Annotated in this window: 52 protein-coding genes (1 of these 52 running past the window's edge); 32 read left to right on the top strand and 20 right to left on the bottom strand. The window is 59.3% G+C overall.

Going from position 1 to position 57,671, the window contains the following annotated elements:
* On the top strand, positions 1–1,802 hold the 3' portion of the coding sequence (locus BS626_RS10995; RefSeq protein WP_075182450.1) for an FKBP-type peptidyl-prolyl cis-trans isomerase N-terminal domain-containing protein. It extends 964 nt beyond the left edge of the window; 1,802 of the gene's 2,766 nt are visible here — the last part of the coding sequence; its start codon lies off the left edge, out of view; its stop codon occupies positions 1,800–1,802.
* A 56-nt stretch (positions 1,803–1,858) separates the two neighbouring features.
* Here BS626_RS10995 and BS626_RS10990 read toward each other — a convergent pair whose 3' ends face one another.
* Complete coding sequence (locus BS626_RS10990; RefSeq protein WP_075182601.1) at positions 1,859–2,110, bottom strand: FaeA/PapI family transcriptional regulator; 252 nt, start codon at positions 2,108–2,110, stop codon at positions 1,859–1,861.
* Positions 2,111–2,435: 325 nt separating this feature from the next.
* On the opposite strand from BS626_RS10990, the gene BS626_RS10985 reads away from it, so the two are divergent.
* A complete protein-coding gene (locus BS626_RS10985; protein WP_075182449.1) occupies positions 2,436–3,212 on the top strand; it encodes a winged helix-turn-helix domain-containing protein in 777 nt (258 codons plus the stop codon).
* Positions 3,209–3,691, top strand: a complete 483-nt coding sequence (locus tag BS626_RS10980) for a FidL-like protein (protein ID WP_075182448.1) — start codon at positions 3,209–3,211, stop codon at positions 3,689–3,691. The genes BS626_RS10985 and BS626_RS10980 overlap by 4 nt, the downstream gene beginning before the upstream one ends.
* A 31-nt stretch (positions 3,692–3,722) precedes the next feature.
* Here the strand turns inward: BS626_RS10980 and BS626_RS10975 are convergent, their stop codons facing one another.
* From BS626_RS10975 to BS626_RS10955, 5 genes are all read right to left on the bottom strand, one after another.
* Positions 3,723–4,787 (bottom strand): sugar ABC transporter substrate-binding protein, encoded by a 1,065-nt coding sequence (locus BS626_RS10975; RefSeq protein ID WP_075182447.1) that lies wholly within the window; start codon positions 4,785–4,787, stop codon positions 3,723–3,725.
* A gap of 36 nt (positions 4,788–4,823) precedes the next feature.
* The gene (locus BS626_RS10970; RefSeq protein ID WP_075182446.1) at positions 4,824–5,822 is read right to left on the bottom strand and encodes an ABC transporter permease; all 999 of its coding nucleotides are present in this window, start codon (positions 5,820–5,822) and stop codon (positions 4,824–4,826) included.
* The gene (locus tag BS626_RS10965) at positions 5,819–7,321 is read right to left on the bottom strand and encodes a sugar ABC transporter ATP-binding protein (RefSeq protein WP_170870461.1); all 1,503 of its coding nucleotides are present in this window, start codon (positions 7,319–7,321) and stop codon (positions 5,819–5,821) included. Before BS626_RS10965 ends, BS626_RS10970 begins: the two co-directional genes overlap by 4 nt.
* A gap of 262 nt (positions 7,322–7,583) precedes the next feature.
* Positions 7,584–8,201 (bottom strand): superoxide dismutase [Mn], encoded by a 618-nt coding sequence (gene sodA, locus BS626_RS10960; protein ID WP_075182444.1) that lies wholly within the window; start codon positions 8,199–8,201, stop codon positions 7,584–7,586.
* A 187-nt stretch (positions 8,202–8,388) separates the two neighbouring features.
* On the bottom strand, positions 8,389–9,420 hold the full coding sequence (locus BS626_RS10955; protein WP_075182443.1) for a LacI family DNA-binding transcriptional regulator: 1,032 nt from the start codon (positions 9,418–9,420) through the stop codon (positions 8,389–8,391).
* A gap of 273 nt (positions 9,421–9,693) precedes the next feature.
* Between BS626_RS10955 and BS626_RS10950 the strand changes: the two genes are divergently transcribed.
* From BS626_RS10950 to BS626_RS10930, 5 genes are all read left to right on the top strand, one after another.
* Entirely contained in the window at positions 9,694–10,161 is a 468-nt protein-coding gene (locus BS626_RS10950) for a PTS sugar transporter subunit IIA (RefSeq protein WP_075182442.1), read from the top strand.
* Entirely contained in the window at positions 10,158–10,430 is a 273-nt protein-coding gene (locus BS626_RS10945) for a PTS sugar transporter subunit IIB (RefSeq protein ID WP_075182441.1), read from the top strand. Before BS626_RS10950 ends, BS626_RS10945 begins: the two co-directional genes overlap by 4 nt.
* An 18-nt stretch (positions 10,431–10,448) precedes the next feature.
* On the top strand, positions 10,449–11,708 hold the full coding sequence (locus tag BS626_RS10940; RefSeq protein WP_075182440.1) for a PTS ascorbate transporter subunit IIC: 1,260 nt from the start codon (positions 10,449–10,451) through the stop codon (positions 11,706–11,708).
* A gap of 45 nt (positions 11,709–11,753) precedes the next feature.
* Positions 11,754–12,434, top strand: coding sequence for a D-allulose 6-phosphate 3-epimerase (gene alsE / locus BS626_RS10935; RefSeq protein ID WP_075182439.1), 681 nt, complete (start codon positions 11,754–11,756; stop codon positions 12,432–12,434).
* A gap of 322 nt (positions 12,435–12,756) precedes the next feature.
* Positions 12,757–13,011 (top strand): DUF4282 domain-containing protein, encoded by a 255-nt coding sequence (locus tag BS626_RS10930; protein WP_075182438.1) that lies wholly within the window; start codon positions 12,757–12,759, stop codon positions 13,009–13,011.
* A gap of 646 nt (positions 13,012–13,657) precedes the next feature.
* Here BS626_RS10930 and fdhD read toward each other — a convergent pair.
* Positions 13,658–14,449 carry a formate dehydrogenase accessory sulfurtransferase FdhD gene (gene fdhD / locus BS626_RS10925; protein WP_371328495.1) on the bottom strand — a complete coding sequence of 264 codons (792 nt, stop codon included), beginning with the start codon at positions 14,447–14,449 and terminating at the stop codon, positions 13,658–13,660.
* A gap of 185 nt (positions 14,450–14,634) precedes the next feature.
* Here fdhD and fdnG point away from each other — a divergent pair, with 185 nt between their 5' ends.
* The 16 genes from fdnG to BS626_RS10845 all read left to right on the top strand — a co-directional run bounded on the left by fdnG (position 14,635) and on the right by BS626_RS10845 (position 32,419).
* Positions 14,635–17,682 carry a formate dehydrogenase-N subunit alpha gene (gene fdnG, locus BS626_RS10920; RefSeq protein WP_083615944.1) on the top strand — a complete coding sequence of 1,016 codons (3,048 nt, stop codon included), beginning with the start codon at positions 14,635–14,637 and terminating at the stop codon, positions 17,680–17,682.
* Between the two features lie 12 nt (positions 17,683–17,694).
* A complete protein-coding gene (gene fdxH / locus BS626_RS10915; RefSeq protein ID WP_075182436.1) occupies positions 17,695–18,594 on the top strand; it encodes a formate dehydrogenase subunit beta in 900 nt (299 codons plus the stop codon).
* Positions 18,594–19,244, top strand: coding sequence for a formate dehydrogenase cytochrome b556 subunit (fdoI, locus tag BS626_RS10910; protein WP_075182435.1), 651 nt, complete (start codon positions 18,594–18,596; stop codon positions 19,242–19,244). Before fdxH ends, fdoI begins: the two co-directional genes overlap by 1 nt.
* Positions 19,244–20,173 (top strand): formate dehydrogenase accessory protein FdhE, encoded by a 930-nt coding sequence (gene fdhE / locus BS626_RS10905; RefSeq protein ID WP_075182434.1) that lies wholly within the window; start codon positions 19,244–19,246, stop codon positions 20,171–20,173. The genes fdoI and fdhE overlap by 1 nt, the downstream gene beginning before the upstream one ends.
* A 59-nt stretch (positions 20,174–20,232) precedes the next feature.
* On the top strand, positions 20,233–20,841 hold the full coding sequence (locus BS626_RS10900) for a glutathione S-transferase (RefSeq protein ID WP_075182433.1): 609 nt from the start codon (positions 20,233–20,235) through the stop codon (positions 20,839–20,841).
* Between the two features lie 16 nt (positions 20,842–20,857).
* Positions 20,858–22,234, top strand: a complete 1,377-nt coding sequence (gene selA / locus BS626_RS10895; RefSeq protein WP_075182432.1) for an L-seryl-tRNA(Sec) selenium transferase — start codon at positions 20,858–20,860, stop codon at positions 22,232–22,234.
* Positions 22,231–24,075 (top strand): selenocysteine-specific translation elongation factor, encoded by a 1,845-nt coding sequence (gene selB / locus BS626_RS10890; RefSeq protein ID WP_075182431.1) that lies wholly within the window; start codon positions 22,231–22,233, stop codon positions 24,073–24,075. Before selA ends, selB begins: the two co-directional genes overlap by 4 nt.
* A 74-nt stretch (positions 24,076–24,149) precedes the next feature.
* Positions 24,150–24,713, top strand: a complete 564-nt coding sequence (locus BS626_RS10885; protein ID WP_075182430.1) for a DNA-3-methyladenine glycosylase I — start codon at positions 24,150–24,152, stop codon at positions 24,711–24,713.
* Between the two features lie 101 nt (positions 24,714–24,814).
* Positions 24,815–25,474 (top strand): OmpA family lipoprotein, encoded by a 660-nt coding sequence (locus tag BS626_RS10880; RefSeq protein ID WP_075182429.1) that lies wholly within the window; start codon positions 24,815–24,817, stop codon positions 25,472–25,474.
* Between the two features lie 91 nt (positions 25,475–25,565).
* Positions 25,566–26,609 (top strand): LacI family DNA-binding transcriptional regulator, encoded by a 1,044-nt coding sequence (locus BS626_RS10875; protein WP_075182428.1) that lies wholly within the window; start codon positions 25,566–25,568, stop codon positions 26,607–26,609.
* 112 nt (positions 26,610–26,721) lie between these two features.
* Positions 26,722–27,480 carry a sugar phosphate isomerase/epimerase gene (locus tag BS626_RS10870; protein ID WP_075182427.1) on the top strand — a complete coding sequence of 253 codons (759 nt, stop codon included), beginning with the start codon at positions 26,722–26,724 and terminating at the stop codon, positions 27,478–27,480.
* Entirely contained in the window at positions 27,477–28,415 is a 939-nt protein-coding gene (locus tag BS626_RS10865; protein ID WP_075182426.1) for a sugar kinase, read from the top strand. Before BS626_RS10870 ends, BS626_RS10865 begins: the two co-directional genes overlap by 4 nt.
* A gap of 61 nt (positions 28,416–28,476) precedes the next feature.
* Positions 28,477–29,760, top strand: coding sequence for an MFS transporter (locus BS626_RS10860; protein WP_075182425.1), 1,284 nt, complete (start codon positions 28,477–28,479; stop codon positions 29,758–29,760).
* A 59-nt stretch (positions 29,761–29,819) separates the two neighbouring features.
* A complete protein-coding gene (ghrB, locus tag BS626_RS10855; RefSeq protein ID WP_075182424.1) occupies positions 29,820–30,794 on the top strand; it encodes a glyoxylate/hydroxypyruvate reductase GhrB in 975 nt (324 codons plus the stop codon).
* A gap of 106 nt (positions 30,795–30,900) precedes the next feature.
* Entirely contained in the window at positions 30,901–32,172 is a 1,272-nt protein-coding gene (locus BS626_RS10850; RefSeq protein ID WP_075182423.1) for a valine--pyruvate transaminase, read from the top strand.
* Positions 32,162–32,419 (top strand): DUF2534 family protein, encoded by a 258-nt coding sequence (locus BS626_RS10845; RefSeq protein WP_075182422.1) that lies wholly within the window; start codon positions 32,162–32,164, stop codon positions 32,417–32,419. Before BS626_RS10850 ends, BS626_RS10845 begins: the two co-directional genes overlap by 11 nt.
* 62 nt (positions 32,420–32,481) lie before the next feature.
* Here BS626_RS10845 and ibpA read toward each other — a convergent pair whose 3' ends face one another.
* Complete coding sequence (gene ibpA / locus BS626_RS10840; RefSeq protein WP_075182421.1) at positions 32,482–32,898, bottom strand: small heat shock chaperone IbpA; 417 nt, start codon at positions 32,896–32,898, stop codon at positions 32,482–32,484.
* A gap of 292 nt (positions 32,899–33,190) precedes the next feature.
* Between ibpA and BS626_RS10835 the strand changes: the two genes are divergently transcribed.
* Complete coding sequence (locus BS626_RS10835) at positions 33,191–33,559, top strand: YceK/YidQ family lipoprotein (protein WP_075182420.1); 369 nt, start codon at positions 33,191–33,193, stop codon at positions 33,557–33,559.
* Here the strand turns inward: BS626_RS10835 and BS626_RS10830 are convergent.
* A complete protein-coding gene (locus BS626_RS10830) occupies positions 33,540–34,796 on the bottom strand; it encodes a DUF3748 domain-containing protein (protein ID WP_075182419.1) in 1,257 nt (418 codons plus the stop codon). The genes BS626_RS10835 and BS626_RS10830 overlap by 20 nt on opposite strands.
* 186 nt (positions 34,797–34,982) lie before the next feature.
* Here BS626_RS10830 and BS626_RS10825 point away from each other — a divergent pair, with 186 nt between their 5' ends.
* Entirely contained in the window at positions 34,983–36,368 is a 1,386-nt protein-coding gene (locus tag BS626_RS10825; RefSeq protein ID WP_075182418.1) for a uracil-xanthine permease family protein, read from the top strand.
* A 142-nt stretch (positions 36,369–36,510) separates the two neighbouring features.
* Complete coding sequence (locus tag BS626_RS10820) at positions 36,511–38,187, top strand: AsmA family protein (protein ID WP_075182417.1); 1,677 nt, start codon at positions 36,511–36,513, stop codon at positions 38,185–38,187.
* 35 nt (positions 38,188–38,222) lie between these two features.
* Here BS626_RS10820 and fabY read toward each other — a convergent pair whose 3' ends face one another.
* The 5 genes from fabY to typA form a co-directional block, all read right to left on the bottom strand.
* Positions 38,223–39,164, bottom strand: a complete 942-nt coding sequence (gene fabY, locus BS626_RS10815) for a fatty acid biosynthesis protein FabY (protein ID WP_075182416.1) — start codon at positions 39,162–39,164, stop codon at positions 38,223–38,225.
* 59 nt (positions 39,165–39,223) lie between these two features.
* Positions 39,224–39,661: a D-aminoacyl-tRNA deacylase gene (gene dtd / locus BS626_RS10810; RefSeq protein WP_075182415.1), complete on the bottom strand. Its 438-nt coding sequence runs from the start codon at positions 39,659–39,661 to the stop codon at positions 39,224–39,226.
* Complete coding sequence (locus tag BS626_RS10805) at positions 39,658–40,497, bottom strand: virulence factor BrkB family protein (protein ID WP_240494295.1); 840 nt, start codon at positions 40,495–40,497, stop codon at positions 39,658–39,660. The genes dtd and BS626_RS10805 overlap by 4 nt, the downstream gene beginning before the upstream one ends.
* Positions 40,494–41,090, bottom strand: coding sequence for a glucose-1-phosphatase (gene yihX, locus BS626_RS10800; RefSeq protein ID WP_075182413.1), 597 nt, complete (start codon positions 41,088–41,090; stop codon positions 40,494–40,496). Before yihX ends, BS626_RS10805 begins: the two co-directional genes overlap by 4 nt.
* Positions 41,091–41,282: 192 nt before the next feature.
* Positions 41,283–43,106, bottom strand: a complete 1,824-nt coding sequence (gene typA / locus BS626_RS10795) for a ribosome-dependent GTPase TypA (protein ID WP_075182412.1) — start codon at positions 43,104–43,106, stop codon at positions 41,283–41,285.
* A gap of 560 nt (positions 43,107–43,666) precedes the next feature.
* On the opposite strand from typA, the gene glnA reads away from it, so the two are divergent.
* From glnA to glnG, 3 genes are all read left to right on the top strand, one after another.
* Entirely contained in the window at positions 43,667–45,076 is a 1,410-nt protein-coding gene (gene glnA, locus BS626_RS10785) for a glutamate--ammonia ligase (protein WP_075182410.1), read from the top strand.
* Between the two features lie 209 nt (positions 45,077–45,285).
* A complete protein-coding gene (gene glnL, locus BS626_RS10780; protein WP_075182409.1) occupies positions 45,286–46,335 on the top strand; it encodes a nitrogen regulation protein NR(II) in 1,050 nt (349 codons plus the stop codon).
* An 8-nt stretch (positions 46,336–46,343) separates the two neighbouring features.
* On the top strand, positions 46,344–47,756 hold the full coding sequence (gene glnG, locus BS626_RS10775; RefSeq protein ID WP_075182408.1) for a nitrogen regulation protein NR(I): 1,413 nt from the start codon (positions 46,344–46,346) through the stop codon (positions 47,754–47,756).
* Positions 47,757–47,970: 214 nt separating this feature from the next.
* Here the strand turns inward: glnG and hemN are convergent, their stop codons facing one another.
* Together hemN and yihI are read right to left on the bottom strand one after the other, a co-directional pair.
* Positions 47,971–49,341, bottom strand: a complete 1,371-nt coding sequence (gene hemN / locus BS626_RS10770; RefSeq protein ID WP_075182407.1) for an oxygen-independent coproporphyrinogen III oxidase — start codon at positions 49,339–49,341, stop codon at positions 47,971–47,973.
* Between the two features lie 249 nt (positions 49,342–49,590).
* The gene (yihI, locus tag BS626_RS10765; protein WP_075182600.1) at positions 49,591–50,118 is read right to left on the bottom strand and encodes a Der GTPase-activating protein YihI; all 528 of its coding nucleotides are present in this window, start codon (positions 50,116–50,118) and stop codon (positions 49,591–49,593) included.
* 570 nt (positions 50,119–50,688) lie between these two features.
* Between yihI and yihA the strand changes: the two genes are divergently transcribed.
* Positions 50,689–51,324 carry a ribosome biogenesis GTP-binding protein YihA/YsxC gene (gene yihA / locus BS626_RS10760; protein WP_075182406.1) on the top strand — a complete coding sequence of 212 codons (636 nt, stop codon included), beginning with the start codon at positions 50,689–50,691 and terminating at the stop codon, positions 51,322–51,324.
* Positions 51,325–51,730: 406 nt separating this feature from the next.
* Here yihA and polA read toward each other — a convergent pair whose 3' ends face one another.
* The 4 genes from polA to BS626_RS10735 all read right to left on the bottom strand — a co-directional run bounded on the left by polA (position 51,731) and on the right by BS626_RS10735 (position 56,878).
* A complete protein-coding gene (gene polA, locus BS626_RS10750) occupies positions 51,731–54,511 on the bottom strand; it encodes a DNA polymerase I (RefSeq protein WP_075182405.1) in 2,781 nt (926 codons plus the stop codon).
* 378 nt (positions 54,512–54,889) lie between these two features.
* Entirely contained in the window at positions 54,890–55,528 is a 639-nt protein-coding gene (dsbA, locus tag BS626_RS10745; RefSeq protein WP_075182404.1) for a thiol:disulfide interchange protein DsbA, read from the bottom strand.
* A gap of 24 nt (positions 55,529–55,552) precedes the next feature.
* Positions 55,553–56,539 (bottom strand): serine/threonine protein kinase, encoded by a 987-nt coding sequence (locus BS626_RS10740; RefSeq protein WP_075182403.1) that lies wholly within the window; start codon positions 56,537–56,539, stop codon positions 55,553–55,555.
* Positions 56,540–56,575: 36 nt separating this feature from the next.
* Positions 56,576–56,878: a YihD family protein gene (locus BS626_RS10735; protein WP_075182402.1), complete on the bottom strand. Its 303-nt coding sequence runs from the start codon at positions 56,876–56,878 to the stop codon at positions 56,576–56,578.
* A gap of 50 nt (positions 56,879–56,928) precedes the next feature.
* On the opposite strand from BS626_RS10735, the gene mobA reads away from it, so the two are divergent.
* Complete coding sequence (gene mobA / locus BS626_RS10730; RefSeq protein WP_075182401.1) at positions 56,929–57,516, top strand: molybdenum cofactor guanylyltransferase MobA; 588 nt, start codon at positions 56,929–56,931, stop codon at positions 57,514–57,516.
* Positions 57,517–57,671: the final 155 nt, after the last annotated feature.

Raw genomic sequence — 57,671 nt, 5'->3', positions numbered from 1 at the left:
AACAGCTCGCGGAAGCCACTGCGGCCGCGGCCGGCGAAACGCCGCAGTCAGAGCAGATCGCCGGGCTGCTGGCAGACCGACAGAAACTGCAGCAGGATAAGCAGCAGCTTGAGCGCTCGCTGGAGACCCTGAAAGGCGAACAACAGCGCGCCGCAACCGACAATCAGCGCCTCAGTCAGCAGATTGCACAACTGAGCACCGAGCGACAGAAAAGCGACAGTCAGCAGCAGCACGTGATGACGCAGATTGCCCGGCTTACCGCCGAGCAGCAAAAAAATCTCGCCGAGAAACAACAGCTGGCCGCACAGCTTGCCGAACTGCAGGCGGCGGTGCAGCACGTTGGCGGCGACAGGCAGCAGTTGGTGGCGCAGATCGCTTTGCTGCAGCAGGCGCAGCAGCAAAGCGACAAAGAAAAGCAGCGGTTAGAGGAAAAAATTACGCAATTAACGGCTGTCCGGCAGCAGGACGTAGAAGCACAGCAACAGCGAGATCGACAAATTGTCACCCTGCAGACGGCACAGCAGCAAGCCACTAAAGAGAAGCAGCAGCTGACGGCGCAGATTAACGCGTTGACCGCCGATACCCGGCAGCAACAGGGTCAGCTGAGCGAACGCCAGGCGGCGCAGCAGAAAGCCGTTGAGGAAACACAGCAGTTAGCGGCGAAACTCGCACTGCTGACCGCCACACAGCAGCAGGCCGTTGAAGCACAGCGGCAGCGAGACCAGCAGATCGCCACGCTGCAGCGCGCTCAACAACAGGCCGCGAAGGAGAAACAGCAGCTGGAGACGCAGCTTGCCGCGCTGACCACCGCGCAGCAGCAGGCCGTTGAAGCACAGCAGCAGCGAGACCAGCAGATCGCTACGCTGCAGCGCGCTCAACAACAGGCTGCAAAGGAGAAACAGCAGCTGGAGACGCAGCTTGCCGCGCTGAACACCGCGCAGCGGCAAAAACAATTGAGCGAACCTCAGGCGATCCAGCAGCACGCCAAAGAGAAACAGCAGCTCGAGGCGCAAGTCGCCGCGCTAACTGCCGCACAGCAGCAGGCCAGTGAGCAAAAAGCGCAGCTGGAGGCCAGCGTGGCCCGTCTGAACGACGCGCTGAAAAAACAGCCGGCGGACGTCGCCGGCAGTGGTTCCTCGTCGCGACTGCCCGCGCTTCAGGAGGCCCGATTAAAGCAACCACTGGTGAAAAAGAGCTACGCGATTGGCTATTCACTGGGCCACGAAATTTTGCAGCTCCGCGATGCCAACGCGCAGATTGGTGAGAAAACCGATAATGCAGCCCTGATGAACGGCGTAATCGATGCGCTCGCTGACAAACCGCGTCTGACCGCCAGTGAGTTTAAGCAGGTCATGCAGCAGGCTGAAGCCGGGATCACTCAGGCGGTGACCAGGGCCATTTCAAAAGAAGAGCAGGCGGGCAAAAATTTCATCGCGCGCTTTAAAAAAGAGGCCGGTGTCAAACAGTCTCCCATTGGCTACTGGTACAAAATTCTTCGCCAGGGCAGCGGCAAAATCACCGCCAAAACGGTGGTGGACATCACCCTCAAAGAGTCACTGGTGAACGGTAAAGTGATTCGCGATATGCAGGCCAGCCGTCGCGTGCTATCGCAGCCGCTGGCAGAATATCCGCCGCTGTTTCAGGATGCGATTAAGCGACTACAAAATCACGGCACGCTGACCATGGTTGTGCCTCCGGAGCTGGCATATGGAGAGAAAGGTTATCCGCCTAATATTCCGCCGCAGTCCACTATGATTTATGAGCTGAACGTTTTAGCCGTCTCACCACAAAAAAATAAATAAAAAACGCCTGACAGTCATGTCAGGCGTTGCAGACTCACGGCTTGTGCCGATAAAAACTAAAGTGTTTCCCAGTATAGCATGCGTTTATTTTCTCCTTTGACCGGAGCAATCATTCCTTCATCCTGAAGTTTAATTAACATATGCCTGGCGTTATAAATACTCAAATCACACCGATCCGCAATATCTCGCGTGCTGGGTAAATCCGATGTGCTGCGCGAGCGCTGCTCCTGTGAAATCTCACGAATAGCCAGCATGACGCGCTTTAAAGATTCTTGTTTTTTTTCTTCCCGTAGATTTGAACGTTTCACGATCACTCCTCCTTAAATAATCTCTCGTCCATACGTCTCCATGTGCCCACATTTCTAAGGCTGCAACAGCTTATCGCAATCACCCGACATTCGAAATTTAATATCGTTTGTATAAAATAAACGGAGTTATTATCTTAATGGTACATTTTTATTATGATTTAGTTCTGAATTGAGAAGAAAAAAGTAGTCTTATTAACTTAATCTATCTCTCTTTTTTATGCGAATTCACGAATTGTTAACGTCTGTTTTCTGCTCTATACTGCAGGCTGACTGACCACACAGGATTTGTCACCGATTCACGCCATCGGTGTACTGACGCAGCCAGATGAACTACCTGATTAACAACACCGTTGTTTTTGATGTTGAAAGCGCACTTTTGTGGCTGGCCAACTCGCCACAGAATACCTGCGCTCTGCCGAAACCGGCCTGCCGCTTACTTTTCCAATTAATTATCGCGCACAATAGCGTAGTGAGTCGGGCGCATTTGCTTAAAACCGTGTGGGAAGATCATGGTCTGACGCCCTCAGGTAGTAACCTGAGTAATCATATTAGTATTCTCAGGAAAACCTTTGTTTCCTTGGGGATTACAGATGAGATCATCATCACCGTCCCCAAAGAGGGATTTCGGTTAAATGCAGAAGTTGTGACGCAGCCGGCCCAAAAGCCGTTATCACCGCGCGCTGAATCTCTTATTTCTTCCTCGTCAACGGTGCCGGAACGGCAAAAACCCACGATTGCATTGTGGTTATTTTTCCTGTTGTTTATCTTGCTGGCCGGTGTTTCCTGGTATCAATATCGCAATGCATTACCCGACACTGCCGGCGAAGAGATCGTACGCGTTGGCGCGTGTTATCTGGTTGATCTGGGACAGAGTGATACGCAGCAAGTCCCCGTCGATCAGCGCAAAGTAATGACGTTTATGTCCGCACAGGGCATCCACTGCCAGAAAGATAACAACGTCATTTTCTACCAAATTACTTCAATGCGGCATCACCTCACGCGTGTGGATGAGGTGCTGTTCGTCAGCCAGTGTCCCCGACTGCGTCCGGATAGCCGCAGCCATTGCCGTAACTACTTTTACTTCAGGTCACCCGCCTCATGAAAAAACGCCTCACTGTTGCCATCCTGATGCTGGTCGTGCTGGCGCTGGCGCTGATAGCGGCCAAACGATGGTGGCCACGCCACACCAGTTCACAGTGGAATGAGCACTGCACGGCAGAAATGCAGATGCAATTTGATACGCCGGCGGGCAAAGCCGGTATGAACGGTGATATCACCATCACCACCCTCGATAACACCACGATCTCGTTTTACTTTAACGGACTGATTACTCAAAATGAGCAAAGCTGGGCGGTGAACCGAACGCATATGTTTACTTATCGTTACTTTGCGGATAATCAGACGCTGGAGCTGCGGCATCGATCGATGTCGAAATCCCTTTCCGACACCATTCCCGACGAGCAGTTTTATAAAATGATGATCCGGTCTGATGTGCTTATCCTGCGCGTAAAACCGCTTTCCGATCACGCAATGTTGTATTCGGGGCTGTCAACGCCGCTGTATATTTGCATGCGACGCTGACGGCCGGGAGCAGAGTTACTGTCGCCAGACATTACCGCCCCTGCTGTTCGGCAAGGGTGGCAAACCACGGGGCGACAAAGTCATCTGACTCTCCCCAGCCGGGAATAATGCGTTTCAGATTGGCGACGTTCACCGCCCCCTGCTGCTGGTTGAGCTGCGCCTGAGAAATGGCCGCCGCTTTAAACTGATAGCTGTCCGGGGTAGCTTCTCCGGCAATCTTCAGCGCAACCAGCCGCATATTGATGGCGCCGATCAATCGCGGGTCCACCGCTACGGTTTGCTGCCACGGGCTACCTGGCTGGCGCATCAGCTGCAAATCCTGATTCGACACATCTATGCTGTAGAGTTTGATCTCGGTACGGCCGTTTTCCCGCAGCGCTTTATATGCTCCCTGACTGAACGCATCCCAAGCGCCCCAAATCGCGTCAATTTTGCCTTTCGGATACTTGGCGAGGATCGCTCCGACTTTATTGGCCGTGTCCCCCTGAACATCGGTCGATACCGCGCCGATGGATTCCAGCTGATGAATGCCGGGATTCTCCTGCAGCAGCTTGTCATACACCACCTGACGGCGCTCCATCGGCGGGAAGCCCGCTACCCAGAGCTTAATAATGTTGGCTTTTCCGCCGTGATCGCGAATCAGCTGGCGCAGTGACAGCGCCGCCAGCGAGGCATCGTCCTGCGCGGTACGGGTCACCCCGGCGATCGGTTTATCGAGCGGCGTATCAAATACCGAGACCTTGATACCGCTGTTGGCGATGCGCTCAACCAGTCCGGTGGCATAGGGTGACTTACCGTGCGACAGGATAATGGCATCATATTTCTGGCTGATCGCCTGGTTGACGAAATCCTGGAAACGGGCGTCATCGCCGTTGCTCAAAAACGTGCTGACTTTAAAACCCAGCTTTTTGCCCTGCTGAATCGCCCCGGCAACAAACTGAGTAGTATTATCATCGGAGCCGAGATTACGGATCACCGCTACGCGCACCGGGCCATCATGGCTGGCGAGGGGCGCCGGGATCGGGGCCGTCGCGGCCGCGGCGGCCAGGGTGGTCAGCAGGCCGGCGGCCAGCGTGGTGAGAACGAAACATTTCATGCGATGGGTTCCCCTGTCTGTACAGTACTGACGCCGCTAGCGGCGTGGAAAATAGGTCAGTGCCAGCGCGCTGGCCAGCACCAATCCTTTAATAATGTCCATGGCATAGTAGGGCACCGACAGCATCACCAGGCCGTTTTGCAGTACGCCCAGGATCACCGCGCCCAGCAGTGTGCCCAGCGCATTGGGTTTACCCGATCCGGCCAGTGACAGACCAATCCACGCTGCCGCCACCGCGTCCATCAGGTAGCCACTGCCGGCATTAACCTGTGACGAACCAATGCGCGATGCCAGCAAAATACCCCCCAGGCCGGCCAGCAGCGAGGCCAGCACATAGGCCACCACGCGGTAACGCACGGTGCGGATGCCGGACAGGCGCGCGGCCTCCGGATTTCCCCCCAGGGCGTACATCCGCCGGCCGTGTTTCGTCAGCGACAGTCCGAGCTGGGCCACCAGCGTGACGGCCAGCATAATGACCACAATGATCGGCACCTGGCCCAGCAGCGAAAAAGCCGGAGGAATGCTGCCCTCGGCCATCTCGCCGCTCGGCAGCAGCATATTTTCAGTAATCGAGCCGCCAAAGCTCCAGGTCATCGCCACGCCCTGAATCACAAACAGGCTGGCCAGGGTCGCCAGCATGTCGGGGATGTTCAGCACCACAATCAAAAATGCATTGAACAGCCCCACCAGCGAGCAGAGCAGCAGCGTCACGACAATCGCCGCGGTGGTGCCCAAGCCGTGCCAGACAAACAGCGAAATCACCAGTGCGTTGGCCAGCGAGGCGGTCGCGCCAACGGATAAATCAAACCCCCCTACCGTGAGCGAGAGGGAGACGCCAATGGCGATCACCGTCACAATGGCAATAGCACGCAGAATATTGATGATATTGCTGGGGTCCAAAAAACCGTCGGCCAGTACGCCAAACAGGGCGATCAATGCCACTACGGTGAGTAACATCCCCCATTTGTACAGAAAATCAAATAGCTGGTGACGCCGCGTAGAGGTGGCGTTCGGGGTCAGAGCTTTGCTGCTCACGCGGGAATTCCTCCGGTGGAGTAGAGTAAAAGGGTTTCTTCATCAGCACGATCGCCCGGCAGTTCGGCAACCATTTTTCCGTCCCACAGTACGCAGATGCGATCGCACAGGCCAATCAGTTCAGAAAATTCGCCGGAGGCGTAGATAATCCCCCGACCTTCGCGCGCCAGACCGTCTATCAAGGTAAAAAGCTCGGTTTTAGCTTTGATATCAATGCCCTTCGTCGGTTCGTCAAAAATCAGCACGCCGGCGTGATGGCGTAGCCACTTGCCGATCGCCACTTTTTGCTGGTTTCCGCCTGAAAGGCGGCGCAGCGTTTGATCCGGCCCGCGGGTACGCACGCCCAGTCGGGCGATCAGCTCTTCGGCCCAGCGCCACGCCTGACGGCGGCCAAACACGCCCCAGCGTGAAAACTGGTTATCGGCAACGACGCTCAGGTTCATCGCCACCGATTCATCGATAAAAATGCCCTCTTTCCGCCGCTCTTCCGGGACCAGTGCGATGCCCCGCGCGACTGAGTCCGCCGGAGAGCGCGGCGTCCAGGCCCGACCAAACAGGCTGCCGCGCGCCGCGCGACTTTGGCTGGCGCCAAACAGGGCCTTACACAGCTCGGTCTTACCCGCGCCGGCCAGTCCGGCGATGCCGAGAATCTCTCCTTTGCGCAGCGTCAGGGTGATGTCCTGTAAACGCCCGTTATCGCGCAGTCCGTCAATCTGCAGCAGCACCTCATCGCCGCAGGGCGGGCGGCGCGGCGGATAAAGCGTCTGCAGCCGGTGACCGAGCATTTTTTCCACGATCTGTTCGCCGCTCAGACCGGCCATCGGCCCGCTTTCTACCCGCCGGCCATCACGCAACACCGTCAGGCAATCGCACAGGGCGCTGACCTCTGGAATACGGTGGGAAATAAAGACCACGCCGATACCCTGCGCCCGGAGCGAGCGCACTACCGCAAACAGCCGGGCGCTCTCATGCTGGTCCAGCGGGGCGGTCGGTTCATCAAGGATCAGAAAGCGGCAGTGATGCGACAGCGCGCGGGCCAGCAAAATCTGCTGCTTTTCGGCGAGGGTGCACTGCGCTACGCGGCGGGTGACCGCGATAGTCGACCGCAGCTGCGCCAGTAGCGCCCGGGCATCGCGCCGCAGTGCCGACCAGTGGATCAGCTGGCCATCCTCAGCCAGCCGATCGAGCAGAATGTTTTCCGCCACGGAGAGCGAAGGAACCAGTGCGGTATCCACTTCCTGCTGCACCAGGTGAATGCCCAGACGTTTGGCATCGCGCGGCGAACGCAGGGTAACCGGCTGTCCATCCAGCAGAATGTCCCCCTGGTAATGCGCATGCGCACCGCAGAGCACCGCCATCAGGGTCGATTTTCCCGCGCCATTAGCGCCGGTCAGAGCATGAATCGACCCGCCCTCAACGGTAAAATCCACCGCCGCCAGCGCAGAAAACTCGCCAAACGACAGGGAAATTTTGCGCATTTCCAGGCGATTAAGCGCCACCATGTTCCACACTCTTGTTATCAGACTCGTGGTCGCATTTTTAGCGCAATCTTCCGCGCAGGCAACGAACCAAAGGACATAAGCTAGCACGAAAGCTTATTAGCCATCCAGATGTCCAGACATATCAGAACAGTGCGCGGTAGTCAGCGGCGGTGACTCAGATCATTCGCCATTCGTCAGGTAAAAAGCAGCAGGAATGGCCGGGGGCGGGCATAAAAAAACCGACGGCGGGGCCATCGGTTTCGTAGGGAAGCAGCAGGGCTTATTTCGCCGCGGCAAAACGCTCTGCAGCTTTATCCCAGTTCACTACGTTCCAGAACGCTTTGATGTAGTCCGGACGTTTGTTCTGATATTTCAGGTAGTAAGCGTGTTCCCACACGTCCAGACCCACGATTGGGGTACCGGAAGTCCCGGAGATCGCTTCGCCCATCAGCGGGCTGTCCTGGTTAGCGGTAGAGACCACGGCCAGTTTGTCACCCTGCTTCACCAGCCAGGCCCAGCCGGAACCAAAGCGGGTCGCGGCGGCTTTTTCAAAGGCTTCTTTGAAAGCGTCAACGCTGCCGAAATCTTTCTCGATCGCCGCTTTCAGCTCGCCCTGCAGGCTGGTGCCGGTTTTCAGACCTTCCCAGAAAAAGCTGTGGTTAGCGTGGCCGCCGGCGTTGTTACGCAGAACGGTCTTTTTGTCCGCCGGAACGCTGTCCAGTTTGGCGATCAGCTCTTCTACCGGCAGCTTAGCAAATTCGGTGCCTTCCAGCGCCGCATTGGCGTTGTTGACATAGGTCTGATGGTGTTTGGTGTGATGGATTTCCATCGTCTGCTTGTCGAAATGCGGTTCCAGTGCGTCGTAGGCGTAAGGCAGGGATGGCAGTGAATAACTCATGTTCATCATCTCCATTTAGTGTTGAGCGGCACCGTCATCGGGTGGGCGCCGCGTAAGCAGTCGGATCATTATAGTGAAATAACGCGACTTGCACATGGTAATCAATGCCTTTGTTTTTGTGAGGGTTTGCGTTTTTTCTTCTGCACACAGACGCTTATCCCCCGGATGCGCGGTACGCCGGCGAGGGTTATTCGCTTTTTCCGCTGCTGGCGCGCAGCACCAGCCTGGTGGCCAGTGGCCAGGCGCGGGCCACGCCCTCACCGTCCTGCAGCAGGGCCAGCAGTTGCTCCCCGGCCAGCTGACCCATCTCCTGCCAGGGCAGCGCAACGGTGGTCAGCGGCGGCGAGCAGACGGCGGTCAGATGCCCGCCGCCAAGGCTCGCCAGCGCCAGCTGGCTGGGGATAGCAATCCCCTCCGCGTGGCAGGCCATCAGCGCACCGCAGGCCACTTCATCACTGGTACAAATCAGCGCATCTACTTCAGGCCAGGTCAGGCGTATATCGTGGAGCAGCCGGTATCCGGTGGCAATAGTGGGGGGCTCCGCGCTGGTCACCACCCGGTGCGGCGCGTGGTTTTTCGCTAACATGCCGCTGTGCCAGCCGGCCATGATTTGCCGAAACTGCACCGGATGATTCTGCGTGCACAACAGCGCCAGATGACGCCAGCCGCGCGCGGTGAGGGCCGCCACCAGCTCGCGAGTGGCGGCAGAGAAATCGACGCCAATGCTGATGCCGACGCTCTCGTCGTTGACACAGCCCACGTCAACGACCGGCAGGCCCGCGTTCACCAGCAGCCGGCGCCCCTGTTCGCCGCAGGCATAGCCGTAAAGCACTATCGCTGCTGGGTTATAAGCCAGCAGCTTCTCTGGCAGGGTGGGATCGTCATGGCCACCGATATCAGCTTCAACCAGCATCGTCAGATACCCCTTCGCGGTGAGCACCCGCTGCAGCGCCTCGAACACCGAGGCACAGCCGGGCGCAGACAGCGACGAGACCAGCATGACGATCAGCCGCGAGCTGGCCGACGCCAGTCCACTGGCGGCGAGATTGGGCACATAGCCCAATTCGGCAATCGCCGCGTCGATTTTTTCCCGCAGCGCGGGAGAGACTTTATCCGGCATCCGCAGCGCGCGCGACGCCGTCATGCTGCTGACGCCGACTCGCCTGGCGACATCCGCCAGCGTACTTTTTCCGGTCGTTCGCCGCCGTCTCTCTTTCATCCCTCTCTCCGCCTGACAATGGTAATCAACCCACGCAGCTTAAAGCGATTAACGCCGCATCGCCATGCTAAAAGCGCCAAATTGCGCGTCGCCTCCCGGCGCCTTCGCGTCTGCATTCACCCGCTCGCGCTCCCGTCTGCTTCAAAATGTTAGCGATAACTCATTATTTAACAAATCCCAATGTTAGCGCTAACTTTTGAGATTCACTTCACAGATTAAAGCTCAACTTTTCACCTACAGTGCAGGCTCACGTAACGGATAACGAGGTTACCCATGCTCACCGACTGGCTAAATGACCAAACGATCAACGTCGTTGATCGCGTGGAGGACTGGCAGCAGGCGATCCGCCTGAGCGCGGCACCGCTGCTGGCGGCCGGCGCGATCGCTCCAGCCTACATCACGGCGATGATCGACAGCCATCTGGCTCTGGGCCCCTACTCCGTGCTGGCGCCCGGACTGGCACTGCCGCACGCCCGTCCTGAACAGGGGGCTCTCGCTAACGGCCTGTCACTACTGCACGTGCGCACAGGGGTGCCTTTCGGCAGCGCGGAGAACGATCCGGTGCGGGTGGTGATGACGCTGTGCGCGCCGTCAGGCAATCACCACATTGCGCTGATCGCTGAACTGGCCGACGTATTGAGCGATGAGACGCGCCTCGCTGCGCTGCTCAGCGCCACCACCCCGGCCGCTATCCGGGCGGTCATCGCCCCGACTTCCCCATTAGAAAGAGAACCGTCATGAAAAAAGTCCTTATCGTCTGCGGTAACGGCCTCGGTAGTAGTTTTATCGTCGACATCAATGTCAAAAAACTCCTTGCCGAGCTGGGCCTGCAGGCCGAGGTGGCGCATACCGATTTAACGTCGGCCAGCTCAGAGCGGGCCGATCTGATCCTGGCGGCGCAGGATATCGCCGATCGCCTGGTCGATCACCCCGCCCACGTCGTTGGCCTGTCAAACCTGCTGGACAACGCAAAAATCAAACAGGTTCTCGCCGAGAATCTGTCACGATAACCCTGGCTGGAGCCCACTATGCTTCAATTCATTATGCAGGATGTGCTCGGCACGCCGGCGATACTGGTTGGCCTTTTTTCACTACTGGGGCTACTGCTTCAGAAAAAATCGTCATCAGATTGTATTTCCGGCACCCTGAAAACCATTATGGGGTTTGTCATTCTGACCGCCGGAGCGAATATTATTGCCGCCACGCTGACGGTCTTCAGCCAGCTATTTGAGTACGCTTTTCATATTCAGGGAGTGGTACCCAACACCGACGCCATGGCAGCACTGGCGCAGAAAGACTTTGGCTCTGAAACCGCGATGATTATGGTCTTTGGCATGGTGGTGAATATCGTGCTGGCGCGGATCACTCCGCTAAAGTTCATCTTCCTTACTGGCCATCACACGCTGTATATGGCGGCGATGCTGGCGGTGATTCTGGCCACTGGCGGCATGGCCGGCGTACCGCTGGTCGCCACCGGCGCGCTGATTCTTGGCAGCATGATGGTGATCTCGCCGGCGATTCTGCAGCCATTTACCCGCAAAATTACCCATTCAGACGATCTGGCGCTGGGGCATTTCGGCTCCAGCGGCTATTTGCTCGCCGCATGGGTCGGAAAAGCGGTGGGTAAAAACAGTCCATCCATTGAGGAACTGAATGTCCCTAAGACGCTGAATTTTCTGCGCGACTCATCGGTGGCCATTTCATTAACCATGATGATCCTACTGGTGATTCTGGTACTGATTGTCGGCAAGCCGTTCACCGAAACCCTGAGCAGTGGCCAGCATTATCTGGTTTTTGCCGTCATTCAGTCGATCACCTTTGCCGCCGGGGTCTATATCATTCTCGCCGGCGTACGCATGGTGATTGCGGAAATTGTGCCGGCTTTTAAAGGCATTGCCGATAAGGTCGTGCCTAATGCTAAACCGGCGCTGGATTGCCCTACCGTGTTTCCCTTCGCGCCCAACGCGGTAATGATTGGCTTTTTATGCAGCTTCCTTGCCGGATTAATGAGTATGTTTCTCTGCCCGCTGTTTGGCCTTAGCGTTATCGTACCCGGGCTGGTCCCCCACTTTTTCTGCGGCGCCACCGCCGGGGTGTACGGCAATATCACCGGTGGTCGACGCGGTGCGATGGTTGGCGCCTTTGTTCAGGGCCTGCTGATCTCGTTTTTACCGGCGATGTTACTGCCGGTGCTGGGCGATCTTGGCCTGGCGTCAACGACCTTTGGCGACGCGGATTTCGGCATCGTCGGCATTCTGCTCGGCAAAGCCATGTCGCTGTTCCATTAATTTCCCGGCGGCGCCCGCACCGCCGCGTTCCTCCAGGAGATCGCCATGACACCCCGCTTTAATCCGTCGCTGATGTGCATGGACTTAACCCGCTTTCGCGAACAGATCGAGGCGATGAATGCCCATGCCGCGTTCTATCACGTGGATATCATGGACGGTAACTACGTAAAAAATATCACCTTATCGCCTTTTTTTATTGAAAATCTGCGCAAAATTACCACGGTGCCGATTGATGTTCATTTGATGGTTAGCCACCCTGAGGAGATCATACCGCTGTGCCTGTCCGCCGGCGCCGACGTGATCAGTTTTCATCCAGAGACCGCCAACAATAAGCTGTTTCGCCTGCTCATGCAGATTCGCCAGGCGGGATGCCGCTGCGGCGTGGTGCTCAATCCGGCCACGCCGGCCGACAGCCTCCGTGAATATGGGCATCTGCTGGATAAGGTCACGGTGATGGCCGTCGATCCCGGCTTTGCCGGTCAGCCATTTCTGCCGCACACGCTGGATAAAATTCGTCAGCTGATCGCAATGCGCGCAGCGCACGGCTGGCACTATTTAACCGAGATCGACGGCGGCTGTAATGCAAACAACTTTGGCACCATCGCCGCATCCGGCGTCGACGTAATGATCGTTGGCGCCTCCGGACTGTTCAGCCTGGCGGACGATATCGGCGAGGCCTGGCGCCGGATGGAGGCAAACTACCGGCGCGAAACGGCCGCGATTTGACCCACGCTTCTGCCCGGATAACACCATGCCGGCAGGCGTTAGGGGCGCCGTATGCCGCCCGTCGGCCCAGCACACGGCGCGCTTCACGAGCCCCTTAGCTGCAGTATTTCGCGCTTTGTGGTCGGATACTACAGCGTAAAAACTCGCGGCAGACTGGAGATTGTCATAACAATATGCGAATGTAGCCAGGAATGTCGATACATCAGAACAGCGAAAGTCACTCCCGCTGAAGGGACGTCGCGCCATTCAGGCAGCCGATCGCTGCCAATTAAGAGTGTGAGTCAACAATTACTTTTATATCTTTATTTCTAAGGAAGAGAAAATGAAATCCATGCTGGGATTCGACTACTTATTAACGCCGCGCGTACTGGTATTTTTCTATTGGTTAGCCATGCTGTTGATCTTTGCCGGCGGCGTGTATTCAATGTTCACCGAACACCTGATCACCGGCTTTATTGCCATGGTGTTCAGCCTGATTGGCTGTCGCGTGATGTTTGAACTGATCATGGTGGCGTTTAAGAATAACGAATATTTGCGCCGCATTGCGGAAAATACCGCCGCAGGCCCGATCGAATAATCCTTTTCTTCAATGGCGTTACACAGCGTCCGGTTCGCCTGATTCAGCCGATCCGGCGCACGTAGCGCCTCAGATTGAGGCCGCTCCGGCGTAAACAGCGTATCGGGATACGCCGACGGCCTTTAGCGGATGATCGCTCATTCGCCTTAAATACGGCCGGTTTAGCTCAGGCAATACGCGTTACGTCGCGCCCGGACGAACCGGGAGAGGCAATAAACGGACGTTATGCACGATGCGCGGAGAAGGTCACGGCGCGCTCGCCAGAGCCCCGCTCCCGGAGTCACGTCGCCTCCCCCGCCACTCACGGTACCCTGCAGAGGAGGCGCGGGTACGATATGAAGGCGAATGAGATACCTACCGTCGTGGAGGAGAGCTATTTTCTGCCTTCAGCACGTACAGCAATCGCCTGTAACTCAATGCTGCGCTGCCGCCAACGCCAGGCATCTAAGGCGCGCAAGAAGATGGGGAAGTGCTTGTCCTCGCGATAGCCAAGTGAGCCCGCGCAACAGGCGCTCGTTAAACCGCTCAGACAGACGCAACGCGGCGTTTACGCGACGACAGGCGTTAACCGCATCGGCCAGTTCACGCCGGCAAAAGCCGGCACCTGCGCAAGAGGCCGCCCCCGGATAAATCCGCAGCGGCGCGGTCAGGGACGCAGGCGCTGCGGGTGGCTGTAGACCGTCGCCCGGCCGGGTTTGCAGAATCCCACCAGCGTCAGATGACAGCGCTCCGCCAGCTGCACCGCCAGCTGGGTAGCCGCGGATGCGGCAAACAGCATCTCCACGCCGCAGGCGGCGGCTTTTTGCACCATCTCATAGCTGGCGCGACTGGAGACCACCACCGCGCCCTCTGGCCAGGCTTCACGACTGCGCCTGCCAAGCAGTTTATCCAGCGCCACGTGACGCCCAACGTCCTCTACGCCCGCGACCAGCGTTCCCTCTGCATCCATCCAGGCCGCTACGTGTGTACAGCCGGTCAGATCACCCGTTGGCTGAAAGCGCCGCAGCTGACTCAGCGCAGTATCGAGGTGGCCGAAGGAAAAGGTGCGGGTAAACGGTAGCGGCGCCAGCGGACGATCGATCTCCGCCAGCTGCTCAACGCCGCATACGCCACAACCGGTACGCCCGGCCATGCTGCGACGCCGCGCCTTCAGCGCCATAAAGCGACGGCTCGACAGCTCAATCTGCACCTCAATACCCTGACCGCTCTCTACCACGTCCAGGCCAACAATGTCTGTCGGCGTCGCGATAATGCCCTCACTGAGCGAGAAACCGTAGGCAAACGCCGGCAGATCTTTCGGCGAAGCCATCATCACCACATGGGAGATACCGTTGTAGACCAGCGCCACCGGTACTTCTTGCGCCAGCCAGTCATCCTGCGCGCAGGTCAGCGCCTGCCGCTGCCGGACCGGATACCGGACCGCCGCGACCTCAGTCACATTCGTTTCATTTTTGTACGGATGCTGTTGCACTTTACGTCGCCTTCTGATCACAAATCCACGCTAACGATGGTATTATTATTATGCACGCGATTGTAATCCCCGCGGTGCATACCGCAAAAATCATCTCAGGCTGACGGCCATGACCGGCAGCCGGGCAATGTCGTCGTAATGAAGGAATATCCATGAACGTCAGCAGAAGGAAGTTCTTTAAGATCTGCGCTGGCGGTATGGCAGGTACTACCGCAGCCGCACTCGGTTTTATGCCGGAAGTGGCGCTGGCGGAAACGCGGCAGTATAAACTGCTGCGCGCGCGCGAAACGCGCAACACCTGTACTTACTGCTCGGTGGGCTGTGGCCTGTTAATGTACAGCCTCGGCGATGGCGCACGTAACGCCAAAGAAACCATCTTCCACATCGAGGGGGATCCGGATCATCCGGTAAGCCGCGGGGCGCTGTGTCCGAAAGGCGCCGGCCTGGTGGACTTTATCCATAGCGAGAGCCGCCTGAAGTATCCGGAGTACCGTGCGCCCGGCGCCGACAAATGGCAGCGCATCAGCTGGGATGAGGCCTTCGGTCGCATTGCCAAACTGATGAAGGCCGATCGCGATGCGAACTTTATCGCACAGAATGATGCTGGCGTGACCGTTAACCGCTGGCTCTCTACCGGGATGCTGTGCGCCTCGGCCTCCAGTAACGAAACCGGCTACTTAACCCAGAAATTTACCCGATCGCTTGGCATGCTGGCGGTCGACAACCAGGCACGCGTCTGACACGGACCAACGGTAGCAAGTCTTGCTCCAACATTTGGTCGCGGTGCGATGACCAACCACTGGGTCGACATCCGTAACGCCAACCTCGTCGTGGTGATGGGAGGAAATGCCGCCGAAGCGCATCCGGTCGGATTCCGCTGGGCGATGGAAGCCAAAATTCACAACGGCGCCAAGCTGATTGTCATCGATCCGCGCTTTACCCGTACCGCCTCGGTGGCCGATTTTTACACACCGATTCGCTCCGGCACCGACATCGCTTTTCTGTCGGGCGTACTGCTGTACCTGATCACTCATCAGAAATTCAACCGCGAATACGTTGAAGCCTACACCAACGCCAGCCTGATCGTGCGCGAGGACTTCCGCTTCGACGACGGCCTGTTCTCCGGCTACGACGCGGATACCCGGAAGTATGACAAAACCAGCTGGAACTACGCGCTGGGCGACGATGGCTTCGCCAAACGCGACCCCACGCTGAGCCATCCGCGCTGCGTATGGAATCTGCTAAAGCAACATATCAGCCGCTATACCCCAGAGATGGTCAGCCGCATTTGCGGTACGCCAGAGGCCGACTTCCTGAAGGTCTGCGAACTGATTGCTGAAACCAGCGTGGCCGATAAGACCGCCACCTTCCTCTATGCGCTGGGCTGGACGCAGCATTCGGTAGGGGCGCAAAATATCCGCACCATGGCAATGATCCAACTGCTGCTGGGCAACATAGGGATGGCCGGCGGTGGCGTGAACGCTCTGCGCGGGCACTCCAACATTCAGGGGCTGACCGATCTCGGCCTGCTGTCGCAGAGCCTGCCAGGCTACCTGACCCTGCCGTCTGAAAAGCAGACCGATCTGCCTACCTACCTCAGCGCCAACACGCCGAAACCGCTGCTGCCGGGACAGGTCAACTACTGGGGCAACTACCCGAAATTCTTTATCAGCATGATGAAGGCATTCTGGGGCGATAACGCGCAAAAAGAGAACGACTGGGGCTTTGACTGGTTACCGAAGTGGGACAAAAGCTATGACGTGCTGCAGTATTTCGAGCTGATGTCGCAGGGCAAGGTCAACGGCTATCTGTGTCAGGGCTTTAACCCGGTAGCCTCTTTCCCTAACAAAAACAAAGTGGTGAAGTCACTCTCGCAGCTGAAGTTTCTGGTGACCATCGATCCGTTGAACACCGAGACCGCCAACTTCTGGCAGAACCACGGCGAGTTCAATGAGGTAAATCCGGCCGACATTCAGACCGAAGTGTTCCGCCTGCCCTCTACCTGCTTTGCGGAAGAGAACGGATCGATCGTGAACTCGGCCCGCTGGCTGCAGTGGCACTGGAAAGGTCAGGACGGTCCGGGTGAAGCGCGGAATGACGGTGAAATTCTCGCCGGCATCTTCCTGCGCCTGCGCGAACTGTACCGGCAAGAGGGCGGTGCCCTGCCTGAGCAGGTGCTGAACATGCGCTGGGACTACCTGACCCCGGAGAACCCCGCCTCGGAAGAGGTGGCACGTGAGAGCAACGGCAAAGCGCTGGCCGATATTTACGACGATAAAGGCACGCTGCTGGCGAAAAAAGGCCAGCAGCTCAGCACCTTTGCCCATCTGCGTGACGATGGCACGACCAGCAGCGGCTGCTGGATCTTTGCCGGCAGCTGGACCGCAGACGGTAACCAGATGGCGCGCCGCGATAACGCCGATCCGAAAGGGCTGGGCAACACCCCGGGCTGGAGCTGGGCGTGGCCGCTCAACCGCCGTATTCTCTACAACCGCGCTTCGGCCGATCCGGCCGGGAAGCCCTGGGATGCGAAGCGCGAGCTGCTGCACTGGGACGGCGCGAAGTGGACCGGGGACGATATCCCGGACTACAGCACAGCGCCGCCCAACAGCGACGTCGGGCCGTTTATTATGCAGGCCGAGGGCATGGGCCGGCTGTTTGCGCTGGATAAAATGGCGGAAGGGCCGTTCCCGGAGCATTACGAGCCGTTTGAAACGCCGCTGGGTACCAACCCGCTGCATCCGAACGTGATCTCCAATCCGGCTGCGCGGGTGTTCAAAGACGACCTGGCGGCGATGGGCAAAGCGGATAAGTTCCCGTATGTCGGCACGACCTATCGTCTGACCGAACACTTCCACTACTGGACCAAGCATGCGTTGCTGAACGCGATCATGCAGCCGGAGCAGTTTGTGGAGATCGGTGAGAAGCTGGCAAATAAACTGGGCATTGCGCAGGGCGATACGGTGAAAGTGACCTCTAACCGCGGCTATATCAAAGCCAAAGCGGTGGTCACCAAGCGTATTCGCACGCTGGACGTTGACGGCCGGCAGGTGGACACCATCGGTATCCCGATCCACTGGGGCTACGAAGGGGTGGCGAAGAAAGGCTTTATCGCCAATACCCTGACGCCGTTTGTCGGTGATGCCAACACCCAGACGCCGGAGTTTAAGGCATTCCTGGTTAACGTCGAGAAGGTGTAACGGAGAACAATCATGGCTTATCAATCGCAAGACATTATTCGTCGCTCCGCTACCAACGGCTTCACGCCCGCGCCCCAGGCCCGCGATCACCAGCTGGAGGTGGCGAAGCTGATCGACGTCACCACCTGTATCGGCTGCAAAGCCTGCCAGGTGGCGTGCTCGGAGTGGAACGACATTCGTGATGAGGTGGGGCATAACGTCGGGGTATACGATAACCCCGCCGATTTGACCGCCAAATCCTGGACGGTGATGCGCTTCTCCGAAGTGGAGGAGAACGGCAAGCTGGAGTGGCTGATCCGCAAGGATGGCTGCATGCACTGCGCCGATCCGGGCTGCCTGAAGGCCTGTCCGTCGGCGGGGGCGATCATCCAGTACGCCAACGGCATCGTCGATTTTCAGTCGGAACAGTGCATTGGCTGCGGCTACTGCATTGCCGGCTGTCCCTTCGACGTGCCGCGCCTTAATCCGAAAGATAACCGCGTCTATAAATGTACCCTGTGCGTGGATCGCGTCACCGTCGGCCAGGAGCCGGCCTGTGTGAAAACCTGTCCGACCGGCGCCATTCATTTTGGCAGCAAAGAGGACATGAAGCAGCTGGCCAGTAACCGCGTCGACGAGCTGAAGACCCGCGGTTACGACCATGCCGGCCTGTACGATCCGGAGGGGGTGGGCGGTACGCACGTCATGTACGTGCTGCACCACGCCAACAAACCGCAGCTTTATCACGGTCTGCCGGACAATCCGAGCATCAGCCCGGCGGTCACCTTCTGGAAAGGCGTATGGAAACCGCTGGCGGCGATTGGCTTTGCCGCCACCTTCGCCGCTGCGGTGTTCCATTACGTCGGTATCGGACCGAACCGCGTTGAAGAGGATGAAGACGACGATCTGCACCAGAAAGAGGAGCGTAAGTGATGAAACAACACGATCGCATCACCCGCTACAGCGCACCGGAGCGGATTAACCACTGGCTGGTGGCCATCTGCTTCGTGCTGGCCGCGCTCAGCGGGCTGGGATTCTTCTTCCCCTCGTTTAACTGGCTGATGGGCGTGCTCGGCACGCCGCAGCTGGCGCGCATCCTCCACCCCTTCGTTGGGGTGGTGATGTTCGCCGCGTTTATGATCATGTTTTTTCGCTACTGGCGGCATAACCTGATTAACCGCGACGACCTCGAGTGGGCCAAAAACATTCACAAAATTGCGCAAAACCAGGAGGTCGGGGATACCGGCCGCTATAATTTTGGCCAGAAGTGCGTGTTTTGGGCGGCAATCGTCAGCCTGCTGCTGCTGCTGGTCAGCGGCATTGTTATCTGGCGGCCGTGGTTTGCCGGCAGTTTCCCCATCCCGGTGATCCGCCTCGGGCTGCTGGTGCACTCGGTCTCGGCGGTAGTATTGATCGTCGTGATTATGGTACACATCTATGCAGCACTCTGGGTGAAAGGCACCATTACCGCGATGGTGGAAGGATGGGTCAGCGCCAGCTGGGCGAAAAAGCACCATCCGCGCTGGTATCGCGCCATCCGCGCGAAACAGACGCCACCGCCACAACAGGATAAAGGCCCCTGATGAGTATTCGCATTATCCCGCAAGAACAGCTGGAGAAAGGCGAGGCAAGAACGGCGGATCACATTCCGCCGTTACTTTTCCCCCGGCTAAAAAACATCTACAGTCGGCGAGCGGCCCGCCTGCGCCAGCTGGCGGAGAAAAATCCGCTCGGCGACTATTTACGCTTTGCCGCCGTGATCGCCAGTGCACAGGAGATAGTCCTGTACGATCACCCCCTGCAGATGGATTTACATCCGCGGCTGCGCGAATCCGCCGCCAGCGGTAAGCCGCCGCTGGACATCCATACGCTGCCGCGCAGCGCCCACTGGCAGCAGCTACTGCACTCGCTGATCGCCGAACTGAAACCGGAGATGAGCGGTCAGGCGCTGGCGGTGCTGGAGAATCTGGAAAAAACGTCCGCGCCCGAGCTGGAAGCGATGGCCAGCGCGCTGTTTAATGAGGATTTCGCCCAGGTCAGCAGCGATAAAGCCCCCTTCATCTGGGCGGCGCTGTCGGTGTACTGGGCGCAAATGGCGGCGCTGATTCCGGGTAAAGCCCGCGCAGAATATGGTGAGCAGCGGCAGTTTTGTCCGGTGTGCGCCAGCGTACCGGTTGCCAGCGTGGTGCACATGGGCACGCAGCACGGCGGGCTGCGCTATTTGCATTGCAACCTGTGCGAGAGTGAGTGGCATGTGGTGCGCGCCAAATGCACCAATTGCGAACAGACCGGCAACCTGCACTACTGGTCGCTGGAGAGTGAGAACGCGGCGGTCAAGGCGGAGAGCTGCGGCGACTGCGGGACCTACCTGAAGATGCTGTATCAGGAAAAAGATCCGGCGGTTGAACCGGTGGCTGACGATCTCGCTTCGCTGGTACTGGACGCCCGCATGGAGCAGGAGGGCTTTGCCCGCAGCAGCATCAATCCGTTCCTGTTTCCCGGCGAAGGCTAAAGGTCATCTCCCTGCTCTCCCCGGCGGGAGAGCGGCTTTTCCCACCTGAAGGAGCCAGTATGAAACTGATTGGCAATTACACCAGCCCGTTTGTGCGGAAAATTTCCATCATACTGCTGGAAAAGGGCATCACCTTTGAGTTTGTCAACGCGTCGCCCTGGGAGGCCGACAGCCCGGTAGGGCAATTTAATCCGCTGGGTAAGGTGCCGGCGCTGATCGACGGTGACGATAGCTGGTTCGACTCGGCAATCATTGCTGACTATCTTGAGCTGCACAACACCACGCCGCCGCTGCTGCCCGCCGATCGCCTGCAGGCGCTAAAAGTCCGCCAGCTGGCGCTGGTGGCCGATGGCGTGGCCGAAGCGGCGCTGCTGATTGTGCGTGAACAGATGCGTCCCGATGCCGCCCAGTCTGCCGAACAGCTGGCGCGCCAGCGTGAAAAAATTCTGCGCGGGCTGGATCGGCTGGAACAGGCCGCTGGCGCAGGACAGGGGCTGAACGGCGAGGCGATCACGCTGGCCGATATCGCTACCGTCTGCGCGCTGGGCTACCTGAATTTTCGCCGCGTCGCTCCCGGCTGGTGCGCATCGCGTCCGCAGCTGGTCAGACTGGCTGAAAAGATGCTGCTGCGCGACAGCGTGGCCCGCACCGCCCCCTCCGCTACCTGAGTAACGATCGCCCGGCATGAAAACACTTTTTTCCGAACTCCCCGGCATCGACGCCCTGCTGCGCGATGCCCGCTTTCGCCCGCTGCACACCAGTGCGGGAACGCGCCGGCTGACCGAGACGCTGCGCGCGATGCAGAGTGAAGCACGCCAGCACATCCTTGCCCACCAGCGCCTGCCCGACTGGCACGCCGACTGGGCGACGGAAGCCGCCACCCGCCTGCGCGCCGGGCGGCGTTCGGCCCTGCGACCGGTCATCAATCTTAGCGGAACGGTACTGCATACCAACCTTGGCCGGGCGCGCATGAGTGAGGCCGCGGTGGCCGCGGTGTGCCGGGTAATGCGCCAGCCGGTCACGCTGGAGTACGCGCTGGATGACGCCGCGCGCGGCCACCGCGATCGCGCCCTGGCAGACCTGCTGTGTGAGCTGACCGGCGCCGAAGACGCCTGTATCGTCAATAATAACGCGGCGGCAGTGCTGCTGATGCTGGCGGCCACCGCCGGTGGCCGCCAGGTGATCGTGTCGCGCGGCGAACTGGTGGAGATCGGCGGCGCGTTTCGTATTCCTGATGTGATGCGCCAGGCCGGCTGTCATCTGGTCGAGGTCGGCACCACCAATCGCACCCACTTTTCTGATTATCAGCGAGCCATCTCCGACGAGACCGGCGCGTTGATGAAAGTGCATACCAGTAATTATCAGATCGCCGGTTTTACCCAGGCAGTTGACGAAAAACCGCTGTCGGCGCTTGGCCAGCAGCACGGCGTACCGGTGCTGGTGGATCTCGGCAGCGGCTCGCTGATTGATCTGACGCACTATGGTCTGCCAGCAGAGCCGATGCCGCAGCGACTGATCGCCGACGGCGTCGATCTGGTCAGCTTTTCCGGCGATAAGCTGCTGGGCGGCCCGCAGGCCGGCATCATTGTGGGCAAAAAAGCGCTGATTGCCCGGCTGCAGCAGCATCCACTGAAGCGAGCGCTGCGGGCGGATAAGATGACTCTCGCTGCGCTGGAGGCCACGCTACAGCTCTATCGTCACCCCGAGCAGCTGGCGGATGCTCTGCCGACGCTACGTTTACTGACTCGCCCGCAGGCGGCCATTCAGGCACAGGCAGAACGGTTGTTACCCATCCTGCAGGCCGAATTCGGCGCGTCTTTTACCCTTGCGGTTGAGCCCTGCTGGTCGCAAATCGGTAGCGGATCGCTGCCGGTAGACCGCTTACCCAGCGCGGCGATTACCTTCACACCGCGCGGCCCGGCATCCAGTCTGGCGGCGCTGGGCCAGCAGCTGCGCCAGCGCGCCCGCCCGGTGATCGGGCGCCTGCAGGGCGGACGCTTGTGGCTGGATTTGCGCTGTCTTGACGCCGATGAGGATTTACAGCGCGGAGGCGAAGCATGATTATCGTCACCGCCGGCCACGTCGACCACGGCAAAACCGCCCTGCTGCGGGCCATCACCGGTCAGGACGCCGATCGCCTGCCGGAAGAGAAGCGGCGCGGCATGACCATCGATCTGGGCTATGCCTACTGGCCACAGCCCGACGGACGCACCATCGGTTTTATTGATGTTCCCGGCCATGAAAAATTCCTTGCCAATATGCTTAGCGGCACAGGCGGTGTCGACCACGCGCTGCTGGTGGTGGCCTGCGATGACGGTATCATGGCGCAAACGCGTGAACACCTGCAGCTGCTGCGCCTGAGCGGACAGCCGGCCCTGTCGGTGGCGCTGAGCAAAGCCGACCGCGTCTCTCCGGCTCGGGTCAACGAGGTCCGTCAGCAGCTCGCCGTCCTGCTATCGACGCTGGGATGGCAGACGCCGACGTTTTTTTCCACCGACGTGCAGGATGCGGCCAGCATAGCGGCGCTGAAACAGCACCTCGCTGCGCTGACGCCTGCGCCGCGGGAAGCCGGTCGACGTTTCCGTTTGGCCGTCGATCGGGTTTTCACCGTAAAGGGATCCGGGGTGGTGGTCACCGGTACCGCCCTGTCGGGCGAGGTCCGCACCGGCGACAGCCTGTGGTTAACCGGCTGCGGTAATGCAGTGCGGGTGCGCGGCCTGCACGCGCAGAATCATCCTGTCGACACCGCCCGCGGCGGCCAGCGGGTTGCGCTGAATCTGGCCGGTGACATCGATAAAACGGCGATTGCGCGCGGCGACTGGCTACTGGATTCGCCCCCGCCGGAGCCGGTGCATCGGGTACTGGTCAGCCTGACAGCACTACAGCCGCTGCAGAGCTGGCAATCCGTACAGATTCATCACGCCGCGCGGCGCCTGACTGGCCGCGTTTCGCCGCTGGCCGACGGGCTGGCCGAACTGGCACTGGATGAACCGCTGTGGCTGGCGGATAACGATGCGCTGATTCTTCGCGACCCCGGGGCAAAGCAGACGCTGGCCGGCTGCCGCGTGCTGCAGCTGTTCTCGCCAGCACGCGGCAAGCGCCAACCGACATTTTTGCACTGGCTGACGATGCTGGCGGCGCAGCGCGATGACGACGCGGCCATTGTCTCGCTGACGCTGGCGCGCGGGCCGCAGCGCCTGAGCACCCTCGGCTGGGCGCGTCAGCTAACCCCACCGCAGCTCGACGCACTGCTTATCCCGCTGGCGCCGCTGCGCGCCGGCGACTGGCTGCTGGGGGCTCCGCTGGCCGAGCGCTGGCAGCAGCAGATACTGGAGACGCTCGCGCAGTGGCACGAGCGCCACCCCGATGAGCGCGGCGTTGGTCGCGCGCGGCTCTGCCGGATGACGCTTCCCGCCCAGCCGGAAGCACTGGTGCTGGCGCTGATCGATAGCCTGCTGGCATCACAGGCGCTGATCAATAGCCGCGGCCTGCTGCATCTGCCCGGTTTCATGGTGCAATTTGATGCGCAGGAGCAGGCGCTGTGGCAGCGGGTCGACGGTTGGCTGGATGACCAGGCCTGGTGGGTACGCGATGTGGCGCAGGCGCTTGCGGTCGAGGAGAGTGTCATGCGCGCGCTGCTGCGCAAAGCGGCCAGGCTCGGTCATCTGACGGCGATCGTCAACGATCGTTACTACCGATCCGCACGCGTACAGATCTTTGCCGATCTGATCCGCGAACGCGATCGCGAGGGCGCGGCGACCATCGCTGCCGACTTCCGCGACCGCCTTGGCATTGGCCGCAAACTGGCAGTACAAATTCTGGAGTTTTTTGACCGCAGCGGCTTTACCCGCCGCCGCGGGAATGCGCATCTGCTGCGCGACAGCGGGTTATTTCAGGCCTGACCGCGTGCGCGCTGCGCCGCACCGGGCCGCTTACCCATCAGCAAACCGGTACTCCGTTACTCAAGGAAGCAACTATGCAGCGTTGTGGCTGGGTCACTCCCGATCCCCTGTATCAGCATTATCATGACGAAGAGTGGGGCCGCCCTCTGACCGACCGCCAGCGGCTGTTTGAAATGCTGTGCCTGGAGGGACAACAGGCAGGTCTGTCATGGATCACCGTGCTGAAAAAGCGCGCGGCCTACCGCGAAGCGTTCTTTCAGTTCGCTCCGGAGCAGGTTGCCACACTGGATGAGCGCGCGCTGGCGCAGCGGCTCACCGACGACCGCCTGATTCGCCATCGCGGTAAGCTCAGCGCCATTATCGGCAACGCCAGAGCGCTGTTGGCCATGGAGGCCGCCGGCGAGCCGTTTGTGTCGTTTATCTGGCAATTCGTCGACCACCAGCAGCAGGTGAATCACTTTGCCAGCCTGGCCGCAGTACCGGCAATCACACCGGCCTCGGAGGCGATGTCGAAGGCGCTGAAAAAGCGCGGCTTTCGCTTTGTCGGACCGACCATCTGCTACGCCTTTATGCAAGCCTGCGGGCTGGTGAATGACCACACGACCGACTGTTTTTGTCATCCCGGTGAGCAAAAATAAGGCAAACTGACCTTTTTCAGAGTGATCTACCTGGTTTCTCCACATTTACGCGGCATACTGCGATAAAAACGCCGCTAATGGGCATGAAAAGGAGACTCACCATGAAAAAATCGTTTGTTTGGCTCTCGCTGGCGCTGTGTGGCACGCTGGCCCTGTCCGGCTGTACCACCAACCCCTATACCGGTGAATCCGAAGCGGGCAAATCGGGCATTGGTGCCGGCCTCGGCGCCGCACTGGGTGCCGGCGTCGGCGTGCTCTCCTCCTCGAAGAAAGATCGCGGCAAGGGTGCCCTGATCGGCGCCGCGGCGGGCGCGGCTCTGGGCGGCGGTGCAGGCTACTACATGGATGTGCAGGAAGCGAAACTGCGCGACAAAATGAAAGGCACCGGCGTTAGCGTTACCCGCCAGGGCGATAATATCGTGCTGAACATGCCCAATAACGTCACATTTGATAGCAGCAGCAGCACGCTGAAGCCGGCCGGTGCTAACACTCTGACCGGTGTGGCAATGGTACTGAAAGAGTATCCGAAAACCGCCGTTAACGTGCTGGGCTACACCGACAGCACCGGCGGCCAGGCGCTGAACCAGCGTCTGTCGCAACAGCGCGCCGATGGCGTGGCCAGCGCACTGATCACCCAGGGCGTGGCGGCTAACCGCATCCGCACCGGCGGCATGGGTCCGGCGAATCCGATCGCTTCTAATGCCACCGAAGACGGTAAAGCGCAAAACCGCCGGGTAGAAATTACCCTCTCGCCGCTGTAAGCGCGCGCTGCAGGCGGGCCGGTCGGCCCGCCTCTCCCACCGATTGATCCGCTGTGATAGTCTCTGCTTACTTGTGCCTCAGGGAAACGTTATGAACCGTTCGTCCGCCAAACCCACCATCAGCGACGTCGCCAGGGCCGCCAACACCGGAAAAACCAGCGTCTCGCGCTACCTGAACGGCGAATTTAACGTGCTCTCCCCGGCGCTGCGCGCGCGTATTGAGCAGGCGATCGCCGAACTGGACTATCGCCCCAGCCAGATGGCGCGCGGTCTGAAGCGTGGACGCACAAGGCTGATCGGCCTGATTATCGCCGACATCACCAACCCCTACTCGGTGGAGATCCTCTGCGGGATTGAAGCCGCGTGCCGTACGCTGGGCTTCACGCTGCTGGTCTGTAACACCAACAATGAAGTGGATCAGGAGCGCCACTATCTGTCGCTGCTGAGCAGTTATCAGGTCGAAGGCATCGTGGTCAACGCGGTGGGGATGCGGGAAGAGGCTCTGCAGCGCCTGCAGCAGTCGCTGCTGCCGATGGTGCTGATTGATCGTAAAATTCCCGATTTTGCCTGCGACATGGTGGGGCTGGATAACCAGCAGGCCGCCAGCCTGGCGACCCGCCACCTGATCGATCAGGGTTACGATGCGCTGCTGTTCGTCAGCGAGCCGCTGGGGCTGGTCAATACCCGACTGGAGCGCGTGGAGGCTTTCCACGCCGCCGCCGCGCCGGTTAGCGGCCTGCATGCCGAACACTGCGAAGTCCCCCATGGTCACTCCGCGGCGCTGGACGAGGCGCTGATGACCTTTTGCCAGCGCCATGCCCATCGGCGGCGGGCGGTATTAGTGGTCAACGGCGCGATGACGCTGCAGGTCGCACGCGCCCTGCGCCGTCAGGGGCTCGACTGGGGCCGCGATCTCGGTCTGCTGGGCTTTGATGAGCTGGACTGGGCCGAACTGGCCGGCGTGGGGATCACCACCCTGAAGCAGCCGACCCGCCAGATTGGCTACGCCGCGCTGGAGCAGGTTATCCGGCGTATTAACGGTGACCACGGCCCGGTGCGCGAACAGGCGTTTGCCGGCGAGCTGATCGTTCGCGGCTCCACCCGTCCCGGCTTTTCGGACAATCTCGACGGCTAAATCTGCCCGCTCCGTGAGCGCGATCATAAATCCGGCACGTGCGGCTTCTCTTTGGAACCGGTTCCATTTAGCGTGAAAAAGAGACACCGCATCCCAACGCCCGGAGGCGCGAATGAAACGCGACATCATTGTAGTCACTGCCGCCTACGGCTACCAGCAGGTGAATACGCTCGGCGGCCAGGCCGCCGTGCTGCCCATCATCGCCGCTGCCGGCGCGGACGGCGTCGAGATTCGACGCGAACTGCTGCGCGCCGGGGAGGAGACTCAGCTGACCCTTCTCGGGCAGCGCATCGCAACAGAGGGGCTACGCTGCGTCTACTCCGTGCCGGAGCCGCTGTTCACCGAAGCCGGCCACCTTACCCCGCAGCTCACCCGCTATCTTGACGAGGCGGAGCAGCTGGGCGCCCGCCAAATCAAATTTGCCCTCGGTGGCTACCGCGCCGACAGCGACTGTCGGCCGCTACTTGCCCACTTCAGCCAGCGCGCCGTGACGCTATTGGTCGAGAATGATCAAACCGCCAATGGCCGCCTGCAGGCCATGGCGCTGTGGCGCCACCACCAGGGTGAACAGCCGCTAACCGCGGGGCTGACGTTTGATATGGCAAACTGGCTGTGGGTGGGCGACGATCCCCGCCGCGCGGCCGACAGTCTTGCCGCCCGGGTACGCTACATCCACGTTAAAGCCGCTGCTCGCCGCCGCGATGGCTGGTGCGCCGTAGCGCTGGATGACGCGGATGATCTGTGGCGCGATACGCTGCAACGCCTGCCGGCCGACGCGCCGCGCGGTATTGAATTTCCCCTGCAGGGTGACGATCTGGTGGCCGTCACCCAACATTATGTCCGCCTGCTGCGCGAGGAGTCTCCGTCATGAATGCACTGGATGTCGTCACTATCGGTGAGGCAATGGCGATGTTTGTCGCCCGTGAAACCGGCGATCTGGCCGCGGCCGACTCCTTCGTCAAACGCGCGGCCGGCGCCGAGCTGAACGTGGCCATTGGCCTCGCGCGGCTGGGCCTGAACGTCGGCTGGATCAGCCGCGTCGGTAACGACAGCTTCGGCCGTTTTGTTCGTCAGACCCTGGCGCAGGAGCACATTGACGCCCGCTGTGTGACGACCGATAGCCGCTATCCAACCGGATTTCAGCTGAAATCGGCGGTCAGCGACGGCAGCGATCCCAGCGTGGAGTATTTCCGGAAAGGCTCAGCGGCCAGCCACCTCTCCCCCGATGATTTTGTCGCTGAGTACGTGACCGGCGCCCGACACCTGCACCTGAGCGGGGTGGCGGCCGCGCTGTCAGATAGCGCGCTGGCCCTGCAGCATACCGCCGCCAGGGCGATGAAAGCCGCCGGCAAGACCCTCTCTTTCGATCCCAACCTGCGCCCGGTGCTGTGGCCCAGCGAAGCGGTGATGGTGCGGCAAATTAACCTGCTCGCCGCCTGCGCCGACTGGGTGCTGCCCGGGATCGGTGAGGGACATATTCTGACCGGCTTTACGCAGCCGGAGGCCATCGCCGACTTTTATCTCGATCGCGGCGTCAGCGCAGTGATCGTCAAAACCGGCAGCGACGGCGCCTGGTTTAAAACCCGCGACGGCGAGAAAGGCCAGGTGGCGGCGGTGCGGGTGGAGAACGTTGTGGATACCGTCGGTGCCGGTGACGGTTTCGCCGTCGGCGTGATCAGCGGTTTGTTAGAAGGCCTGCCGCTGCCGCAGGCCGTCGCGCGCGGAAACACCATCGGATCGCTGGCGATTCAGGTCATTGGCGACAGCGAAGGCTTGCCCACCCGCGCGCAGCTCGATGCACAGTAAACCATAACAAAAGAAACCGTACCCTCACCGCGGTATCGTATGCCGCTTGCTGGAGAACATCATGAAAACGACGCTTGCTGCAAAACGCTGGTGGTACATCATGCCAATCGTGTTTATCACGTACAGCCTGGCGTACCTCGATCGTGCCAATTTCAGCTTCGCCTCGGCGGCAGGAATCAATGAGGATCTGGGGATAACCAAAGGCGTCTCCTCGCTGTTGGGGGCACTTTTTTTCCTCGGCTACTTCTTTTTTCAAATTCCCGGGGCCCTGTACGCCGAACGCCGCAGCGTAAAAAAACTGATTTTCTGGTGTCTGATCCTGTGGGGCGGCTGCGCGACCCTGACCGGCATCGTCAGCAATATCCCGGCCCTGGCGGCAATCCGTTTTATGTTGGGGGTGGTGGAAGCCGCCGTCATGCCGGCGATGCTGATCTATATCAGTAACTGGTTTACTCAATCGGAACGGTCGCGCGCCAATACGTTTCTGATCCTTGGCAATCCGGTCACCGTGCTGTGGATGTCGGTGGTCTCCGGCTATCTGATCGAGAGCTACGGCTGGCGCGAAATGTTCATCATTGAGGGCTTTCCGGCGGTGATTTGGGCGGTGGCCTGGTGGTTTATGGTGTCGGATAAACCGGCGCAGGCGGGCTGGCTGAGCGAGGCGGAAAAAGCTGCGCTGCAGGCGCAGCTGGAAAAAGAGCAGCAGGGGATCAAAGCGGTACGTAACTATCGCGAGGCGTTTAAATCACGCAACGTTATCCTGCTGTGTGCGCAATATTTTGCCTGGAGCATCGGCGTGTACGGTTTTGTATTGTGGCTGCCGTCGATTCTGCGCGGCGGTATGGAGATGGGGATGGTGCAGGCCGGCTGGCTGTCGGCGGTACCTTACCTGGCGGCCACCGTAACGATGCTGATCGTCTCCTGGCTGTCCGACAAGACGCGCAACCGTAAGCTGTTCGTCTGGCCGCTGCTGCTGATCGGCGCGCTGGCCTTTATCGGATCATTCCTCGTCGGTACCAGCAACTTCTGGTTCTCCTATACCCTGCTGGTGATTGCCGGTGCGGCGATGTATGCCCCGTACGGCCCCTTCTTCGCCATTATTCCGGAGATGCTGCCGCGCAACGTCGCCGGTGGCGCCATGGCGCTGATCAACAGCATGGGGGCCCTCGGTTCCTTTGTCGGCTCCTGGCTGGTGGGCTACCTTAACGGTGCGACCGGCAGCCCCAGCGCGTCCTATATTTTTATGGCGGCCGCGCTGCTGGCCTCCGTCGGGCTAACGATTATTGTTAAGCCCACCCATAATACGCGCGTGGCGCCGGTCCAGCCGGATGCCCGCCACGCCTGATGCCTCGTTTTGCGGGGAGTCCGCTATCGACTCCCCGCGCTGTTCACAGGAAACTGCCCATGAAACCTGCCATTGTCCTCTATAAATCCCTGCCCGACGATCTGCGTCAGCGTCTTGCTGCCCACTGTCGGATCACCGAATTTGCCGGACTGACGCCGGAGAATATCCGCCGCCACGCCGATGCGCTGGCCGAGGCGGAAGGAATCATCGGCTCCGGCGGTAAGGTGGATGCGGACTTTCTGCGTCATACGCCGCGGCTGCGCGTCGCGTCAACCGTGTCAGTCGGCTACGATAACTTTGACGTCAGCGCGCTTAATCAGCGCGGGGTGGTACTGATGCACACGCCAACGGTGCTGACTGAAACGGTCGCCGATACGATGATGGCACTGGTGCTGACCACCGCGCGGCGCGTGACCGAAGTGGCCGAACGGGTGAAGGCCGGTGAGTGGACCCGCAGCATCGGCCCGGACTGGTTTGGCATCGACGTTCATCATAAAAAAATGGGCATCCTTGGAATGGGGCGCATTGGTCTGGCGCTGGCCCGCCGCGCCCATGCCGGCTTTGGTATGCCGATTCTGTATCACGCGCGTAAGCCGCATCCGGAGGCGGAATCGCGCTTTGACGCACGCTATTGCGACCTCGATACGCTGCTGCGCGAGTCCGATTTTCTCTGCATCAGCCTGCCGCTGACGGCCGACACGCACCACCTGATCGGTGCAGAGCAGCTGGCGAAAATGCCGCGCAGCGCGGTGCTGATTAACGCCGGACGCGGGCCGGTGGTGGACGAGGCGGCGCTGATTGCCGCACTGCAGGAGGGCCGCCTGCACGCCGCCGGACTGGACGTGTTTGAGCAGGAGCCGCTGGATCCGCAGTCGCCGCTGCTGTCGCTGCCTAACGTGGTAGCGCTGCCGCACATTGGCTCGGCAACCCATGAAACCCGCTACGCTATGGCGCGCGACGCGGTGGATAATCTGATTGCCGCCCTGCGCGGTGAAGTCGACAAAAACTGCGTCAACCCGCAGGCCCTGGGCTAATTCCCGCGCCCCGCCCGAACGCGGCGGGGCCTCCGCCCGTCCTTGCATCGGCACAGCCCCGGCGTTATCGTGACCCTCCACCTGCCACAAACACGATAATGACGCTATGAGCTTTTCTGTATTCGGTGACAAATTTACGCGCCATACAGGCATCGCCCGCCTGATGGAAGATATGAATCAGGGACTGCGCACACCGGGTGCCGTGATGCTGGGCGGCGGCAATCCGGCCCAGATTCCCGCCATGAATGACTATTTTGATCGGCTGCTTGGGCAGATGCATCGCGATGGCGTACTCGCCGAGGCGCTGAGCAATTATGACGGCCCGCAGGGAAAAACTACCCTGCGCGACGCGCTGGCGACGATGCTACGCGAGCAGTTCGGCTGGCCGCTGACCGCTCACAATATCGCGCTGACGAACGGCAGCCAGAGCGCCTTTTTCTATCTGTTTAACCTGTACGCCGGACGCCGCGCCGACGGCAGTAAAAAGCGCGTGCTGTTTCCACTGGCTCCCGAGTACCTCGGCTATGCCGACGCCGGGCTCGATGAGGATCTGTTTGTTTCAGCGCGCCCCAGTATTGAGATGCTGCCGGAAGGCCAGTTTAAGTATCACGTCGATTTCGACAACCTGCATATTGGCGACGACACCGGGATGATTTGCGTATCGCGCCCCACGAATCCCACAGGCAACGTCATTACCGATGAGGAGCTGCTGCAGCTGGACGCCCTGGCACAGCAGCACGACGTGCCGCTGGTGATCGACAACGCCTACGGCGTGCCGTTCCCGGGCATTATCTTTAGCGATGCGCGACCGCTGTGGAATCCGAACATCATTTTATGCATGAGCCTGTCGAAGCTTGGCCTGCCCGGCTCCCGCTGCGGGATCATCATCGCCGACGAAGCGGTGATTGCCGCCATTGGCAATATGAACGGCATTATCAGCCTGGCGCCGGGCAGCATTGGCCCGGCGATCGCCAAAGAGATGATTGATCGTGGGGATCTGCTGCGCCTGTCCGATGAAGTCATTCGCCCGTTCTATCAGCAGCGCGTGCAGGAAACCATCGCCATTATTCGCCGCTATTTACCCGCCGAGCGCTGCCTGATTCATAAACCTGAGGGGGCGATTTTTCTCTGGCTGTGGTTTAACGATCTGCAGGTAACGACCGAAGTGCTGTATCAGCGGTTAAAACAGCGCGGGGTGCTGATGGTGCCTGGCCACTTCTTTTTCCCCGGGCTGCCGCAGGAATGGCCACATACGCATCAGTGTATGCGGATGAATTATGTACCGGATGCGCGTAAAATAGAGCAGGGAGTCCGCATTCTGGCGGAAGAACTGGCGCTGATTGAGCAGCAGAACAGGGAACATCAACATGTTAGCTAAACTGAAAACCCGCAGCGGCAAGAAATTCATGCTGGCGGTACTGGCCGTATTTATTGTGATGGCCGTGATTATGACCCGGGCAATGATCGGTGGTGTGATCGAGCAGTACAACATCCCACTCTCGCAGTGGGATACCGAAATGTACATGATGCAGGCCTTTATGATCAGCATCTACAGCCTGGTATTTACCGTGCTGCTCTCGGTACCGCTCGGCTACTGGTTCCTGGGCGGCAGCGACGCCAAATAGTCAAACGGGAGAGGCCCTGCGGCACTCTCCCGTTTTTTTCAGGCGCCGCCGCGCCCACGCAATCACTTCATGATTTCAATACGGCGGGGTTTGGCTTCTTCCGGCACCAGTCGCACCATATCAATAAACAGCAGGCCGTTTTCCAGACGGGCGTCACGCACCTGAATGTGCTCGGCAAGCTGGAATTTCCGCTCGAAGTTACGCTCAGCAATGCCCTGATAAAGGTAATTCCGCGCCTTCGGCTCCTCTCTGTGCGCGCCGCGTACGCTCAGCAAATTGTCATGCGCGGTGATGTCCAGCTCGTCCTGCGAGAAGCCCGCAACCGCGATCGTTATCCGGTACTGGTTATCGCCGGTCAGCTCCACGTTGTAGGGAGGATAACCGCCGTTGCTTTGATTCTGGTTCGATTCCAGCAGGTTGATCAGGCGATCAAAACCAATGGAAGAGCGATACAGTGGTGCAAGGTCAAAATTTCTCATGTTACTAACTCCTGATGATCAGCAAGTGGTCTGGCATGGCCCTCCATGCGGACGGGCCGGTAAGATCGCGTTAATGCACCCTGATGGCATACATTTTCTGTGATCCTGACAATAAAATAGGGGCTGAGCGATGGCTTTCAAGAGCGGGCAGGGAATTTTTGCTGCGAAAAAGGCTCAAAAGGCTACACTCAGCAAGGACTGAGTCTAATCAGGCGCGAGCCACCCGCAGAGTGGCCGCCGCCGCAATGACGTGCGGGCCACAATGAGCAGGCACTGCCGGAAGGGATACAGGATGAGAGTAATGATAAAGTTGGGTCTGACCGGATTACTGACCACCTTCGCACTGACCACGCTGAACGGCTGTTCCAGCATGATGTCGCACTCCGGCCCCTATCAGGGCTACTATCCCGGCACCCGTGCCAGCGCGGAGATCCTCGCGGATAACCAGACCAGCTGGGCGCTGAAGCCACTGGCCCTGATCGATTTGCCGTTCTCCGCCGTACTGGATACCCTGCTGCTGCCGTGGGACTACGCCCGCTCGGATGACGATCGCGGCATTGACTCTCCGCGTGAGCGGGTAAAACGCAGCGAACAGGCCAATCACACAGATGCCCTGCTTGGTGGCCCTTCAACGGTTGCCGTTAACGCGCCGCAACCGTAAACAGCTGGCGAAAACCGGCCACTTCGCGCATATAGGCAATCCACCGGCCGTCGGGGGAAAAGACCACCGCATCGGCGCAGGGCGGCAGCGCGGTTCTTTCCGTCAGGCGAATGCACGCGCCGCTGCGGCTGTCGCACTGCATCACGCTGTTATCGCAGATAAACGCCAGTGCGGAGCCGTCCGGATGCCAACTGAAGGCCGACTGAATATCGCTGTCTGATTGGGTGAGCTGCTGCGGTTCACCGCCGCGCGGCGACACCGTCCACAGCTGTACCCTCCCCTGCGCATCGTGCATCAGAAACGCGATCTGTTCGCCATCGGGTGAGCTACGCAGCCAGTGCCTTGGCTGCCGCGCCACGCCCTGCGCGGTTCGGGTGAGCCGGCGCTGTACCACCCCGGCCGGCGGCGCCGGCAGGCTGGTCGCCGTGCCCGTCAGCGGCCGCTCGCCCGCCCGCGCGTAGTCGGCCAGCGCCTCCGGCAGATCGACAATAAACACCTCGGGATGCACTGCACCGTGCGCGTCGCGGGTGTCGCCAATAAAAGCCAGCGCCCAGCGCTGCCGGCTGCCGTCCTCGCGCAGATAGCCTGACTCCCCGATCCATCCCTCTTCACAGGCGCGGGAGATGGCATCGCTGCCCGCCGGCGGCTGGTCACAAGTGTCGCTGACCAGCACGCAAAAATAGTCGCCGTCATATTCCCGCGGATGCCGCTTCGGCGGGGTGACCGGGTGCAGCGGTACCGCCACGCCAACGTTACGCCGGTCTTGCCGGGGATCCCACGCGTGCATCAGGTGATCGTTATAGGTATAGCTCAGACGGCTACCGTCCTGACTGAAGACGTGAACGTGCGTGCCGCCGCGAAGCGCCCCAGGCGTTCCCGGCGGGGTAATATCGCAGGCATCCATATTGCGCGCGCGCCCTTCGCTAACGATCACGCCGCGCCGGTGATGAAAATCATACTGCCAGCCGGCGTCAGGATGCTCCGGCCCGTGGATAAAGACGTAGCGCGGCGGACAGTCGGGGCTTACGGTCACCACCCCGACGTGAGCGCCGTCACGGGCATGATACAGGACCTCAACCTCACCGCTGTTTACGTTTACTCGCTCTATAGTCAGGCCGGTGAAGGAGGCCCCGGATGGGCGCACGTCGAAGGCCAGCCAGCGGCTGTCCGCTGTCCAGACGTTGATGTTGGTAAGCTGATGGTGCCGGGGGGCAAAGGTATGCTGTTTTTCGGTCATCGCGTCTCTCCTGAGTGTAGCGACAGGGTACCGTATTTTTTCCCCGGCGGATCAGGCTACGGCAACGCTTCTCTGACGCTCACGCCGCGCCTGCCGCGGATTTTCGCTGACCCTTACCATGCAAACGTTTGCTTTTGTCTGAGCAGGCATTAAAATCGCCACTTTGCCGTCAGGGATACCATACGCATGTCCGTAACTACCCCCGCACCGGAAGCGGAGACATCCGCCGACCGCCGCCAGAGTGAACTGATTTATCGTCTTGAGGATCGTCCGCCGCTGCCGCAAACCCTGTTTGCCGCCGGTCAGCACCTGCTGGCGATGTTTGTTGCGGTGATTACGCCCGCACTGCTGATCTGTCAGGCGCTGGGCCTGCCGGCCGCCGATACCCAGCACATTATTAGCATGTCGCTGTTTGCATCCGGCGTGGCGTCGATCCTGCAGATTAAGACCTGGGGACCGGTGGGCTCTGGCCTGCTGTCGATTCAGGGCACCAGCTTCAACTTCGTCTCTCCGCTGATCATGGGCGGCCTGGCACTGAAAAACGGCGGGGCGGACGTGCCGACGATGATGGCGGCGCTGTTTGGGACCCTGATGGTCGCATCCTGTACCGAAATGCTGCTGTCACGGGTGCTGCACCTGGCGCGGCGCATTATTACCCCGCTGGTGTCCGGCATCGTAGTGATGATCATCGGTCTGTCACTGATTCAGGTTGGACTGACTTCAATTGGCGGCGGCTATGCGGCCCTGAACGATCACACCTTTGGTGCGCCGAAGAATTTGCTGCTGGCCGGTGCGGTGCTGCTGGTGATTATTTTGCTGAACCGTCAGAAAAATCCGTGGCTGCGCATCGCCTCGCTGGTGATTGCCATGGCGATTGGCTATCTGCTGGCGTGGGCGCTGGATATGCTACCGACGCGTCCGCCAGCCGCTGACAGCGCGCTGATCAGCATTCCCACTCCGCTGTATTACGGGCTCGGCTTTGACTGGCATCTGCTGCTACCGCTGGTGCTGATTTTTATGATCACCTCGCTGGAGACCATTGGCGACATCACTGCGACCTCTGATGTGTCAGAGCAGCCGGTGAAGGGGCCGCTGTATATGAAGCGCCTGAAAGGCGGCGTGCTGGCCAACGGCCTTAACTCCTGCGTCTCGGCCTTCTTTAACACTTTCCCCAACTCCTGCTTTGGTCAGAATAATGGCGTGATTCAGCTGACCGGCGTGGCCAGCCGCTATGTGGGCTTTGCGGTGGCGCTGATGCTGATCCTGCTTGGGCTGTTTCCCGCGGTCAGCGGATTTGTGCAGCACATTCCGGAGCCGGTACTGGGCGGCGCCACTATCGTGATGTTTGGCACCATCGCCGCCTCCGGCGTGCGCATTGTGTCGCGCGAGCCGCTGAACCGGCGGGCGATCATGATCATTGCTCTGTCGCTGGCCGCCGGACTGGGCGTATCGCAACAGCCACTGATTCTGCAGTTTGCTCCGGACTGGCTGAAAATTTTGTTCTCCTCCGGCATTGCCGCCGGCGGGATCACGGCAATTGTGCTGAATATGCTCTTTCCACAGGAAAAATAACGCCAGCCTGTGCCATGCTTAAATCGGTCCGCCAGCCCAGCGGCGGACCACACCACCGGGGGCCTGCCCGGGCTCACCGGTGTAATAGGCTGCGTGTCCGCAGGCAATCTCTTCACCTTATCCAACAGACGGGAACGGATCGATGAAACGTGCCGGTACACTCTTACTGACCCTGCTGCTTTTGCTGGCGTGCGTGACGATCGCCGCCTGGATAGCGGCACAAACGCGGTGGGGCGCCGACTGGATCGGCCGTACGCTGAGTGAAGAGCGCGGCTGGCAAATTTCGCTTGGTAGACTGAAGCACGACCTGAGCTCCCCCTCACATCTGATACTGACGCAGGTGCGTATTACCCATGCCGGATCGCCGCCTCTGCTGGAGGCGGAAAAAGTCACCGTCGGCCTGAGCCTGCGGCAGTTTTTCCATCCGCGCCACCTAAGCAGCCTGCTGCTGGAGCGTGGCAGCCTGCGCCTGAATGCCACCGCCCCGGCGCTGCCGATCGCCGCCGATCGCCTGCAGCTGCGCGAGATGGCCATTGAGGATCCTGCCCGGGCGCTACCGGTATCGGCACGTCAGGTTAGCGGTGGGCTGATTCCCTGGCAGCCGCGGGCGGGAGATCCACTCGGCGAACAGGCGGCGTTTCAGTTTAGCGCCGGCGCGCTGACGCTGAACGGGATGGCGGGACGCGATGTGCTGATTGAGGGGCATTACGATCGTCAGGGTCTGACGATTGCCAACCTTGGTGCCGATCTCGCTCGCGGTTCGCTGAGCGGAAACGGGCGGCGCGACGCGGCGGGTAACTGGCACATCAGTAATCTGCGTCTGAACCATCTGCGCCTGCAGAGCGAACGCACGCTGACGGATTTTCTCTACCCGCTCCTGCAGCAGCCATCGCTGCGCATCGATCGTCTTTCTCTCACCGACAGTCGCCTGCAGGGACCGGACTGGGCCGTCACCGATCTGAATCTGGCCCTGGCGAATATGACCCTGCGCCAGGGTGACTGGCAGAGCGACGATGGTAGCCTGTCGCTCAGCGCCAGCAGCCTGATTTACGGCGGCCTGGCGCTGAACGATCCGCTGGCCGAGCTGAGCTTTAGCCCACAGGGCATTGATATCCGCGCCCTGAGCACCCGGTTTGCCAACGGCCTGCTGCGCACCGAGGGACGCTGGACGCGGGAAGATCATCAGCTGGCTCTGAATGAACTGGTGGTCGCCGGGCTGGAATATACGCTGCCCGCCGACTGGCGGCAGCGCTGGCAGGCGCCGCTGCCCGGCTGGCTACACAGCGTGATCGTCAATAAGCTGACCGCTAACCACAACCTGATTATCGACATCACGCCGGAGTGGCCGTGGCAGATTACCACGCTGGACGGCAGCGGCCGCGCGCTGCAGCTGGTGCGCCAGCAGCAGTGGGGAATTTGGCAGGGAACGCTATCGCTGAACGCTGCTGCCGCCACCTTTAATCGGGTCGATGTGCGCCATCCGTCGCTGACCCTGCAGGCTGACGATCAACAAATCGCCTTACGCGAACTCAGCGCCTTTACCGGCCGCGGCCTGTTAGAGGCCAGCGGGACGATTGAGCAGCTGCCGGCGCGCAGCACCGTGTTAACGCTCAGCGGCAAAGCGGTGCCAGTGAATGTCTTGCAGAACTGGGGATGGCCGCCGCTGCCGCTGCCGGGCGACGCTAATCTGGCGTTAACGCTGCGCGCAAACCTCGCCGCCGGCGCCCCGCTGGCCCCGTCGGTGAGGGGAGAGCTGACGGTCACCACGGAGAGCCGCACTCTGCAGCAGCGGATGGTCGGCGGTAAGGTCGTACCGTAACGGACGCGCAGCGCCGTCCTGCGGGCTACGCCGGGTCAGTAGCCGCCGCAGCCGCCCTCTTCCAGCGGCCCGTCGGGATCGGCGGGCAGCACGATGTAGATGCCTTCAAACGTTGCCCCGCATTCGTCGTTGCCAAACAGCTCTACCTCCAGCTGCACCCGCGCTTTGCGGCCGCGCGCCAGCCGGTCCAGATCGCCACTCAGCGAGCGCAAGTCCGCTACCGCACCCGGCTTGCCGCTGATCGGTTTGCTGTAGCGCACGTGCGCATCGGCCAGAATGATGGTGCCGCCGAGATGCCGTTCGCGCAACAGTAACCAAATCAGCCCCCAGCCGGTGAGCGTTGCCAGCGAAAACAGGCTGCCGGCAAACAGCGTATGGTGTGGGTTCTGATTGCCGGTCTCGGGCATGGTGGTGATAAATTTCTGTCCGGTGTACTGGGTGATGCGCACGCCCATCTTTTCACTGAGCGGAATATGTTCGTACCACGCCTGCTGCAGCTGCCCGCACCAGTCCGCCCGATGCAAGATATCATCCAGCGAGGCGACCGGTTTAATCATCAGGAAATGGCGGATCGGCGTGGTCTGGGGCGCGGCCACTTCGCCCTGATTGACATAGCCCAGCGTGGCAAAGAAATTAACGGCGTCTTCGCGGGCGCTGCAGGTGACGCGCTTAACTCCCTCCTGCCTCGCCACGGACTCCAGCGTCATCGCCACCAGCGTGCCAAGTCCCTTGCCGCGCACGGCAGGATCCACCGCCAGAAAGCGAATCGAGGCCTCATTGTCAGCATTAATATACAGACGACCAATGGCCATGGGCCGCCCCTCTTCATCCACCACCATCTGGTGATGCGCCATCGCATCCCAGGCATCGCGCTCAGAGCCCTGCGGCTGATGCAGCGGCTTGCGTAACATCTCCCAGCGGAACTGGTAATACATCGCCAGCTCTTCTTCCGTCTCAGGTACTCGCAGGTGATACATAGTTGGGTTCTCTCTTTGCTGGCCGGTCAGGCTGCTTGCGCAGCGCGTACTTCCGTGCCTCACACCTGTAACCAAAAGGTGACCGGACCATCGTTGACCAGCGCGACCTGCATATCGGCCGCAAAGCGGCCGGTCTCGGTGATGATGCCCGCAGCGCGGCAAGCGTCGCTGAAAGCGTGATACAGCCGCTCGGCCTCCGCCGGCGTCGCACCGCGTGAAAAGCCGGGCCGCAGCCCCTTCTGCGTATCCGCCGCGAGCGTAAACTGCGAGACAACCAGTACGCTGCCACCCGCCTGCTGCACATTCAGGTTCATCTTACCCTGCGCATCACTGAAGATACGGTACCCCAGCACGCGATCGCACAAACGCTGCGCTTTCTGCTGATCATCCCCCTGCTCCACCCCTAACAGGATCAGCAGCCCGGGGCCTATCTGGCCAACGGTCTGGCCGTCCACGTCAACGCTGGCACGCTGTACCCGCTGAATAAGCGCTATCATGGTTCATCATCATCCTGTAGCTGTAGTTTGCGGTATTCGCCCAGCGTTACGGTAATTTCTGCGCCCAGTAATACAATACACCAGGTCCAGTAGACCCAGAGGAACAGAATCGGCACCACTGCCAGCACGCCATAAATCAGCTGGTAGGAAGGAAACATGGTGACGTACAGCGTGAAGGCTTTTTTACCCAGCTCGAACAGCAGCCCGGCGACCAGTGCCCCCATCAGCGCGTCCCGACCCGGCACGCGCGCCACCGGTACAATGCTGTAGAGCAGCCAGAAAGAGAGCCAGGAGAGCAGCAGCGGAAAAATACGCAGCACCTGATCCACCAGGCTGTTAACGCCGGTTTCTGCCAGCCAGCGTAGCGACAGCAGATAGGAGCTGATGGCCAGACTGGCCCCGGCCAGCAGCGGCCCCAGCGTCAGGATCATCCAGTAAACGGCAAACGAATAGACCATCGGACGGTGTTGCTTACTGCGCCAGATAGCATTCAGCGAACTGTCGATTGAGTGCATCAGCAGCAGCGCGGTAACTATCAGTCCGATGGCCCCCACCGCCGTCATTCGGTTAACGTTGGCGACGAACTGTTCCAGATATTGCTGGATAATGTTACCGGTCGCCGGCATAAAGTTATTAAAGATAAAGCTCTTTAGCTGAATGCTGACGTCGGAGAACACCGGAAACGCCGCAAACAACGCAAAGACCACCGCAATCAGCGGCACCAGGGACAGCAGCGAGACAAAGGTCAGGTTGCCGGCCAGCACCGTCATATTATCCGCATCAATGCGGCGCCAGAGCAGTTTCAGCCAGGCGCGTAGTGTCGTCAGCGCGTTCATGAGCGTGTGGCAAACCATTCCGGCACGCTCTTCGCGCTGGTGACCAAAACCGTGTCAATCCCCAGCGCCCGGGCCGCGGCGACGTTGGCCTCGTTATCATCAAAAAACACCGCTTGATCGGCCGCGAAACCCTCTTGTTCGAGCACGCGCTGAAAGATTGCCGGCTCAGGCTTGCGCATGCCCATCTCTTGCGAAAGATAGATCGCATCGGCAGCCTGACCCACTTCCGGATACTGCTTCGGCCAGAAGCGGGTATGCAGGGCGTTGGTGTTAGAGAGCACCACCACGCGGTGGCCCTGTTCTCGTAGCAGATGCATCCGGGCTATCACCTCCGGACGCAGACTGACAAATACCGCCTGCCACCCTTTTTCGAACTGCTCCTCACCCAGCGCAAGCCCCAGACGGTCGCAAACCTTTTCCGCAAACTGCGCGTCACTGATCTCACCGCGCTCATGTTGTTCAAACGCCTCATCCATCGCAAAACGGCTTTGCAGCGTGGCCAGCGGCACGCGGCCGAGATCGCTCCAGACGCCCAGCACCCGGTTGAAATCAATATCTACAATGACGTTACCAAGATCAAAGATATACAGCATAGCCATCTCCGTATGTTCCGGTGAATAATCACTCTAGCGGGAAAATGGTTAGCTGAACAGCCAGGGAGGCCACGCAGTGGAGAAATCCATTAGTCAGGTAAACAGCGTATGCCTCAGGGCGCCAGAATTCACCGCCGGAGGATAAAAAAATAGCCCCGAAGCGGGGCTATTGAGGGTCAGTCAGGAGGGCGATTAGCCCTCTTTGCTGCCGCGCGAGGCGCGTTTACGATCGTTTTCGGTCAGGTGACGTTTACGAATACGCACTGAGGTCGGGGTCACTTCCACCAGCTCGTCGTCATCGATAAATTCGATCGCCTGCTCAAGGGTCATCTTGATCGGCGGCACCAGGGTGGTCGCTTCATCCGTACCGGAAGCACGCATGTTGGTCAGCTTCTTACCGGTCAGGCAGTTGACCGTCAGATCGTTGGAGCGGCTGTGAATACCGATGATCTGGCCTTCATAGACTTCCGCACCGTGACCGAGGAACAGCTTACCGCGATCCTGCAGGCTGAACAGCGCAAACGCCACGGCTTTGCCCTGGCCGTTGGAGATCAGCACGCCGTTCTGACGCTGGCCCACTTCGCCCGGACGGATGTCGTCGTAGTGGCTGAAGGTGGAGTACAGCAGGCCGGTACCGGAGGTCATGGTCATGAACTCGTTACGGAAACCGATCAGGCCGCGGCTGGGGATCACGTAGTCAAGACGTACGCGACCTTTGCCATCCGGATCCATGTTTTTCAGATCGCCTTTACGCTCACCCATCGCCTGCATCACAGACCCCTGGTGGGTCTCTTCGATGTCGAGGGTGACGTTTTCGAACGGCTCCTGCTTGCGGCCTTCGAATTCGCGGAAGATCACTTTCGGACGAGATACCGCCAGTTCGAAGCCTTCGCGACGCATGTTTTCGATCAGCACCGACAGGTGCAGTTCGCCACGACCAGACACGCGGAAGGCATCGGCGTCTTCGGTCTCTTCTACGCGCAGCGCCACGTTGTGCACCAGCTCTTTGTTCAGGCGCTCGAGGATCTGACGGGAAGTGACGTATTTACCTTCTTTACCGCAGAACGGCGAGGTGTTGACGTTGAAGAACATGGTGACCGTCGGCTCATCCACGCTCAGCGCCGGCAGCGCTTCCACTTTCTGCGTATCGCAGATAGTGTCGGAGATGTTCAGCTCGCCGAGGCCGGTTACGGCAATGATATCGCCCGCTTCCGCCACGTCGCTGTCAATACGCTCCAGACCCAGATGGGTCAGTACTTTACCGACCTTACCGTTGCGGGTCTTGCCTTCGCTATCAATGATAGTGACCTGCTGGTTCGGCTTGATCTTACCGCGCTTGATGCGGCCAATGCCGATTACGCCCAAGTAGTTGTTGTAGTCCAGCTGGGAGATCTGCATCTGCAGCGGCGCTTCCACTTCCACCTGCGGCGGGGAAACGTGCTTCACGATGGCTTCATACAGCGGAGTCATATCGTCCGCCATATCCGTGTGATCCATCCCCGCGATGCCGTTCAGGGCAGAGGCGTAGATGATCGGGAAGTCCAGCTGCTCGTCGGTCGCGTCGAGGTTAACGAACAGATCGAAGACCTGATCGACCACCCAGTCAGGGCGCGCGCCCGGACGGTCAACTTTGTTGATAACCACAATCGGCTTCAGGCCGTTGGCAAACGCTTTCTTGGTAACAAAGCGGGTCTGCGGCATCGGGCCATCCATCGCGTCAACGACCAGCAGCACCGAATCCACCATAGACATCACGCGCTCGACCTCACCACCGAAGTCGGCGTGTCCCGGGGTATCAACGATGTTGATCCGGTAGTCATTCCATTTGATAGCGGTGTTTTTCGCGAGGATGGTAATCCCACGCTCTTTCTCCAAATCGTTGGAGTCCATCACGCGTTCAGTAGCTTCGGTACGGGCGTCAAAGGTACCGGACTGCTGCAGCAGTTTATCAACCAGGGTGGTTTTACCATGGTCTACGTGCGCGATGATGGCGATATTACGCAGATTTTCGATCACAACTTTGCCTCAGGCATTAGAAATAGCGCGTTATTGTACACGGATTAATCGGAATACTGAACCCGATCACACTTTTCACTGACAATTTGCGTTGTCGGCGGGGGACACACCCTTTTTCAGTGCAAAACGCGGCCACAGCCCTGGTTTTGCACCATTATGGTGCCCATTATTCACTCAATTGCACTATCATGGTGCTATCTCGCCATCCTGGTGCAGCCAGCGGCTCAGGAGAGGGCGCGATTTCGGGGCTGCCTGCCCCGTAAATGACAACAATTCATGGCGCAGGATGATGGCCGTTAATGCTGACGTGGCCCGGTGCGACGTCGCTTTACGCGCGGCATCGCCATCGCCATCCTGCCGCTTGCTGCGGTGAAGCATGCGCAATGGTTAAAAGTTGGCATGGAATTCGCAACTAGTATACCAAGCGAAAAACGGCAGTTTCCACAACGGTTGATAGCTTGTCAGAGATCTTTATTATCGGTGTTGTTCGCAAAACAGGCGATAGCCAGCGATCGGATCTCTAACCACGACGACAATGACAATTTCCAGGAGAGTTAAGTATGTCCGCTGAACACGTTCTGTCGATGATGAACGAGCACGAAGTGAAGTTCGTCGATCTGCGTTTTACCGACACCAAGGGTAAAGAGCAGCATGTGACCATTCCGGCGCACCAGGTTAACGCTGACTTCTTCGAAGAAGGCAAAATGTTCGATGGTTCTTCCATCGGCGGCTGGAAAGGCATTAACGAATCCGACATGGTACTGATGCCGGACGCCACCACGGCGGTCATTGACCCGTTCTTCGACGATCCGACGCTGATCATCCGCTGTGACATCCTGGAGCCAGGCACCATGCAGGGCTACGACCGCGATCCGCGCTCCATTGCTAAACGTGCAGAAGATTTTCTGCGCTCTTCCGGCATTGCCGACACCGTGTTGTTTGGACCCGAGCCGGAATTCTTCCTGTTTGACGACATCCGCTTTGGCAGCAGCACCGCCGGTTCGCACGTGGCCATCGACGATGTGGAAGCCTACTGGAACTCCGGTAAAGCTTACGAAGGCGGTAACAAAGGTCACCGTCCGGGTCTGAAAGGCGGTTACTTCCCGGTTCCGCCGGTCGACTCTTCGCAGGACATCCGCTCCGCGATGTGTCTGACCATGGAACAGATGGGCCTGGTGGTCGAGGCGCATCACCACGAAGTGGCAACCGCCGGTCAGAACGAAGTGGCGACCCGCTTTAACACCATGGTGAAAAAAGCCGACGAAATTCAGATCTACAAATACGTGGTGCACAACGTCGCCCACGCCTACGGCAAAACGGCCACCTTTATGCCGAAGCCGATGTTTGGTGACAACGGCTCCGGTATGCACTGCCACATGTCCCTGTCTAAAGGCGGCACCAACCTGTTCGCCGGCGACAAATACGGCGGCCTGTCTGAAACCGCGCTGTACTACATTGGTGGCGTGATCAAGCACGCGAAAGCGATTAACGCCCTGTCAAACCCGACCACCAACTCCTACAAGCGTCTGGTCCCAGGTTATGAAGCACCGGTTATGCTGGCCTACTCTGCCCGTAACCGTTCTGCATCGATTCGTATCCCGGTGGTCGCAAGCCCGAAAGCGCGCCGTATTGAAGCCCGCTTCCCGGATCCGGCCGCTAACCCGTACCTGTGCTTCGCCGCACTGCTGATGGCCGGTCTGGATGGCATCATCAACAAGATCCACCCTGGCGATGCAATGGACAAAAACCTGTATGACCTGCCGCCGGAAGAAGAAGCGGAGATTCCAAAAGTGGCGGGTTCACTCGACGAAGCGCTGGCGGCACTGAGCGACGATCGCGAGTTCCTGACCCGCGGCGGCGTGTTCACCGATGACACCATCGATGCCTACATCGAGCTGCGTAAATCGGAGCTGGACCGCGTTCGCATGACTCCGCATCCGGTTGAGTTTGAGCTGTATTACAGCGTGTAATCTGATGGAAAGTTAAGATCTCACGCTACCGGCGGCGTTGCTTTGCGGCAACGTCCGCCGCGCGGGAGAGATTTTTTGTTGCCGTGGAAACTTTCAGCCCATCTTCGGATGGGCTTTTTTCAGCGCAAATTCATCGTTAAGGATAATGATGTTCGGCGAAAACCACTATAATGCACCAAAACAGTGCATACGTTTCGGGAGTACGCTGTATGGCAGCCGATACACTGCCCGATGCCGGGCAAATTCTTAACTCACTGATCAACAGCATTTTGCTGGTCGATGACGACCTGGCCATTCGCTATGCCAACCCCGCCGCACAGCAGCTGCTGGCCCAGAGTTCCCGCAAGCTGTTTGGTACCCCGCTGCCCGATCTGACCGGCTACTTTTCCCTGAATATTGCGGTCATGCGCGAAAGCCTGGCGGCAGGACAAGGCTTCACCGATAGCGAAGTGACGCTGGTGGTGGACGGCCGGGCGCACATTATGGCGCTGACCGCGCAGCGCCTGCCTGACGGCCTGACCCTGCTGGAAATGGCGCCGATGGATAATCAGCGGCGCCTGAGCCAGGAACAACTGCAGCACGCTCAGCAGGTGGCCGCGCGCGACCTGGTCCGCGGCCTCGCGCACGAAATCAAAAACCCGCTCGGCGGACTGCGCGGAGCGGCGCAGCTGCTGAACCGCGCCCTGCCCGATCCGGCGCTGACCGAATACACCAAAGTGATCATCGAGCAGGCCGACCGCCTGCGTAACCTGGTCGACCGACTGCTGGGCCCCCAGCAGCCCGGGATGCACGTAACGCAAAGCATTCACCAGGTGGCCGAACGGGTGTTTAACCTGGTGTCGATGGAGCTACCAGAAAACATTACCCTGGTGCGCGATTACGATCCTAGCCTGCCAGAGCTGCCGCACGATCCCGATCAGATTGAGCAGGTGCTGTTAAATATCGTGCGCAACGCCATGCAGGCGCTGGGCGAGGATGGCGGTACCCTGATTCTACGCACCCGCACGGCGTTTCAGCTGACCCTGCACGGCGTACGCTATCGCCTCGTGGCGCGGATAGACATTGAAGATAATGGACCGGGGATCCCGGCGCACCTGCAGGATACGCTGTTTTACCCGATGGTCAGCGGCCGCGAAGGCGGTACCGGGCTGGGCCTGTCGATTGCCCGCAGCCTGATCGACCAGCATTCTGGAAAAATTGAATTCAACAGTTGGCCGGGACACACCGAATTTTCGGTCTTCCTGCCGCTTCGCCAGTGAGGTTCATTATGCAACGAGGGATAGTTTGGATCGTCGATGACGACAGCTCCATCCGCTGGGTGCTGGAACGTGCGCTAACCGGCGCCGGATTGAGCTGCGCCACCTTCGAGAGCGCCAGTGAGGTACTGGATGCGCTGGCGACCAAAACGCCGGACGTACTGCTGTCCGATATTCGCATGCCCGGAATGGACGGCCTGACGCTGCTGAAACAGATTAAGCAACGCCATCCGATGCTGCCGGTGATTATCATGACCGCCCACTCGGACCTGGACGCTGCGGTAAGCGCCTACCAGCAGGGCGCGTTTGATTACCTGCCGAAGCCGTTTGATATTGACGAGGCGGTCGCGCTGGTTGAGCGCGCCATCAGCCACTATCAGGAACAGCAGCAGCCACGCAATCAGCCCATCAGTGGCCCCACCACCGATATCATCGGTGAGGCGCCGGCGATGCAGGATGTGTTTCGCATTATTGGCCGCCTCTCCCGCTCCTCAATCAGCGTGCTGATTAACGGCGAGTCCGGCACCGGTAAAGAGCTGGTCGCCCACGCGCTGCACCGCCACAGCCCGCGCGCCAAAGCGCCGTTTATTGCTCTGAATATGGCCGCTATTCCGAAAGATTTGATTGAGTCAGAGCTGTTTGGCCACGAAAAGGGAGCCTTTACCGGCGCCAGTCAAATCCGCCAGGGACGCTTTGAACAGGCCGACGGCGGCACGCTGTTTCTGGACGAGATCGGCGATATGCCGCTGGATGTGCAAACCCGCCTGCTGCGCGTGCTCGCCGACGGCCAGTTTTACCGCGTCGGCGGTTATGCCCCGGTAAAAGTGGATGTGCGCATCATCGCCGCTACCCACCAGAATCTTGAGCTGCGGGTGCAGGAAGGCAAGTTTCGCGAGGATCTGTTTCATCGCCTGAACGTGATCCGGGTTCATCTGCCGCCGCTGCGCGAGCGCCGCGAGGATATCCCACGGCTGGCGCGCTACTTCCTGCAAGAGGCCGCCCGCGAACTGGGGGTGGAGGCCAAAATTCTGCATCCGGAAACGGAGACGGCTCTGACCCGCCTGCACTGGTCGGGTAATGTGCGTCAGCTGGAAAATACCTGTCGCTGGCTGACGGTAATGGCCGCCGGTCAGGAGGTGCTGATTCAGGATCTGCCCGGCGAGCTGTTTGAAACCAGCACGCCTGCCGACAGCGGCGCTCCTGCCCTGCCGGATAGCTGGGCCACGCTGCTGGCGCAGTGGGCCGACCGCGCGCTGCGATCCGGTCATCAAAACCTGCTGTCCGAAGCGCAGCCGGAAATGGAACGCACGCTGCTCAGCACCGCCCTGCGCCACACGCAGGGACATAAGCAGGAAGCCGCCCGGCTGCTGGGCTGGGGACGTAACACGCTGACCAGGAAGCTGAAAGAGCTGGGCATGGAGTAGCCGGCACGCGGCGCGGCAACACCATCGGTCACGCAGCGGGGAGTGGAGCTTAACAGCCTCCCTCCCTGCAGTGGAATGCCTGAAGGTACGTGGGGAGATGAGGCGATGCTGGGAGCCTTACGGCACGGAATCGGCGCCGGGGGCGGCTCCGCCTCAGGCCGTCGTAGCCACCGCGCAGTACCCTGCTGATGATGCAGGGGGGACATTCCCGGCGTCAGATCACCCGCGAGAATATCTGGTGCTGCCGCTGACGCAGATGCCTGTCGAAACACATACTGATGTTGCGCACCAGCAGGCGACCCGTGGCGCTGACCTGAATCTGCTCCGGCGTGAGCATCACCAGTCCATCTTCGGCCAGCGGTGCCAGCAGCGCCAGTTCTTCAGCAAAGTAATCATCAAAATTCAGCGTATAGCGGCGGGCAATGGCCGCTTTATCCACATAAAAGTGGCACATCAGCTGCTGAATCACCTCGCGCCGCAGGCGATCGTCAACGCTTAGCGCGACGCCACGCCATAGCGCGTGCCCGCGGGTCATTATCGCTTCCGCGTAATGATTCAGTACTTTTTCATTCTGCGCGTAGCCATCGCCGATCTGGCTGATGGCCGACACGCCCAACCCGAGCAAATCGCACTCGCCCTGGGTGCTGTAACCCTGAAAGTTGCGCTGAAGCTCGCCCTGGCGCTGCGCCACCGCCAGCGCGTCGTCCTGACGGGCAAAATGGTCCATACCGATAAACTGATATCCTGCGCCGGTCAGCGTCGCTATCGTCTGTTGCAATATGGCCAGCTTTGCCTGCGCCGCGGGCAACTCTTCCGACCGAATTTTACGCTGCGCCGGAAACAGATCCGGCATATGCGCATAATTAAAGACGCTGAGCCGGTCCGGCTGCCAGGTTAACACCTGCTGCAGGGTGGCGGCAAAACCTTCAGGGGTCTGCATTGGCAGGCCGTAGATTAAATCCAGACTGACGGAGGCAAAGCCGGTGGCGCGCGCCCGGGCGATCAGTGCCGCGATCAGCGTCTCGTCCTGTACCCGATTGACCCGCTGCTGCACGGTTTTATCCACGTCCTGAATGCCCATGCTTAGCCGGTTAAATCCCTCCTGACGCAGGTGATCGATCATCGTCACGTCAATCTCACGCGGGTCGATTTCGATCCCCAGTTCGGCGTCCGGCGCGAAAGTAAAATGATCGCGCAGGCAGCGCATCAGGGCGCTAATTTGCGCGGCGGTCAGAAAGGTCGGCGTACCGCCCCCCCAGTGCAGCTGGGTCACCGTGCGGTGGGCAAACAGCGGAGCACGGCTGGCTATCTCGGTCGCCAGTACCTGCAGATAGCGCGCGGCCTTCTGCGGCTGGCGGGTTACCTGCTTATTGCAGCCGCAGAAATAGCAGAGCTTATGGCAGAACGGAATGTGCACGTAGAGCGAGAGCGGGCGTTCGGGATAGCGCGACGCGCTGGCGAGGAAATCTTCCGCACCGTATGCGGTGTGAAAATCCGCGGCGGTAGGGTAGGAGGTATAACGCGGGCCGGCACGATCGTATTTTTCGATCAGCCTCCGGTCCCACTCAATGGCGGTGGCGTGCATGGTCACTCCTTGCGATGGCGTGGGCGCCGCCCCGGCCGGATCGCCGCAGAGGGTCGTCGCTGCCGCTGCAGCAGTCGGGCTTTACGGCGCGATAGTCGATGCAGTCTGATGAATAACCACACTAGATAACACGCCAGCAGCAGCGCAAACATTGATCCAAGCCAGGAGAAAGGCATTCACGGTCGCTTTAGCCGAAGGTCGGCAGGAGGTTGACAGGGAGGACGGGGGCCTCCCTGCGCGCAGGATAAATCAGTGACCGCCCTTCAACAGGCGATACATATCTTCGTCCGCCGCGTCGTCCTGCTCATCATCATCCAGCGCAATACCGAGCATTTCCATCAGTACGTCGATGCGGTCAAGCGTTTGGTCCAGCCACGCCTGATCATCACCTGACAGCGTATCTCCCTGCTCCAGGCGATCGAGCAGCGTATCCAGGCGCTCGCTGTTCTCCAGTGCCGCCAGCTCTTCCTGTGGGCTAAGCGCGACAGGTTTTTTTTCTACCGGCTTCGGAGCGGGAACCGCGGCGCGGCTGACCGGAGTCGTTATCTCATTGCCCAGCGGCACCGGTTTTTTACTGCCGAGACGCGGATCGCGCGACGGGGCGCCACCGTGTTGCCTGGCCTCTGCGGCAATCGGATTCGCCCGCGATCCCGGCTTATGGCCGCTGCGCTTTTTATCGCGTTTCCGATCGCGCGCCTGCTGATTCAGCGACTCGCGCGCTTCGCGCCTGGATTTCCCCTTGCCGGATTGTTGGCCTGTGCGTGCAGGTTGTTTCATCATGGTGTTTTCGCTCTCGGACACTACAGACAGTATATACCTTGCATCCGACAGGATGAGGTACAGAATTGCGGCGAAATCTAACAGAAAAAAGGCGACAGGTCACCCTGTCGCCTTTTTTCCCTTCGAGTGAAGGGTATTACACCCCACTCTTCCCTGTTGCACTCAACGTCCCGGTTTATCCGTTTGCAGCGCCATCCTGGCGGGTTCCCGTCCTTTTCTGCGCCTCCGGCGCATCATCCTCTCCCGCTCTGCGGCGTCCAGCCACTCCCTGAGCCCTCATCCTGAGGAGAAACATTCTGCTTCCGGATACAAATGTAGTTGATGTGAGCGAACGCACAAGTTTTTCAGCAGTTTTAACGCGCAAACCGTCAACAATAGTCAATAACAGACTGTTTTATCTCTTTTTTATTTTTTCCACGACGGTATAAAAATCCCGTTATCGTTGGAAATCGGTGGGTGTCCGGCGCACTGCCCGGTAAGAAAAGGGATGCGTGCTCGTTTGTTCAGGCTTTTCTATGTCAGATGCGTATAATCAGCGCAAAACAGTGAATCAACGGAGACAGGATTGTGACGAGCTGGAATTACCATGTGACCCATTTTGTGACCAGCGCGCCGGATATTCGCCACCTGCCTGCCGATAGTGGTATCGAGGTAGCCTTTGCCGGTCGCTCCAATGCGGGCAAATCCAGCGCGCTTAACGCGCTGACCAATCAGAAAAGCCTGGCCCGCACCAGTAAAACGCCCGGCCGAACGCAGCTGATCAATCTGTTTCAGGTTGCCGAAGGTTATCGCCTGGTGGATTTACCGGGCTATGGCTATGCGGAAGTGCCGGAAGAGATGAAGCGAAAATGGCAGCGGGCGCTGGCGGAATACCTGCAGATGCGCAACTGCCTGAAAGGGCTGGTGGTGCTGATGGATATTCGGCATCCGCTTAAGGATCTCGATCAGCAGATGATCCAGTGGGCCGTAGCCAGTGAGATCCCGGTGCTGGTGCTGCTGACCAAGGCGGACAAACTCGCCTCGGGGGCGCGCAAAAGTCAGCTGAATATGGTGCGTGAAGCCGCGCTGGCCTTTATGGGTGATGTGCAAGTTGAGACGTTTTCTTCGCTGAAAAAAAGCGGCGTCGATAAACTGCGTCAGAAACTGGATAGCTGGTTCAGCCAGCTGCCGCCGGCGGTACTGGAAGAGGAAGCGCAGGCGTAACGGCGTGCGTCCGCGCCGTGCAGGATGCCGGACTTTATTTTCTACTATAAAAAACGCCCCAGTCACGAGTGACTGGGGCGGCTAAATATTCAGCCAAATCCGATTACGTGAAGTAAAAGGTCTGAAAGATAGAACATCTTACCTCTGTACCCTACGCGACAAACTCTACCTGATTTTTTATGAGCGAAAAAGGGTTTTATGTAGTTAATTTTCATAAAACAACACAATTTATCCGACACAAGTCACATAATTGTCGTATCTCTGTAGCGTAGTTACATAAAAAGTGCTTTGCGGATAGGCGGTTAGCGATGCATTGCCGCCGCCGTCACGACCGCTTGCAGCTAAATCGTTTTAGTAAACTCACCAAAAAAAGTCAGCCCGCAGGCTGACCCTTGCTGCGTCTGGCTTAATGCGCCTCATCCCAGTTATCGCCAACGCCCACTTCCACCAGCAGCGGCACATCCAGCGTCATGCTGTTTTCCATCAGCTCGGCCAGTTTACGCCCGACGCGCTCCACCTCTTCGGCGCACACCTCAAACACCAGTTCATCGTGAACCTGCATGATCATTTTAACCGCCGGCTCCTGCTGCAGCCATTGATCGACCGCAATCATCGCCCGCTTGATGATGTCCGCCGCGGTGCCCTGCATCGGGGCATTGATCGCCGCGCGTTCGGCCGCTTTGCGGCGGATGGCATTGCTGGAGCCGATATCCGGGAGCCACAGTCGGCGGCCATCCAGCGTTTCAACATAACCCTGCCCGGCGGCCTGCTCGCGCGTCGACTCCATATAGCGCAATACGCCCGGATAGCGCTCGAAATAGCGCTCCATGTACTTTTTCGACTCGCCGGGTGGGATATTCAGCTGGCGTGAGAGGCCAAAGGCGCTCATGCCATAAATCAGCCCAAAGTTAATCGCCTTGGCGCTGCGCCGCTGCTCGCCGGTGACCTTGTCCAGCGAGGTGCCGAACACCTCAGCGGCGGTCGCGCGGTGGATATCCTGATTATCGGCAAATGCCGCTAGCAGGCCCGGGTCCTGCGACAGGTGCGCCATGATGCGCAGTTCGATTTGTGAATAGTCCGCCGCCAGAATTTTACAGCCGGGCGAGGCTATAAACGCCTGACGTATGCGCCGGCCCTCTTCATTACGCACCGGAATATTTTGCAGGTTGGGCTCGGTAGACGAGAGTCGACCGGTAGCGGTCACCGCCTGATGGTAGGAGGTATGTACGCGACCGGTTTTCGCATTGATCATCTGCGGCAGCTTATCGGTATAGGTCGACTTCAGTTTGGAGAGGCCGCGATGTTCCAGAATCACTTTCGGCAGTGGATAATCCAGCGCCAGTTCTGCCAGTACCTCTTCACTGGTAGAGGGCGCGCCACCGGGCGTTTTCTTCGTCGGCTTGATTCCCTGTTTTTCAAACAGAATGGTTTGCAGCTGCCTGGTCGAAGAGAGATTAAACGGCTCGCCGGCCAGTTCGTGCGCCTCTTTTTCCAGCTCTGCCAGCCGCGCGGTCAGCTCCTGCGAATGGCGTGACAGGATGGCCGGATCGATCAGCACGCCGTTACGCTCAATGCGTGAAATTACGCTAAGCAGCGGCATCTCTATGCGTTCAAAAATCTGCTTCGGACCGCTGAGCCTGGCCAGCTCCGGCCACATTTTCTGATGCAGCTGCAGCGTCACATCGGCATCCTCGGCTGCATAGTGCGCCGCCTGCTCCAGCGGGATTTGATTAAAGGTCAGCTGATTCTTACCTTTGCCGGCAATCTCTTCAAAGGTGACGGTCTTATGGTTCAGCCAGCGCGCCGACAGCGAGTCCATATCGTGCTTGTTGCCCACGCTGTTCAGGCAGTACGACTCCAGCATGGTGTCAAAGGCGATGCCCTGCAGCTCAATGTCGTAATTTTTCAGCACGCCGCGATCGTACTTCAGGTTTTGCCCAACTTTTTTCAACGCCGGATCTTCCAGCAGCGGTTTTAGCTTTGCCAACACCGCATCGCGGTCGAGCTGCGCCGGTGCGTCGAGATAGTCGTGTCCTACCGGCAGGTAGGCCGCTTCCCCGGGAGCGGTGGCGAGAGAAATACCGATAATCTGCGCATTCAGATTATCGAGCGAGTCCGTTTCCAGATCGAGCGCAAACAGGTCACTCTCTTTCAGACGTTTCAGCCACTGCTCGACGCTGTCCTCATCCAGCAGAGTGACGTAGCCGTCTGCGGCGAGCACGCGCTCTGGCGCCGCGGTTGCAGCCGGTTCCGCCTCGGCGGCCGTTTTCTGACTGACGCCGCCTTTCTTACCCTGTAGCCAGCTGCCTGACTCCAGATCGCTGATCCAACGTTTGAACTCATAATGGCGGAACTGATCGATTAGCGTTTCAACCTCGGGCGGCTGTACCGTCAACGCATCACAGGTCACCTCCAGTGCCACATCGGTTTTGATCGTGGCCAGCTGGTAGGAGAGGAAAGCCACCTCTTTGCTTTGCTCCAGCTTGCCCGCCATGGTCTTCGATCCGCGGAAGCCCAGGGCGGCCACGTTGTCGAGATGCGCGTAAATACTGGACATACCGCCCAGTCCCTGGAGCAGCGCCTGCGCCGTTTTTTCTCCAACGCCCGGCACACCGGGAATGTTATCTGATGCGTCGCCCATCAGCGCCAGGTAATCGATAATCAGTGACGGCGGGATGCCGTATTTATCCTGCACCTCTTGCGGCCCGAGTACAGTATTGTTCATGGTATTGATCAGCGTGACATTGGGCGTCACCAGCTGCGCCATGTCTTTATCCCCGGTACTGATCAACACTGCGCGGCCCTGCTGCTCTGCCTGCACCGCCAGCGTACCAATCACATCGTCAGCTTCCACCCCGCTGACAACCAGCAGCGGCAGCCCCATGGCTTTGACCATTTTATGGAGCGGTGCTATCTGCGCGCGCAGATCGTCCGGCATGGGTGGACGGTGAGATTTGTAGGCTTCAAAAAGCTCATCACGAAAGGTTTTACCTTTGGCATCAAATACCACTGCCGCATGCGTCGGCTGGTACTGCATCAGTAAGCTTTTCAGCATATTCAGCACGCCGTACATCGCTCCGGTCGGTTCCCCCGCGCTGTTGGTAAGCGGAGGAAACGCGTGATAGGCGCGATAGAGATAGGAGGATCCATCGACCAGGATGAGCGGATTGTCTGCAATTTGAGCCATAGTCTTTCGCGAGTTTTCTCTAAGTGAATGTCGGCTGTAAGGATGCCACAGGCAGAGGATAAAGATGAAATAATGCCGGGTTTAAATGCACGTTTTGTGCAGATCCTCGGCGGATCAAACTGTGGATAACTTTGTGTGTAAAATTTGATGCGAATATGTTGTAAAGCACACTGCTACGAAAACAAATTATAAGTCATTGATTATTAATCATAAAAACAACATAAATTCGGGATATCGCTCGCCAATCGCCGGCAGAGCAATGTGGATAGCGATCCACCGGTGTGTGATTGCGGTTGGCGTCAGATCGGATGGAATGTTAAGCCGTGTGAAGTATAGCGAAGAATGGCGTCGGCGCGGGGCCGACGCCAGCAAAAAAGCTTATTTTTTATTCAGCAGGAATTTCACTACGTTGGCGTATTCAGCAGTAAAGTTTTCCTGGGAACGGGTATCCAGTCCGCCGTTGTTAATCATGTATTTTCCGTTAACAAACATCGCCGGCACGCCGCGCAGATCGACATCGGCCGCCGCTTTCTGCTGCTGGGCAACCAGCGCTTTCACAGCAAAGCTGTTCCAGGCCGCATCATACTGCTCCGGGGTGATCCCTGCCGCCTGCACAAAGGTGGCTTTCAGCGTTGCCGGATCGCGGATTTCCTGGTTTTTTTGAATGCCTTCGAAAATGGGCGTAGTCACCCGATCTTCTACGCCCAGCGCCATGGCAACAGCCCAAGCGTGAGTGACTACCGGACCAAAATCGCCGCCGAGGAAATCAACGTGGTATTTCACCATGCGGGTGCCTTCCGGCAAATTTTTCTTCACCGCTTCGCTGACGTGATAAACGTTTTCAAACTGATAGCAGTGCGGGCAAAAGAAGGAGAAGAACTCCAGAACCTGAGGTTCACCCTGAACCGCTTTCGGCAGGGTCACGTACTGCTTTCCATCAGAGTAGGTCGCCGCCGTTGCCACCGACGCACTGGCAGCCAGGACCAGCCCCATTAACGCAAGCCACATCTTTTTCATGGTGAAATCTTCTCCTGTCACATCTTAATATTCTGGCATCAGCCGTAAAGGGGGTTCCTGTAACAACCGGTTTTGCTCCTCAAAGAGTGCGCGCTGCCGCCGCCAGAAATCTTCATCCGTCATCCATGGGAAACTGCCCGGGAAAGCAGGATCCTGCCACCGCCTGGCCACCCACGCGAGATAATAAACCATACGCATCGCACGTAAAGGCTCAATGAGTGACAATTCGTGAGCATCAAACTCAGCGAATTCGGCGTAGGCCTCCAGCAAAATGTCCCACTGCATGCGCTGTTCCTGGCGATCGCCACTGACCAACATCCACAAATCCTGTACCGCAGGCCCCGTGCGGGCATCATCCAAATCGACGAACAATGGGCCATCGCGCCAGAGGATATTTCCCGGGTGGCAGTCACCGTGCAAACGCAGAGGGCGCCACTGAGTATGCCAGCATTTTTGTAAAGTTGTACTCATCTGCTCAAGGCTGGTGAACAGTTCATGCCGTATGCCCTGCGGAATCAGCGCGCTTTGTGCGAGGATCTGCGTTGGCTCATACAGGTAATCCTGCAGGTCAATCGCCGGGCGCGCGCTGAAACGGGCTTTGCGTCCGGTCTGATGCAGCCGCCCCAGCTGGCGTCCCACCGCCTCCAGCTGATCAAGATTATCGGTCTCATACTGCCGGCCACCGACGCTGGGGAAGACCGCAAAGCGGAATCCCTGGTGCAGATGCAGCGTCTCTCCCTGCAGGCGCAAAGGTGCTACCACCGGTACGTCATCCGCCGCCAGCTCAAGCGCAAACTGATGCTCCTCGGCTATTTGCGCCGAGGACCAGCGCTGCGGTCGGTAAAATTTCACCACGTAGCGTTTCCGCTCGTCGTCGGAGCATTGCCAGACCCGGTTCTCGTAACTGTTGAGCGGGGTCAGTCCGGACTCAACGCGCAGGCCGGTCTCCCAGAGCGCATCCAGCAGCGTCTCCGGATCGAGAGTGTGAAAGGTAAAAGCCGGATCGGTCATAGCGCTTATTCTGTTGAGAAGAAAACCGCTAGAGTATCATTTATTGGCAGGCGATGAAGCCCCACTCTCTTCCTGAAGCACGCCGCGCGCGCGCAATAAGGCGGTTTTAAAATCGACTTCGTAATCCTTATGCAGGCCGGGAAGCGGCGCATTGGCATCCATTTCGCGCACCTTTAGCTGGTAAATCAGCATATCATCCGTCAGTGATGCAATATCTTGCTTCAGACCCGCCTCTCTGGCCAGCATTTGGATAAACTGTACCAGGCTGAGGTCGGATGTATGGCGCCAGGCGGGGTGTAGCAGTTCCATAATTTCATCCAGCCGCTGTAGTGTGTTCATACTGTCTCCTTACCCGATTATTCCCACTACGTTAGCAAGGTTATTGATTGATGAATAGCGACCCGATCAAGGAAATCACCGGTGTGATCCTCGCCGGAGGCCAGGGCAGCCGTATGGGCGGAAAAGATAAAGGGTTAATGCTGCTTGCCGGGCAGCCACTGTACCAGCATGTGCAGCGGCGCCTTACGCCTCAGGTGGGATCGCTGGCAATCAGCGCCAATCGCAACGTTGTGCAATACCGCCAAAGCGGACTGCAGGTTATCACCGACACCCTACCCGGCTTCCAGGGGCCGCTGGCCGGGATGTTAGCGGCCCTGCAGCATCCGCTCAGCCCCTGGTATCTGTTTGCCGCCTGCGATGCCCCCGCCATTCCACTGACCCTGGCCCGGGACCTCTGGCTGGCCAGGGGCGATCGACGCGCCGTGTGGGCCCGCGCCGGCGGCCGCGATCACCCGACCCACGCCCTGCTGCACGCCACGCTGGCCGCACCGCTGGCCGCCTTTCTGGCGCGCAACGAACGGCGCGTACTGGCTTTTTTCAGTCAGTGCGGAGGGCTGGCGGTTGAGTTTGATACGCCCGCCGCTTTTGCCAATATCAATACGCCCGCGGCGCTGCTGGATAGCGGGGAGGGGCGCTGATGCGCGGCGCGTCGGGGTGGCGGCCGCGCGGGGCGCCTGAACGCAAAAAAACCCGACCGTCGGGCCGGGGCGCCCGCCGCAAACCGCGCGCAAAACAAAAGGCCCGGTCTTTCGACCGGGCCTTTCGCCTGATTTGATGCCTGGCAGTTCCCTAC

The sequence above is a fragment of the Pantoea sp. 1.19 genome (assembly GCF_001922585.1).
GTDB lineage: Bacteria > Pseudomonadota > Gammaproteobacteria > Enterobacterales > Enterobacteriaceae > 1-19.
The sequence above is the reverse complement of the archived record's forward strand: the minus strand, read 5'-3'. Positions and strand labels throughout refer to the sequence as shown.

What these genes read in the sequence shown, in the direction of transcription:
- BS626_RS10845 (WP_075182422.1), top strand. Translation starts at nt 32,162, where the DNA reads ATGTTAGCTAAACTGAAAACCCGCAGCGGCAAGAAATTCATGCTGGCG.
- BS626_RS10735 (WP_075182402.1), bottom strand. Translation starts at nt 56,878, where the DNA reads ATGAACACACTACAGCGGCTGGATGAAATTATGGAACTGCTACACCCC.
- glnA (WP_075182410.1), top strand. Translation starts at nt 43,667, where the DNA reads ATGTCCGCTGAACACGTTCTGTCGATGATGAACGAGCACGAAGTGAAG.
- yihX (WP_075182413.1), bottom strand. Translation starts at nt 41,090, where the DNA reads ATGCTGTATATCTTTGATCTTGGTAACGTCATTGTAGATATTGATTTC.
- BS626_RS10835 (WP_075182420.1), top strand. Translation starts at nt 33,191, where the DNA reads ATGAGAGTAATGATAAAGTTGGGTCTGACCGGATTACTGACCACCTTC.
- sodA (WP_075182444.1), bottom strand. Translation starts at nt 8,201, where the DNA reads ATGAGTTATTCACTGCCATCCCTGCCTTACGCCTACGACGCACTGGAA.
- BS626_RS10870 (WP_075182427.1), top strand. Translation starts at nt 26,722, where the DNA reads ATGAAACGCGACATCATTGTAGTCACTGCCGCCTACGGCTACCAGCAG.
- BS626_RS10985 (WP_075182449.1), top strand. Translation starts at nt 2,436, where the DNA reads ATGAACTACCTGATTAACAACACCGTTGTTTTTGATGTTGAAAGCGCA.
- BS626_RS10900 (WP_075182433.1), top strand. Translation starts at nt 20,233, where the DNA reads ATGAAACTGATTGGCAATTACACCAGCCCGTTTGTGCGGAAAATTTCC.
- BS626_RS10875 (WP_075182428.1), top strand. Translation starts at nt 25,566, where the DNA reads ATGAACCGTTCGTCCGCCAAACCCACCATCAGCGACGTCGCCAGGGCC.
- BS626_RS10940 (WP_075182440.1), top strand. Translation starts at nt 10,449, where the DNA reads ATGCTTCAATTCATTATGCAGGATGTGCTCGGCACGCCGGCGATACTG.
- yihI (WP_075182600.1), bottom strand. Translation starts at nt 50,118, where the DNA reads ATGAAACAACCTGCACGCACAGGCCAACAATCCGGCAAGGGGAAATCC.
- alsE (WP_075182439.1), top strand. Translation starts at nt 11,754, where the DNA reads ATGACACCCCGCTTTAATCCGTCGCTGATGTGCATGGACTTAACCCGC.
- polA (WP_075182405.1), bottom strand. Translation starts at nt 54,511, where the DNA reads ATGGCTCAAATTGCAGACAATCCGCTCATCCTGGTCGATGGATCCTCC.
- selB (WP_075182431.1), top strand. Translation starts at nt 22,231, where the DNA reads ATGATTATCGTCACCGCCGGCCACGTCGACCACGGCAAAACCGCCCTG.
- BS626_RS10860 (WP_075182425.1), top strand. Translation starts at nt 28,477, where the DNA reads ATGAAAACGACGCTTGCTGCAAAACGCTGGTGGTACATCATGCCAATC.
- fdhE (WP_075182434.1), top strand. Translation starts at nt 19,244, where the DNA reads ATGAGTATTCGCATTATCCCGCAAGAACAGCTGGAGAAAGGCGAGGCA.
- mobA (WP_075182401.1), top strand. Translation starts at nt 56,929, where the DNA reads ATGAATAGCGACCCGATCAAGGAAATCACCGGTGTGATCCTCGCCGGA.
- BS626_RS10825 (WP_075182418.1), top strand. Translation starts at nt 34,983, where the DNA reads ATGTCCGTAACTACCCCCGCACCGGAAGCGGAGACATCCGCCGACCGC.
- BS626_RS10980 (WP_075182448.1), top strand. Translation starts at nt 3,209, where the DNA reads ATGAAAAAACGCCTCACTGTTGCCATCCTGATGCTGGTCGTGCTGGCG.
- BS626_RS10950 (WP_075182442.1), top strand. Translation starts at nt 9,694, where the DNA reads ATGCTCACCGACTGGCTAAATGACCAAACGATCAACGTCGTTGATCGC.
- BS626_RS10955 (WP_075182443.1), bottom strand. Translation starts at nt 9,420, where the DNA reads ATGAAAGAGAGACGGCGGCGAACGACCGGAAAAAGTACGCTGGCGGAT.
- ibpA (WP_075182421.1), bottom strand. Translation starts at nt 32,898, where the DNA reads ATGAGAAATTTTGACCTTGCACCACTGTATCGCTCTTCCATTGGTTTT.
- hemN (WP_075182407.1), bottom strand. Translation starts at nt 49,341, where the DNA reads ATGCACGCCACCGCCATTGAGTGGGACCGGAGGCTGATCGAAAAATAC.
- BS626_RS10930 (WP_075182438.1), top strand. Translation starts at nt 12,757, where the DNA reads ATGAAATCCATGCTGGGATTCGACTACTTATTAACGCCGCGCGTACTG.
- BS626_RS10820 (WP_075182417.1), top strand. Translation starts at nt 36,511, where the DNA reads ATGAAACGTGCCGGTACACTCTTACTGACCCTGCTGCTTTTGCTGGCG.
- fdxH (WP_075182436.1), top strand. Translation starts at nt 17,695, where the DNA reads ATGGCTTATCAATCGCAAGACATTATTCGTCGCTCCGCTACCAACGGC.
- BS626_RS10885 (WP_075182430.1), top strand. Translation starts at nt 24,150, where the DNA reads ATGCAGCGTTGTGGCTGGGTCACTCCCGATCCCCTGTATCAGCATTAT.
- fdoI (WP_075182435.1), top strand. Translation starts at nt 18,594, where the DNA reads ATGAAACAACACGATCGCATCACCCGCTACAGCGCACCGGAGCGGATT.
- dtd (WP_075182415.1), bottom strand. Translation starts at nt 39,661, where the DNA reads ATGATAGCGCTTATTCAGCGGGTACAGCGTGCCAGCGTTGACGTGGAC.
- selA (WP_075182432.1), top strand. Translation starts at nt 20,858, where the DNA reads ATGAAAACACTTTTTTCCGAACTCCCCGGCATCGACGCCCTGCTGCGC.
- BS626_RS10740 (WP_075182403.1), bottom strand. Translation starts at nt 56,539, where the DNA reads ATGACCGATCCGGCTTTTACCTTTCACACTCTCGATCCGGAGACGCTG.
- BS626_RS10975 (WP_075182447.1), bottom strand. Translation starts at nt 4,787, where the DNA reads ATGAAATGTTTCGTTCTCACCACGCTGGCCGCCGGCCTGCTGACCACC.
- BS626_RS10850 (WP_075182423.1), top strand. Translation starts at nt 30,901, where the DNA reads ATGAGCTTTTCTGTATTCGGTGACAAATTTACGCGCCATACAGGCATC.
- dsbA (WP_075182404.1), bottom strand. Translation starts at nt 55,528, where the DNA reads ATGAAAAAGATGTGGCTTGCGTTAATGGGGCTGGTCCTGGCTGCCAGT.
- BS626_RS10830 (WP_075182419.1), bottom strand. Translation starts at nt 34,796, where the DNA reads ATGACCGAAAAACAGCATACCTTTGCCCCCCGGCACCATCAGCTTACC.
- BS626_RS10945 (WP_075182441.1), top strand. Translation starts at nt 10,158, where the DNA reads ATGAAAAAAGTCCTTATCGTCTGCGGTAACGGCCTCGGTAGTAGTTTT.
- BS626_RS10805 (WP_240494295.1), bottom strand. Translation starts at nt 40,497, where the DNA reads ATGAACGCGCTGACGACACTACGCGCCTGGCTGAAACTGCTCTGGCGC.
- BS626_RS10865 (WP_075182426.1), top strand. Translation starts at nt 27,477, where the DNA reads ATGAATGCACTGGATGTCGTCACTATCGGTGAGGCAATGGCGATGTTT.
- glnG (WP_075182408.1), top strand. Translation starts at nt 46,344, where the DNA reads ATGCAACGAGGGATAGTTTGGATCGTCGATGACGACAGCTCCATCCGC.
- ghrB (WP_075182424.1), top strand. Translation starts at nt 29,820, where the DNA reads ATGAAACCTGCCATTGTCCTCTATAAATCCCTGCCCGACGATCTGCGT.
- BS626_RS10880 (WP_075182429.1), top strand. Translation starts at nt 24,815, where the DNA reads ATGAAAAAATCGTTTGTTTGGCTCTCGCTGGCGCTGTGTGGCACGCTG.
- glnL (WP_075182409.1), top strand. Translation starts at nt 45,286, where the DNA reads ATGGCAGCCGATACACTGCCCGATGCCGGGCAAATTCTTAACTCACTG.
- fabY (WP_075182416.1), bottom strand. Translation starts at nt 39,164, where the DNA reads ATGTATCACCTGCGAGTACCTGAGACGGAAGAAGAGCTGGCGATGTAT.